The following is a 56,493-nucleotide window of genomic DNA, read 5'->3' as shown; positions in this document are numbered from 1 at the left end:
ATCGTAACTTCGCAACATTATAAAACTCAAATATAAGATATCATGTCTAAAGTAAAAGTTGCAATTAACGGTTTTGGCCGTATCGGCAGACTTACATTTAAGGCGCTGCTCCAGAAAGAGAACGTAGAGGTTGTTGCCATTAATGACCTTACTGATACAACAACGCTTGCACACCTGTTAAAGTACGACTCTGTACACGGTAGATTCAATGGCACCGTAGAGGCTACTGCTAACGGCATTGTAGTAAACGGTACAGAAATCAAAATCACGGCAGAGCGTGATCCGAAGAACCTGCCTTGGGGTAACCTGGGGGTAGACGTTGTGTTGGAGTCTACAGGTCGCTTCGTGGATGAGCAAGGCGCTGGTGGTCACCTGGAAGCAGGTGCCCGTAAAGTGGTGATCTCTGCTCCTGCGAAAGGCAATATCCCTACAGTAGTGTTGGGTGTGAACGAGGACATCCTGACAGGAGAGGAGAAGATCGTATCTAACGCATCTTGTACGACTAACTGCCTGGCTCCAATGGCCAAGGTGTTGGACGATGCTTTCGGTATCGAGAAAGGTTATATCACCACGGTACATGCTTACACTGCTGACCAAAACCTGCAGGACGGCCCGCACAAAGACCTGAGAAGAGCCCGTGCTGCTGCCCTTTCGATTGTGCCTACCTCTACGGGGGCTGCCAAAGCGGTAGGACTGGTGTTGCCACACCTGAAAGGCAAACTGGATGGCGTAGCGATGCGTGTTCCGATCCCTACAGGCTCCCTGACCGACCTGACTGTTGTGCTGAAGAAAGCAGCCACGAAAGAGGAAATCAACGCTGCCATGAAGAAAGCCGCTGAAGGCGATATGAAAGGCGTACTGGAGTACACGGAAGACCCGATCGTGTCTGCTGACATCGTTGGTAACCCACACTCTTGTATCTTTGATGCGGAGATGACTTCTGCGAACGAAACGTTGGTAAAAGTGGTAGGATGGTACGACAACGAGGCTGGCTACTCTAACCGTGCTGCTGACCTGATCGCTCGTCTTGGCGCTTAATTCATAGCTTTATAAACTGCCACAAAAGCCCACCCTCACCGGGGTGGGCTTTTTGTTTTCCCGTTTCCTAAACTCCATCCGAGGTGGGCAAGTATATAAGATGACGAATATCATGGCACAGGAAAAAGAAGCACTTTACATTTACGCAAGATAACCATAACAAAACCACCTAAAACCGCATCAAAATGAGAAGAATTCTAGTCCCGACAGATTTTTCGGAACAAGCCAGAAACGCCTTTGAAGTTGCCGTTGCCGTTGCACGAAGAACGGGTGCTGCCATTAAGCTGCTGCACGTAATAGAGGCGCCCAGTTATAACTATGCCCCAACTTTTAGCGCGACAGGAGACATAATCGCCCCGTACAATAACAACATGGAGCAGGTGTATGTATTGCAGCTAATGGAGACGACGCGGGGCCAAATGGAGCAACTGATCAATACGGTGGAGCATAAGGGGGTTGATGTGGTGCAGGAGGTTGATGTGGACAAGGTGATCAACAAGATCAAGCGGACTATCCGGGAAGACGACGTGGATTTAGTGGTGATGGGATCGAAGGGGGCCAGTGGCCTGGATGAGTTTTTGGTGGGGTCTAACACAGAGAAAGTGGTTCGTTCAGCAGAGTGCCCGGTGCTGACGGTGAAGCGGCGGGAACCGAATTTTGATGTACGGGAGATTGTGCTGGCCTCTGACTTCAGGAGGGAGGTAAGCCAGGCCATGGATCGCTTCAAAGCTTTCCAGTCCCTGTTTGATGCCCGGTTGCACCTGGTCTATATCAACACGCCGGGAGCCTTTGAGTCTTCTTCTAACGTGCGCCAGAAACTGGAAGAAACAACAGAAAAGTACGGCCTGCGCAACTACTCTATTAACGTGTACAACGACTCGGTGGAAGAGGAAGGGATCATGCACTTCGCAAACGATATTGGCGCAGACCTGATCATGATGGCGACCCATGGCAGAACAGGCTTTTCGCATTTGCTTAGCGGAAGCATCGCAGAGGACCTGGTGAACCACACGCAAATTCCCGTGCTGACGTTTCATATCAAATAGCCACCGGTTTTAGAATGTAGCCTGTTGCCTGGCCGTGACAGCTTTTTTTATTATGAATGGGAAAGGGTATTTTTGTAGCATTGGCCAAGTAGCCCGATCTATGACAAAACGCACGCCTATTCGCTTTATCATAAACCCTACCTCCGGACCTAAAAGCCGGGTAGATGTTCCAGCCTGTATTCAGAAGCATCTGGACCTTGCCTTTTTTGAGCACGAAATAGTGTTTACTGAATACGCGGGACACGCCACCCAGCTGGCGCAGGAGGCCGCAGCAGCGGCTTGTAAGATCGTCGTGGCTGTAGGGGGGGATGGAACGGTGAATGAGGTGGCTCAGGGGCTTCTTTACACTGATACAGCGCTTGGGATCTTACCGAAAGGATCAGGAAACGGCTTAGCGCGCCACCTGGAGGTACCAATGAAAATAGAGGGGGCCCTTCAGGTACTTAACCAGGGGCACATCCGGACCATCGACAGCGGCCACATCAACAAGCACCCTTTCTTCACAACGGCGGGAATCGGTTTTGATGCCTACATCAGCTCTGTTTTTGCCGGCAACAAAAAGCGCGGGCTGCAGACCTATCTCGAACTGGTATTGAAGGAGGTGCTGACCTACAAGCACCAGACGGTAAAAGCCAGCATAAACGGCAATGAGCTGGATACGGACTGTTACGTGATGGCCTTTGCCAACGCCGCTCAGTACGGGAACAACGCCTATGTTGCCCCCATGGCGGATATACAGGACGGCCTGCTGGATGTGTGCCTGGTGCGGCAAATGGACCTGATCAAGGCGCTCCACTTAAGCTATAGCATGCTGACCCGGCAATTGGCCAATGAAGACAGCGCCGAGTATTTCCAGACGAAGCACGTACAAGTCAAAACAGAGGAGCCCATGCTGTTCCATGCCGATGGGGAGTTTAAGGGGAAGTCGACCAGCTTTGAGGTGCATGTAGAACCACAGTCGCTAAAGGTGGTCACGCCTTTGTAAGGCAAAGAGACAGGCAGGGGCTAGCAGCTATCCCCTGCTAAAACCAATGAAATGAAAAGATGAAAGACAAGAATAAGAAAGGCCGCCAGGGAGTGGTTTACTCTACTAATTCAGACTTTAATTACGAGTACGAAGAGCAAAACGAGCAGGAGACCTTGCCACCCCAACAGCAGAACCTGAAGGTCATGCTCGATAAGAAGTCGCGTGGGGGCAAGCAGGTAACACTGGTAGCCGGTTTTGTCGGAACCGATGATGACCTGAAAGACCTGGGCAAAATGCTCAAAAGTAAGTGCGGCGTGGGCGGTTCGGCCAAAGACGGCGAGATTCTCATTCAGGGCGACTTCCGCGACAAAGTACAGCAGGTGCTACAGGCAGCGGGTTACAAGGCGAAGAAAGCCGGGGGCTAAGGCAATATGCGCGGAAGGCGCATGAAAATAACCCATCACATTAGCTCATTCTGCCCTGTTATCCAGCGCGTTGGGAGAGGTATGTTGGGTAATCTATTTAGACCACTCACAGCTTTGCTGGCCCTTTTTAGCTCGCGGCCTCTAGCATTCCCGTGTTAACAGGGAAGGAAGACTGCGTTACACACAGCGCAGCAAGACTCTCATCTGTTGCGCAAGCGTACGGCTGTGCTGCTCTTTTGGTATGCAGAAAGCACAAAAACGGATGCTTGCGTGCCAGGGGAGTGGTAACCAACAGCGACTTAGCTTAGGCAGCAGGGGGATGACTGGTCCTGCGTTTCCTTTGTTTCAGCCCTTTCTCCAACTACAAAAAGCTCTGTACTTTCAGCAGGTCCTCCGGAGAGTCTATTCCGATGGTCTCAAACTCGGTAAGGGCCGTGGTGATGCGGTAGCCATTTTCGAGCCAGCGTAACTGCTCCAGCGACTCGGCCAGTTCCAAGGCTGAGGGGGGGAGTTGGGTGATCTGTTCCAGGACATTGGTGCGGTAGCCGTAAATACCAATGTGTTTGTAATAGGTATGCTGCTTATGCCAGATATCGTTCGGGACATTGCGGCAGTAGGGGATGGGCTGCCTGCTGAAGTAGAGCGCCTCCTGTGCCTGGTTGATGACTACCTTGGGGGCATTTACATTAAAGAGCTCATCTTCTGTCGTTACCTTTTTTATTAAAGTCGCCAGCTGTGTCTCTGGCTTTTGAAAACAGGAGGCCACCCGGTCTATTTGCTCCGGCTTAATGAAAGGCTCATCTCCCTGTATGTTGATGAGATAATCATAAGGCTTTTGATGTAGTTGATAGGCCTCGTAGCAGCGGTCGGTGCCGCTCTGGTGCTGGGAGTTAGTCATCACGGCCTGTCCGCCGAACTCCTGCACGTGCTCCAGGATGCGCTGATCATCGGTGGCCACCAATACCTCTGTTAAGGTAGACTGTTGCGCCTGTTCATACACGCGCCGGATCATGCTTTTCCCGTTTATATCAATCAGTGGCTTCCCCGGAAAGCGGGTGCTGGCATAGCGGGCCGGTATTACTCCAAGTATCTTCATGCGTTGTGTAGCAGTTTATGGTTCCCTTAAAGGCTTCGGCAATTTACACAAGACCTGTAAGTATACCAGTAGATTGTTCCCCAAATCCCCAATGAGTGTGAGCCGTTCAGCCAACTCTTTTGACGCGTAGGGAGAACGTGCTTTGGTCTACCACCTGGATGGCTTCGCCTTTCTCAATAAAGCCATCCCGGGCCTGTGCATCATACAGTGTTTCGTCGATCATGACACGGCCGGAAGGAGCCATGCGGGTGTGCGCCACGCCTGTTTTACCAACCAGGTGGACGGCCGTGTTGGAAGAGCGGTAGCCCTCGTTGCTGTGGAAGGTGTTCCGGAGGACGGCGTGGTTCATGGCCTGGCTGGCCAGCAGCCTCTTCCAGGTAAGGGCAATGAGGACACCGGCACCGATCATACCCAGCAAGACGGAGAGCAGGCTTTTGGTCAGGTTCCCGGAAGGCACAAAAGTAAAGTCAAAGCTTTGGTTGTTAACCATCACCAACACAAGAGAGGCTGCAACGAGAAGAATACCTCCGATGCCCGTGATCCCAAAGCCCGGAATCACGAAGACTTCCAGCATGATCAGGATCACCCCAACGATAAACAGCAGGACTTCCCAGTTCTCGGCCAGGCCGTTTAAGTAGTACGGCACCAGATAGAGGATACCAGCCACGATAGCTGCGAGTAAGGGAAAACCGATGCCAGGCGATTGCAGTTCGAAGTACAAGCCCCCGATGATGACGAGCAGCAAAATACCGCTGATGAAGGGGTTCAGGAAAAAGGAGATGATCTGGTCGGTTGTACTAAGCTGAAAGGTGATCACTTCGGCATGAAGCAGATCCAGGTCTTCCAACACGCCTTCCACGTCTGTGGCCACGCCATCTGCAAAATCATACTTGAGCGCTTCGGCCGTTGTAAGGGTGAGTACCTGTCCGGCAGAGAGGGAACTGTCTACGCTGGCCTCTACCATGGCCTCTGCCAAACGGGGGTTACGGTTGTTAGCCTCTGCCGTGGAGCGCATAATCGAGCGCATGTAACTCTGGTACTTACCGGGTGCGGCCTGCCCCTGCCCATCCACTACTGTCGCCGCGCCAATGGTGGCGCCGGGGGCCATGTAAATACTGTCGCAGGCCAGCGAGATAAGCGCTCCTGCCGAGGCCGCGTTCGTGTTGATGAAGACGTATACTGGTTTGGGATACTCCAGTATCCGCTTCCGGATCTCATCGGCGTCGTTCAGAGCGCCGCCAAAGGTGTTCAGCACCAGCAGCACATGGTCGGCACCTACCTCTGTGGCCTCCTCCAGGGCAAGCTCCGTGTAGCGGTTGGTGCGCGGGTCTATTTCAGATAAGACCTCCATCACAAAGACCTTCGGCTTCTCATCCTGCGACAGCGCCATAAAGGGCAGCAGCAGGAGCGAAAGTAGAAACAGGCCGCGGAGATACCCCGGTATTGGATTGGTTTTCATAAATTGCAGGAACTAGGTGGGTAATCATTCTGGTAATAAGATAACGAAAAATAAGCGCATATTCTTCCTTTACTTCTAACATACGATTTTGGCGCCCAAGTGTGGGGCATCCGGCTTGATACGGCTACGGGCAGGCTGGCGCTGGAGGTGCGGGACGCGGATGTGCTGCTCACGCACTTTTATACCCTGGAGGTGTCCAGCCATAGCATGAAGCGGCTGTACCTGCCGCAAGCACAGGCCTGGTGGCAGGGTTTGGAGGAGGCTACGGACGGTCTGCTGTTCTTACACGGGTACGGAGACCGGAAGCTAGGCCAGCACAGAGGCATTCTGGCTATGTCAGCAGAAACCGGCTCTCTTGCATGGGAGCAACCTCTGCTTGCCTTTTATGGGCTGGCTGCCGAAGGCCTGCTCGCTTTTACTGCCGCAAAGCCCGAAGCTTCTTTTACCCTGCTTCATACGCAGACAGGAAAAGTTCTACAGGAGGGCATAAGCCAGCAAGAAGCAGCAGGGCGGGTACAGGCCTATAACACAAGCCGTTTTAGCCAGAGCACTTACCCCACGCTGTACCTGGCAGGGGAGGAGTACTTTACGCAGGTGGGGGCGTTTTTGCAGGCCCGGCTTGGAGTCGAGCCCAAGAAAGCCATTGAGTACGCTGAAACAGAAGGCTGCTTTATTGTCAGTTTTTATGGGGCCGAAGCGGACGGGAAACTAAGCAATCGGTTAGCTGTATTTGACCTGGCAGGGGAATTACAGATAAATGTGCAAATGGGTACCGGTTTAAGTGGCATTGGGTCAGATACTTTTTTTATCTTTAAGGACGAATTATATTTTATCCTGAACAAGGATACGCTCAAAGCATATCGACTTCTAGTATAATAGTTAGCCATGGTCCGATCTTTATTCCTCACCCTTGTAGCAGTGCCGGCACTTTCTTTATCGGCCAGTGCCTTTGATCTTCCGGTTGTCCGCGATTCTGTCGGGATAGCCCGTAAAAACGGAAAGCTGTTTGTGCAGCATAAAGTAGAGCCAAAGGAAACCCTTTATGCCCTGTCCAGAAAGTACAGTGTGCCAGTGGCTCAGATCGTGGAGGCGAACCCTAGTGTAGAGACCACAATCAAGATCGGGGAAATTGTACTCATTCCAAGGAAGTATACAGAAAGCACAGCGGTAGCCTCTGCCAGCAAAGCAGCGGCTGTGCCTGCTGCCAGCAACCGAACCTATATGGTGAATGACGGGGGGCACAAAATGCACACTGTGGAGCCCAAGCAGACCCTTTACTCTATATCGCGCCTCTATGGGGTTAAAGTAGAGGACATCAGGCGCTGGAACCAGCTTCCGGACAACAACATCAGTATTGGCTCCTCGCTGATTGTGGGGATGAGCAGCGAGAAGCCTACGAAGAAACCTATGTACGTGCCAGAGCCTGATGATGAGATGACAAAGGCAGTGGCTGTGGAGAATGCGCTGCCTGCAGAAACAGCTAGTACTTCTACCGAACCTGTGACCTCTGCCGAGGAGGAGACAAAGACGGTGGAGGATGCTGCCGGCGTGAAGAAAGTCATCGAAACAGGCCTGGCCGAGATGATAGACCCTAAAGCAGACACGAACAAGTACCTCGCGTTGCATCGTACCGCTCCGGTTGGCACCATCATGCAGATCAAGAACGACATGAACCAGCAGGTGGTGTATGTGCGTGTCGTTGGAAAGTTACCAGAAACAGGGGCCAACGATAAGGTAATTGTACGCCTCTCCAAAAAGGCCTACCAGAAGCTGGGTGCCGTTGACCAGAAGTTCCGAGTGGAGTTATCTTACATGCCTTAAACAGGCGAAGAAATTTTAAAACTAAAGGCCCTTGCTTATGCAGCAAGGGCCTTTAGTTTTAAGGCTAAACTGCCCCGGGATACAGGGTGAAAAAATAAGGGTACCGACAGGTACCCTTATTTTTTACCGGATCAGGTGGTCTTATTTTGGGTCGTAGGCCCACTTTAAGTAGATGGCACCCCAGGTAAAACCGCCGCCGAACGCAGCTAGAATCAGGGTATCACCTTTCTTCAGTTGGCTCTCATACTCCCACAAGCAGAGGGGAATGGTGCCGCTCGTCGTATTTCCGTACTTGTGGATGTTGAGCATCACTTTGTCGTTGTCCAAGCCCATACGGTTTGCCGTGGCCTCGATGATGCGCTTGTTTGCCTGGTGCGGCACGAGCCAGGCCACGTCTTCACCTGTCAGCTGGTTGCGCTCCATGATCTCTGCCGAAACGTCTGCCATGCCTTTTACAGCAAACTTAAACACCTGCTGGCCCTCCTGGTAGGCAAAGTGCTCGCGGGCCTGTACGGTTTCGATGGTGGCTGGCTTACGGCTACCACCCGCCTTCATGTGCAGGAAAGGAGCACCTGTGCCATCCGATTTCAGGATAGAGTCCAGAATGCCGAGGCCCTCGGTGTTCGGCTCCAGCATCACGGCCCCGCCGCCGTCGCCGAAGATGATGCAGGTGGCGCGGTCTGTATAGTCAATGATGGAAGACATTTTATCGGCCCCAACCACAACTACCTTTTTGTACTGACCAGATTCTATGAACTTGGAGCCAGTAGCCAAAGCGTAGAGAAAACCAGAACAGGCAGCCTGCAGGTCGTAGCCAAAAGCATTTACCGCACCCACTTCAGCAGTGATGAGGTTTGCCGTGGCCGGGAACACCATGTCAGGGGTCGTAGTGGCGCAAATGAGCAGATCAACCTCTTCTGGTTTTGTATTCGTTTTTTTGAGTAACTCTCGTACGGCAGGAACGGCAATGTGGGATGTGCCTTGTCCTTCACCTTTCAAGATGCGCCTTTCCTTAATACCGGTGCGGGAGGTTATCCATTCGTCATTGGTTTCCACCATTGTCTCAAGTTCCTTGTTCGTAAGCACATAGTCAGGAACGTAGCCACTCACACCCGTAATGGCAGCGGTAATTTTACTCATTTTAATTCTTTGTTAGGATGATCAAGATTAAGGAGGGCAATTTAATAAAAAAAGCTTGGCATAACCCTTCAGTTCTTTTAAAAGATTTGCTGAAGGCGTTTAGCCAAGCTTTTAGCGCTGTCGGAATTGTACCTTAAGCGCTGTAGTTCTTTTTGAATCGCTCTGAAATGTTGGAGGCGGCCATTTTCTGTGCCTGCAGCACCATGTTGCAGATCGCCCGCGGGCTGGACACGCCATGGCCAATCACGGCATTGCCGTTAATTCCCAGGATAGGGCTGCCACCCGCAGCTTCGTAGTTAAACTTGTCGAAGAAGGAATCCTGTATTCCTTTCTCGCTCAGAATATCGTACAGCGACTCTGCCATCTTCAGGATGATATTGCCCGTGTAACCGTCGCACACAATCACATCCGCTTTATCATTAAAAAGGTCACGACCTTCTATGTTGCCGATAAAGTTTACGATCTCGTTTGCCTTCAGGCGCTGGTGGGCGGCCTGCGTGTTCACCGTGCCTTTGCCTTCCTCTTCACCTAAGTTCATGAGGCCCACTTTAGGGTTTTGGATGTCCAGCACGTACTTGGCGTAAATGGAACCCAGCTCACCAAACTGTTCCAGCACTTCCGGCTTGCAGTCGGCATTGGCACCTACGTCCAGTATCACACCGAACCCGCCTCGTAGTTTAGGCACAAAGCTCGCAATAGACGGCCTTAATACACCTTCAATCGCTTTTACACTGAACATGGCGCCTACCAGCATCGCTCCGGTATTACCGGCGCTACAGAAAGCTACGGCTTTCTGAGCTTTCAGCAAGCCGTAGCCTATAGCAATGCTGGAATCGGGCTTCTGTGTTAGTGCTTTGGTGGGGTGCTCCCCCATTTCAATTACCTGGCTGGCATTCACTACGGAAATGTTCTTGCCGGTGTAGCCATATTCTTTGAGCAGCGAATGAATCACGTCTTCCTTCCCAATCAGGAGGATTTGTTCCTCATTCTGTAGCTCCTGGGCCGCCAGTATTGCACCCTTTACAGCAGCCTCAGGTGCAAAATCGCCGCCCATAGCGTCTAAAGCGATTTTCATTTACAGGGGTGTTAAAAATTATACAGAACTAAACTTAGGTAGGCTACTGCTTACTGGGCGTTAGTTGTATAATTTCTGATTGCCAGTTTGCCTTTGTGGTACAGGTCGCCTTCCACCACATAAGCATGGTGATACAGGTGTGGCGTATCTGTCGTTGGGCAAATTGCAATGGCTTTCTCAGAGAGCTTCTGGTGAGTTCTTCTCTTATCTCTTCTGGTCTTCGAAATCTTACGTTTAGGATGTGCCATTTTTTAGTTAAAAATTTACTTACGTTTATACTTTATACTTCTGAAATTCACTAGTTCAAGTTCCGGAGGGCGTTCCAACGCGGATCAACATCGTCCTCGTCATCATCGTCGTCATCCTCCTCACCATCTGTTTCGGCGCCTTTCCGGGAAGAGTAAATCAAGATGTCCTGATCGTTATCTTCCTCCTCATCGTCGGCCTCCTCCACGAAGCGGGGGTGCAGTTTCTTCATTGGCAGCGATAGTCCGATATAATCGTACAAATGCTGTGCAATGCTGATCACTTGCGTGTTTGGCGTTATCTGCCACAGGTCATCGTCCAGCTCAGCGTTTTCTTCACCGTACTTGATGCGGAATGTCTGGTCTATGTCCACCGGATGGTCAAATTCATCCAGGCTTCTGTCGCAGACAAGGCGCACATGGCCTTTTATGTCAAAGTGAAAGGTTAGCAGCGACTCTGTTTTATCCAGTTCCACTTTAGCCAGCAGTTTGCCCCCTTGGATCAGCTCTTTTCCGAACAGATCGAAAAAAGCGTCCCCCAGTTCAAACTCGTAATAATGACGCTTATTAGCGAGTCTGTCAATGCCGATTTCATAATCTCTTAGCTTTTTCACAACCCACTTTTTATTGCAAGACGCAAAATTAGAACATATTTCTGAGAAATAAAATATTATGCCGCAATTATACCGTGGGCATTTCCGCCTCCTGTCGCTTTTTAATTACGTCGCAGGCCAGGAACAGTGCTTCCCGGAAAGAGGTTTCATTGGCAATGTGCTTAGCGGCAATGTCGTAGGCGGTGCCGTGGTCAGGGGAGGTGCGCACGACCGGTAATCCGGCGGTGTAGTTCACCCCGCTCTCAAAGGCCAGTGTTTTAAACGGGATGAGCCCCTGGTCGTGGTACATGGCCAGCACGGCGTCTACCTGGCGGTACTGTTGCATGCCGAAGAAGCCGTCGGCCGGGTAGGGGCCGAACACCAGGTGACCCCGCTCTTTCATCTGCAGGATGGCCGGGCGGATGATCTCTACCTCCTCGTTCCCGAGCAGGCCTTTTTCCCCGGCATGGGGGTTTAAGCCCAGCACCGCGATGCGTGGTTTCTGGATGCCGAAGTCCTTGCGCAAGGAGTCTAGCAGGATCGTCATCTTGCGGATCAGCAGCTCTTCGGTTATTTTAGGGGCTACCTCTTTTACCGGCATGTGCCCGGTGACGGTGGCTACCCGTAAATTGCCGCTCACTAGCAGCATCAGGCTTTCCGGCGCACCGAAGTAAGAGGTCAGGAACTCGGTGTGACCCGGGAAGCGGAAGTCCTCGGCCTGTATGTTGTCTTTGTCTATGGGGGCTGTGATCAGTCCGTCCAGCAGATCAGCTTTCAGGTCCCTGCAGGCTGCCAGCAGCGAGTCGAGCGAGGCTTTGCCGGATTCGCTTGTAGGGCTTCCTGGTTTTAGTTCCAGGTCATTCTCCCAGCAGTTGATCAGGTTTACCTTATGCGCGACCAGTGCCTGTGCCCCGGTCACCTCTTTAAAATGAAAATGCTCGGCGTTCAGGGCTTTTCGTACCTGTTTCAGTAATTCCGCCGAAGCGTAGATGACTGGCGTGCAGTAGTTCAGGATACGCTGGTCCGAGAGGGTTTTGATGATGATCTCGGGACCGATCCCATTTGTGTCGCCAATACTGATTCCCAGTCTGACTTTGTGTCTGTTATCCATTGTTGTTATTGAGCCAAAGAGCTAAAGTAGTTGTACACCAGGCGTAGGCCTGAGCCGGTGGCAAGCTTGCCCCGGTAGGAGTCTTCGCTGTGCAGGTAGGCCGTACCGGCAATGTCGAAATGAACCCACGGGTAGTCGGTGAAGGCCTCCAGGAACTTGCCCGCGGTGATATGGCCGGCATCGGGCCCGCCCAGGTTCTTCAGGTCGGCAATGTCAGACTCCAGCTGCTTTCTGTACTCGTCCCACAGCGGAAACTCCACGATACGCTCATGCGCCTTGTCTCCGGCTACTTTCAAGCCATTCATCACCTCCTCGCCTGCGGTCCCCATCACCACTAAACCTTCTTTGCCCACAGCCCGCATGGCGGAGCCGGTCAGGGTTGCCATGTCAATGACCAGTTCCGGGTCGTATTTCCGGGCAAAGCTAAGGGCATCGGCCAGGATAAGGCGTCCCTCTGCATCCGTGTTGAGCACTTCTACGGTCAGGCCGCTGTGCATGGTGATCACATCACCAGGGGCAACTGCGTTGCCGCCCGGGCGGTTGTCAGTCGCAGGCACCAGGCCGATCACATGGATAGGCAGCTTGTTCTTGGCAATGGCGTAAAGGACCCCTGTAATGGTCGCCGCGCCTGCCATGTCCGACTTCATATAGTCCATAGAGTTTGGCGTTGGCTTGAGGCTCAGGCCCCCGGTGTCGTACACTACGCCTTTGCCCACCAGCACGTAAGGTTTGGCATTTTTGGCGTTCTCCGGTTTCCACTCCATGATGTTAAATGTAGCTGGCTCCTCGCTGCCCTGGTTCACAGCAATCAGGCCGCCCATTTTCAGGGACTGTATCTTGATCAGGTCCAGCACTTCGGTCGTAAAGCCGGCTTGTTGCCCCAGTTCCTGAAACTGTTCGCTCAATTGGGCGGCCGTTTGGTGGCTGTGCGGTTCATTCACCAGGTCGCGCACTTTGTATACCGCTTCCAGTACGGTAGCCACTTCCTGCACTTGCTCTTTGCTCACCTGCTCGTCGGCAATGGTGATAGCCTGTAGGTTGGCTGTTTTTATGTCTTTTGTTTTATGCTTCAGAAACTGGTAATTGCTCAGGTACAAGCCTTCTGCAAGCGGGAGACTGGCACCCGCGCTGGTTTTGTCCAGTATCGTGATGCTTTCTACTTTGTCGGCCCGGAGTTGCTTTAGCAGCCCGTAACCTGCCTGGCGAAGGCCCTCTTTCTGTAAGTGCTCGGTTTTTGCCTCTGGTGCCACCACTACGTACACGCGCTGAGAGTAGCGGTTCAGCGGGATGAGTTTTAACTCCTGTGCAAGCTGTTTTTGCACGTAGTCCTGCTCCTCCGGTTGCAACTCTTGTACCTCTGCTGCCTTGTCTGCGGCAATAATAAGCGCGAGATCGGCATTTTTAGCTAAGCTTGTGTCGTATTTAAGTTGTGTTGGCATCTGTCGTTTGTATCTTTGAAGCTGCAATATAGTAAGTATAAAACGTAATGTGAAAAGCCCCCGCCACCGGCAGGGCAGACAAGGCACATCATAAAGTATAACGGGTTTGAGCGGAAAAGTATGCTTTGCCGTCCTCAATCCATAAAAAGAACCGCGTGGGTAACGTAAAACCGAAAAAGCACCTGGGCCAGCACTTCCTGGTAGACCAGAATATTGCGACAAAGATCGTGGAGCAGCTGCGCCTGCACCGAGGCGTGCAGGACGTACTGGAGATAGGGCCGGGCATGGGCGTGCTCACGCAGTACCTGATCCAGCACCCGGCGTACAGAACCACGGTCGTGGACATTGACAGGGAGTCTATCGCTTACCTGCAGGAGCACTTCCCGCAGTTGGGCGACCGCATCATCTCTGCCGACTTCCTGAAAACGGACCTGAGCAAGCTGTTCCCCGGCCCTTTTGCCATCATCGGGAACTTCCCTTATAACATCTCCAGCCAGATCTTCTTTAAAGTGCTGGAGCAGCGCGATGTGGTGCCGGAGGTGGTGTGCATGATTCAGAAAGAGGTGGCCGAGCGCATCGCTGCCCCTCCGGGATCGAAGACCTATGGCATTCTGAGCGTGCTGTTGCAGGCCTTCTATACCATAGACTACAAGTTCACGGTAAGCGAGCACGTGTTCCATCCGAAGCCGAAGGTGAAGTCGGCTGTCATCAGCCTGTTGCGAAATGAGGTAGAGCAGCTGCCTTGTAACGAGAAGCGCTTTTTTGAGGTGGTGAAGCTAAGCTTTGGCACCCGCCGTAAAACGCTGCGTAACTCCTTAAAGAGTTATAACTTGCCGCCCGAAGTGCAGGCCCAACCGGTATTCGACAAACGGGCCGAGCAGTTATCGGTGCAGGATTTTATTGCCCTGACACAGTTGATAGAGGAGAATATATAGGTTTTTATGCAGGTAGAGATCACACGTGAGTACATTGAGCAGGTAGAGGAAGCCATCGCGCGCCAGGACAAGGGCTTTATCCTGAGTACGATGGCCGACATGCACCCGGCCGATGTCATCACCGTGCTCTACGAACTGGACACGAACGAGTCGAAGTACGTGATGGACCTGCTGCCCCCTGAGGTAGGGGCGGAAATCCTGAGTGACCTGGATTACGATATCCGTTCTGATTTCCTGAGCTATTTCACAAGTGCCGAAATTGCCCGCTACATTAACCTGATGGACTCCGACGACGCCGTGGATATCCTGAATGAGGAGTCGGTGCAGGTGCGGGAAGAAGTGATCGGCTTACTGGAGAATGAGGAAAAGGCTTCTTATATTCTGGACCTGCTGCGCTACGAGGAGGATTGCGCGGGAGGCCTGATGGCCAAAGAGCTCATCAAGGTAAATCAGAACTGGCGCGTGCGGCAGTGCATTGAGGAGATACGCCGGCAGGCTGAGGACGTAGAGCGCATCTACACGGTGTATGTGGTGGATAACCGCGACGTTCTCGTAGGCCGGGTAAGCGTAAAGGCGCTGCTGCTCTCCCGCGACGACAAACTGGTGAAGGACATCTCTAACCCGGATGTGATCTCCATCGAGTCTTTCCGGGACGAGAACGAGGTGGTAAGCGTGATGCGGAAGTATGACCTGGAGGCGATCCCGGTCGTGAACGTGCAGGGCCGCCTGCTGGGGCGCATCACCATCGACGATGTGGTGGACGTAATGCAGGAGCAGGCGGAGCTGAGCCGTCAGCTGATGACGGGTATCACCGAAAACGTGGAGGAGGACGACAGCGTGTTTCGCATCTCCCGGTCGCGCTTGCCCTGGCTGATCATTGGCATGGTAGGAGGCTTGCTCGCGGCCCAGTTCATGGGCCTTTTTGAGGCGGATATTGCCGTGTTGCCGGCTGTGGCCCTATTTGTGCCGCTCATCACGGCAACCGGGGGAAACGTGGGGATACAGTCCTCCTCTATCATTATACAGACACTGTCCTCCAATGCGGTGATATTTGAGAACTTTGCCCAGCGTATTCTGAAGCTGGTAATGGTAGCCCTGCTGAATGCGCTGATCATCTCGGCCTTGGTTTTTGCCTTCACCTATTTGTTTCGGCAAGAGTTAAGGCTTGCGATCGTGGTTTCTGCGGCGCTGTTCTCGGTCGTGATGGTGGCTTCGCTCATGGGTACGGTTACCCCGATGATCCTGGATAAGTTCGGGATAAACCCTGCCGTAGCTGCCGGTCCTTTCATCACCACAGCCAACGACCTGCTGGGCCTGGCTATTTATTTCGGCATAGCGCACCTGTTGTATAACTTGTAGACGGCTTCTGGATAAAAGCTCAGAGAAGGCAGCGCTTTTTTTAGTCCTACATTAACTGTTAATTTAAAAACCTAAGCACATGGCACTCCCCCGCGTCCTGATTATTGATGAGATGCATCCCAGTATTTTCCCAATGCTCGAGAACATAGGCCTGGAAGCAGACTACCGGCCCGACATCAAACCAGCAGAAGTACGCGAGGCACTGCAGGGGTTCGAGGGTCTGGTGGTCCGAAGCAAGATGCGCATCACAGCCGAGACGCTGGAGCTGGCGCAGTCTCTTAACTATGTGGCAAGGGCCGGGGCCGGGGTCGATAACATAGACGTCCAGGCGCTGCAGGAGCGGGGCATAGCGCTGGTAAGTGCCAACGAGGGAAACCGGCAGGCAGTAGGAGAGTTTGCACTGGGAGCCCTGCTCGCCCTAATGCGCAACATGAACCGTAGCGACAGGCAGGTGCGGGAGAAAGTCTGGCTGCGCGAGGAGAACAGGGGGGAGGAGATCAGCGGCAAGACAGTAGGCATCATTGGGTTCGGCAACATGGGGCAGAGCTTTGCGCGTGTGTTGGCGGGCTTTAACTGCCGCCTGCTTGCTTATGACCGGTATGCCCCTGACAAGGTAAAGGAACCCGTACTACACGTGCCTTTGGAAACGATACAAGCAGAGGCAGACATTGTCAGCCTGCACATTCCGTATCTCCCGGAGAACCTGCACCTGGCGAATGATGCCTTTTTTAGCGGCTTTCAAAAGCCGGTCTGGTTTGTGAATACCTCCAGGGGAGATGTGGTGGACCAGGCAGCCCTGGTCAAGCATTTAAGGGCAGGCACCCTAAAAGGGGCCGCCCTGGATGTGTTGGAGAATGAGAAGCTGCAGACTCTGACCGCCCAGCAGCAGGAAAACTTTAGTTACCTGGCCACATCCGATCAGGTGATCCTGACGCCCCACATAGCGGGTTGGACGCATGAGTCCTACCTAAAAATAAACGAGGTGCTGGTAGCGAAAATAGCGCAGTTACGGCAAGTGCCGTAAATTATCGTGCACGAAGTTGATTATAAGTGAGTAAACAATCAGTGGTGCTGCGTGATAAAAAGTCTTTGGCTTGCGGCTTTTGATGATTGTTTAAAAAATGTATATTTGCTCCAGTAAGCGCTATGGGAGTAGCCCATGGCAAGGATTAACTTTAGTACCAGGCTATGGTATACTTTGGTGGTTCTCACGTAAGGGAGAACGCCACCACGAGCGTAAGAATTAAATAAAACTACATACGAGACAAAAAGAACGGTTATGCGGGCCATAACCGTTCTTTTTGTTTTTGTGTTCTAAACGTAAAAACTAGTTATGAGCAAAATTTCTTATTACACTGCAGAAGGTTTGCAGAAGCTGAAAGACGAACTGGCAGAGTTGAAGACCAAAGGCCGCGCGGAGGTAGCCAGACAACTGGCAGAGGCCCGCGACAAAGGAGACCTGAGCGAGAACGCAGAGTACGATGCGGCCAAGGATGCCCAGGGGCACCTGGAGCTGAAGATCTCGAAGATGGAGGAGATCGTGGGAAATGCCCGCCTGATCGACGAGTCGAACCTGGACACAAGCAAGGCACTTATTCTGTCCAAAGTAAAGATCAAAAACCTGAAGAACAACATGGTAGTAGATTATACTTTGGTGGCAGAAGAGGAGGCGGACCTGGCTTCCGGCAAAATTTCGGTTAAATCACCAATTGGCAAAGGCTTGCTGGGTAAGTCTGTTGGGGATGTTGCTGAGATTACGGTGCCAGCGGGTAAAATACAGTTTGAAATTCTGGAAATCAGCCGATAAGAGATGGAAGCTTCGATATTTACTAAGATCGTTAACGGTGAGATCCCTGCTTATAAGGTGGCGGAAGATGAGCATTATCTCGCTTTTCTGGATGTTTTTCCTACCGCAAAAGGCCACACGCTGGTAATACCGAAGCAGCAAACCGATTACCTCTTTGACCTGGAGGACGATCTGTACCTGGGCCTGATGGCCTTTGCTAAGAAAGTAGCTCTTGCTGTAGAGAAGGTGGTGCCTTGCAAGCGCATTGGCGTGGCCGTGGTCGGTCTGGAAGTGCCCCATGCCCACGTGCATCTTATCCCCCTGAACAGCATGCAGGACATGAACTTTGCCAACAAGCAACAGTTCAGTAAAGAAGACTTTGAGGAGGTAGCCGGAAAAATCCGGGACGCCTATCAGCAGTAACTGCCTGTTTGGAAGATAGAGCCGGCATTTAGCTGCCCCAGCACAACATAAGCGGGCCATCAGTCATGACTGATGGCCCGCTTATGTTAATATCTAGGTTGTTTGCTTAACTACTGCACTTCTTCCCGCTGTTCTTCCAATCGCTCCAATTCGGCCTCCCGCTGCCGAGCCTCCTCTTTGGCCCTTCGCCTGAAAAAACCCCTGAAGAGGAAATTGCTTTGCAGGGCCTCCATGTTCTCGTCGAACTTTTGGGTACTGGTTTCCAGGTTCTGCAAGGTGCTCTGCAGGTTTCGCGCAAACTCCTCATCCGACAGGAGCACATTCACTGCATTGTTCTCATTGTTCAGCCTTCCACTTACTTCTTGTAAGTTCTCGGTGAGCGTCGCGGCAGACGTGGTGGCCTGTTCCAGTTGTGCCAGAGACCGCTTCACCTGGCTAAAGGCTGTTGTATCTGTTAACACTTCATTCGCCAGTCCGCCAGGGGTGTTCAGCTTGGAGGTAAAACGGCTAAGCTCCCGGGTTGCCCCTATGGTATTTTGTGAGGCCTGCTGGAGGTTGTTTAAAGTGGCCTGGAAGTCATTCGCCAGGCCCTCGTCGGTCAGCAGGGCGCCTACTGTGCCTTCGCCCTCCAACAAGTTGTTCGTAAGCTGCCGCAGGTCCGTTGTAATGGCCGCCAGGTTCCGGTTGTTCACCTGAAGTGTCTCCATCAACTCATCTGTATCAATAGGGTTTACCGCCCGGATCCTGTCTCCATCCTCTACCAAAGAGGCTTCCTGGGTCCCCCCCTCAATCACGATGTTCTTGTTGCCGATGAAACTTTCAGAGCTGATACGGGCAATGGCGTTTTCGTGAATGAACTGCTGTGCCCTTTCTTCTATGCCTATGGTTACCAGCACCTGGGACTCCCCAAACAGGTCTATTGCTTTCACTGTGCCGATTTTCACGCCTGAGAACCAGACATTGTTCCCTGGCTTCAGGCCACCCACATCGTCAAAAACAGCCTGTAGGGTAATGGTATTGATAAAACGCTTTTGTTGCCCTGCCAGCGTGAAGATGCCTGTGACAAGAATCACGATAGCCAGGAACACAAAAATGCCAACTATTACGGAACGTTTATTGTCTTCAGTACTCATTTAGTCTATAAAGTTGTAGTTGTAAAAAGCTTGAACACGCTTGTCGTTTGTGTCGAACACTTCATCAAAGGTGCCTTCCCGTTTAAACTCCCCGTCCAGCAGCATGGCTACACGGTCACCTACCGCCCGGGCGCAGGTCAGGTCGTGTGTAATGATGATGGAGGAGGTGTTAAACCGTTCTTGCACTTCGTTTATGAGGTTATTGATCTCGATACAGGTGATGGGGTCTAATCCTGCCGTAGGCTCATCGTAAAGCATGATTTCAGGTCTTAGGATCAGGGTGCGGGCAATACCGATCCGTTTGCGCTGGCCCCCGGAAAGCTCGGCCGGCATTTGGTTGATGCTTTGCCTTAGGCCCACGGCATCCAGCACGGTGTCAATGAGCTTGTCCCGCTCCTGTTCGGTCATGTGCTTGGAGTGCCGCACCAGCGGGAACTCCAGGTTTTCTTTCACTGTCATGCTGTCGTACAGGGCGCTGTTCTGAAAGGAGAAGCCGATCTTAAGCCGTAGTGCATCCAGCTCTTTGCGGGTGATGCAGCAAACATCCTGCCCCAGCACGTTCACTTCCCCGGTATCTGCGCTTAAAAGGCCTGAGATGATCTTGATCAGCACAGACTTTCCTGTTCCGGAACGGCCAAGTACCACCAGGTTCTCGCCCTTGTACAGGTCCAGGTCGACCCCTTTCAGGATGACGTTTTCATCAAAGGCTTTTCGGAGCCCCCGGATATAGATAACTTTCTTGCTTGTGTCGATATTCGGATTTCGTACTTTCTCTAACATGGCTTATATTCCCCGAATAGCATTGATTACCTGCATTACTATTAGCTCTTCGACAAAGAGTAGGAACATAGCGGTAACCACAGAGGTGTTAGCGGCCTTTCCTACACCTTCAGTGCCTTTAGACGAGTAATAGCCCTTGTAGCAGCCCACCATACCTATCGTAAAGCCAAACAGCACAGATTTAACGGATGAAGCAATGATATCCAGGAACGTGATGGCATCAAACACCTGGTAAAAAAAGGTTACAATAGTTGTCTGCTCAAACTGGTGCACGTTCAGGTAGCCCCCCAGCAAGGACACTAAGGTGGTATACATCGTAAGGGCCGGAATCATGAGGGTGGTGGCCAGCACGCGGCTAACGACGAGGAACTTATAAGGGTTGGTGGCCGATACCTCCATGGCGTCTATCTGCTCGGTAACACGCATAGAGCCCAATTCAGCCCCAATACTGGAACCAACCCGGCCAGAGGCAATAATGGCGGTTACCAGGGGGCCAATAGCCCGTATGATGGCAACTGATATCAGGGCGGGCAATAACGAAGTGGCCCCGAAATCCTGCAGAGACGGCCTGGACTGGTTTGTAAAAACAATGCCGATGATAAAACCCGTCACAGAGATCAGGGGAAGCGAGCGGACGCCTACCTCATAGCACTGCTTGATGATTTCCTTAAACTCATAAGGAGGGAAAAACACTTCTCTCCAAAAGCGGGCAATGAAGGCGTAAACCCGGGCGAGTTCCAGGAACATCCTGTCAAGTCGCCTGGTAATGAGATAAGGGCGCGTACGGGTAGTAGTTGTCTTGTTATTGCTTTGGTCCATTCTTTACGTGGTGATTACCGGCACCGTCTGGTAGAGGTGCCGGGGATAAGGGCTAATCTTGCAAAAGACTTACCTCCACATACGGTGTGAGCGAAGCCGTGGGTTTGGAAAGATGACACCCTCAAAGGAAATACAGTAAAAGTAGCATAAAAAAACGTATCCGACTGATAATATATAGGAGAAATCAATTTTGGTTGCTTTGAAGGGGAAAATCTATAAACCCTCTATAGTGATTACCGTATACTCGACTTGTTGTTCCGTTTCTTACACCCTTAAACAGATATTATGAAAAGAGCTTGCTTGTTGCCCTTCCTATTAATCCTCTTTCTGTCTGCCTGCAAAGAAGATGAGGAGGTTGAGCCATCAGTACCTTTCCCGAATGACAATTTACCTATAAAAGAGCAGTTACAAGGTAGGTGGATAAATCATTTAAGGATTGATAACTTCTATAACCTTGAGGGAGAGGTGATACGCACAGATTCTGCGGGGGTAGGAGTTATACATGAGTTCAAAGGAAACAAGATGGACATATCCTATGCGAACGGAGAGAGAGTGGCCAGCCTCATGTACAGCTTACCAGATACCAGTACAGCAGAAAAAGACTACATTGTTTTTTTGAAAGACGGCAAGGTGCAGGACTATTATCAAATTACTACACTTAACGATACCTCCATGGTGTGGGAGTTGACAGTGGATTGGGCTGGTTATGTGGATGAGAATGGGGATACTATCACCACCAGAAAAGGCGTCTATACTTACGAATTTAAAAGAGATTAGGCTAGTACCATTCGAGCTTAAAAACTGAAAAACGGAAAAGCCACTTCTGCTAGGAAGTGGCTTTTTAAATGGGGGCCTAAGCTGTTTGGTACCTATTTGCTGGCCAGCCTGTCCGGGTTGTCTGTCAGGAAGCTTTTCCAGGACTTGCCCCCTTGCTTGGCATTGTTGCCTTTCTGGTAGTGGTGGCAAAGGGCCACCCCGAGGGCATCGGTCGCGTCCAATAACTTTGGGGCGTCCTGAATTTTGAGGATCTGCATCAGCATGCTGGCCACCTGTTCCTTGGAAGCGTTTCCGTTTCCTGTAATAGACTGCTTTATTTTTTTAGGGGCATACTCTACGTAAGGGATGTCGCGGGAAAGGGCGGCAGCAATAGCGACTCCCTGTGCCCTCCCAAGCTTTAACATACTTTGCACGTTAGTGCCGTAAAAAGGCGACTCGATGGCTAGCTCGTCGGGCAGGTACTCATCGATGAGCTGTATCATGCGGTCAAATATTTTCTTTAACTTGATGGCGTGGTTGCTGTAGCTCTTTAAATGAATAACACCGTATTGTATCACCTGTACTTTAGAGCCGGTTACTTCAAGCAGTCCATAGCCCATGACCTGTGTGCCGGGGTCAATGCCAAGAATTAGTTTGTTGGGCGGAAGCGCGGAAGTAAAAACCATAGGGCTGCAAAATTAAGACAATATCTTGAACATTAATCTCCGTAGAAAATTCCTTTTGTCAGTTGGTAAAGGGCTGGTCGTGCTGCTCACGCTTTACCTCTTGTATCAAACAGTCTTCACTGCGCCGGATGCTTTTCTCGACTGGGGCAGTATTCTTCGGGCAGGCGTGCAGAGCCCGCTTAACTATCTTCTACTGGTGGTTGCGCTGCTGATTCCCCTTAACTGGGGGGTAGAGGCGCGCAAATGGCAACTACTGGGGCAGAAGGTAGAGCCCTTGTCGTTCGGCCGGGCCTATCGGGCCGTAATGGTAGGGCTTACCCTTGGTTTCATCACCCCGAACCGCCTGGGCGATTATGCCGGGCGCGTACTGGAACTAAAGAGCCACCAACGGCTTCAGTCCATTGGCGCCGTTTTTATCGGGCGCTTCTGCCAGTTGGTGGCGACCCTTTTGATGGGTACGCTGGGGCTGCTCTACTTTGTCTTTAAGTTTTTGTTTTCGCAGTACCCGGCAGTTAGCCTGAGTCTGATGGTGATGCTGGTCGCGCTGTGCGCAGTTGCAGTGGTCCTGTTATACAATGCAAAGGCATTGGTAGCAGTGGTCGAGGCAATAAAGCCCCTGAAATCCTTCGTGCGGTACATCGCCATCATCGGCAGCTATACCTCTTCTGAGATAACGAAACTGCTGTGGCTCTCTCTGGGCCGTTACCTCGTGTTTCTGCTGCAGTTTGTGTTGCTACTCGTCCTGTTCCGGGTCGAACTGACGTGGATGGAGTACCTAAGCGGCGTGTCCGGTACCTTTTTCCTGAAGTCTGTGGTTCCCTCCGTGAGCTTGCTGTCTGACCTGGGCGTGCGCGAACTGTCGGCTATGTACCTCTTTGGCTTGCTTGGGCAGGCAAGGTTACAGGTGCTCAGCGCGAGCTTAAGTCTCTGGGTCCTCAATATAGCCATGCCCAGCCTGGTGGGGGTGGGGTTTGTCCTGCGCTTGCGCCTTGCCAAAAGGAAGGAAGTTACGGCATGATCTGGCTGCTCACCTTTTCCCTCTTTTCCTATGCCCTGGTTATACTGCAGCGGTGGATAGCCTGGCGCAGGATGCCGATGCTAAAGGCGCCTGCCTCCTTTGTTCCTTCGACGAACCTTACGGTGATTGTGCCGGTGCGAAATGAGGAAAAGAATATAAGAGCTCTTTTAGGGGACCTGGAGCATCAGTACTATCCAAGGGAGCTTGTGGAAATCCTCGTAATAGATGATCACTCAGAAGATCGCACTGTTCAACTAATAGATGAACTTAGCATAGGTTCCACAATGAGTATTAGGCGGGTAAAGTTGGAAGACTGGCCAGGTCTTCGCTTTAAAAAAGCAGCCGTACAAAAAGGGGTGGAACTTGCGCAGGGCGAGCTCCTGGTGCTGACTGACGGGGACTGCCGTGTGGGAAGAGAGTGGCTCCGACAGTATGCCTTTCTGTATGAGACGCAGCGACCGGCCTTTATCAGCGGGCCTGTTTGCTTTCACCATACGGATACGCTGTTTGAAAAGATGCAGCTTGTTGAATTCAGTAGCCTGATCGGAATAGGGGGCGCCTCCATACAGTTGGGGCAGCCCAACATGTGCAATGGCGCCAACCTGGCTTATACCAGAGAAGTCTTCGAGAAAGTGCAGGGCTTTCAAGGGAATGAAAATATTGCCAGTGGCGACGACGAGTTTCTGTTGCACAAGGTGCATCAGCGTTTCCCCGGCAAAGTAGCCTTTCTAAAAAGCCGTGAAGCGATAGTTTATACAGAGGCGCGTAAAACGCTGATCTCCTTTTTATCCCAGCGGATAAGGTGGGCCAGCAAGTGGAAGGCCTACCAGCGTTTGGAGGTACAGCTGCTTGCCCTGTGTGTTTTTCTGGCAAATCTTCTCTTGTTTATCTCCCTTCCACTAATGATCTGGGGCGGCTTGCCGGTAAGGGCAGTTCTTGCGGGCTACGCTGTAAAATTTGTAGTGGATTTCTTATTTTTAAAACGGGTACTCACCTTCCTTAAGAAGCAAAACCACCTTTGGTACATGCTGCCACTACAGCTTGTCTACGTTCCTTACGTGATATTTACAGGCGTAGCAGGCTTGGCAGGCCGCTACAGCTGGAAAGGAAGGGTAGTCCATAAATCCTGAAACTTTTGAGACGATGACCGACAACGAATTTGACATTCTGGACGAACTGTATTTTGTGATGTCCTACGGAGACCTGAAGGGCACCCTTTCCCTTAGTGATCCGGAAATATGCGAGGCCCTGCAGTCGCTGATCAGGCAAGGCTACGTGAAGATTCTGTATCCGGACAAGGACACGGAGTTAAGTTACGACGAGGCAGACTTCGGTAAAAATTGTCAGAACTACTATTACCTGGCCACAAAAGCCGGATTGGTCATACACAACTCGCTCTAGCAGCTGTTTAGTTTACTGTACCTGCACAAAATGAAAAAGGCCTGATAAACTTTAGTCCGTCAGCCTTGCTGCCCAGCTATGTCGCATAGATGCCTGGTAATCTGTTTTTGTGTTTAAGTTGTACTGTACCGAAGATGTAGTAAGGGTATGGCCTGTAGTTGTTTATAGTCTTGCATGGGTGCTGTTAAAAGTGTTGGCAGGTGTACAGCAGATGTCAAGCAGCTCCAGGTGGCCGAAGTTTAGGATTAGGGGGCTAATTTTCAGAGGGGCTTGTGAGACAGGCCTGGTAGGTGCTGGTGGTCTTTTGGGAGTGAAAGGTTTTAGCGATATTGGTGCTGTAGGTTGTCTTTTTTTATTAGTTTTACCTGGTGTTTGCACCTGTTTGCAGGCCCAAAACCTTTAGCTTATGTTAAAGCACCTGCGGGGTGCCTAAGACCTTAAATGACAGATTTTCAATGCCTGATATAGTAGTACCTAACACACAGCAAGAGCTAAACCTGAAGAAACTGGAGCTGTCGGCATTGCTCGAAATTACGCAGGCGATTAACGATAACCTACCGGAGGGGGCCTTGTACAAGATATACCGCTTCACCCTGTTGGCACAACTGCAAATAAGTCGCCTGGTGCTGTACGTGCATGATGAGCAGTGGGAGTGCAAGGTGTGCTTCGGAACAGAGCAGGACTTCACCAAGCGACAGCTTCCACCGGAGGTGATGGATCTGAAGGAGATAACGAAGATGTCGAAGGTGCCGGTGCAGAAAGAATGGCGCGCTTTCGATATCGTGATCCCTATTCTGCACAATGGCAAGGTGATCGCCTTTGTCATGATTGGCAAGATTCAGCCGTACTACAACAACATGGACGCCCTGAACTTTGTACAGACGGTGAGTAATATCATGCTGGTGGCAATCGAGAACTACAAGATGGTGCGGCAGCGGCTGGCGCAGGAGTCTATTCGGCGTGAGATTGAAATTGCCCGTGAGGTGCAGTCCATGCTGTTCCCGAAGTCGCTTCCCAATGACGGGGAAGTAGCAATCCATGCCAGCTATATTCCACACTCCTCCATTGGCGGCGACTACTACGATTTTATTGAAATTGACCAGGACCAGTTTCTTTTCTGTGTAGCCGATGTGTCGGGAAAAGGCGTGCCGGCTTCCCTGCTCATGTCTAACTTCCAGGCTGGGCTACGGACGATTTTGCGCCAGACTTCAGATCTGAACACGGTGGTGTCTGAGCTGAATAACCTGATCTACCGCAACGCCATCGCCGAGAAGTTTATTACAACCTTTCTGGCTATCTATAACCGCCAGACAAGGGAACTGAGCTACGTTAATGCAGGGCATAATGCGCCCATCCTGTTATACGAAGACAATACGCATCATCTGTTGAACGAAGGCTGTACGATGCTCGGCGTGTTTGACGTGCTCCCGTTCATGAACGTCGGTCGGGTGCAAATTCCAAAGCGCTCGGTCCTGCTCTGTTATACCGATGGTTTAACAGAGGTGTTTGATGAGGAGGAGGCAGAGTTCGGCATCGAAGGCACAATCAGTTTCCTGCAGCGCAACCGTTTCCTGAGCTCTAAAATGCTGCACCTACAGTTGCTTCGGGAGATCAACTTATACAACGAAGAGGTACGCTTCAACGACGACATCACCCTGCTCTCCTGCCGGTTTAAATAATCCGGTTGTGATGGTCGACCAGTACTGGGTCTGGTAAGTCCGGGATAAGGTTGCAACGTCTCGGCGTGTAGATGAGTAACAGGTTAAACCTCTAAACGCAATAAGTAATCTTGATTCGCTTTTACAAGACCCCCTGGCTACTGAAGAAGCTCTTACCTGGTTATACATGGGAACGGGAAGGAGGAGGGAAGACCCTCTACCTGACCTTTGATGACGGGCCAATACCGGAGGTAACGCCTTGGGTGTTGGAGCAGCTGGAAAAGTATGGGGCCAAGGCGACTTTTTTCTGCGTAGGTGATAATGTCCGAAAGCATCCTGAAGTAGCCCAGCAGGTGCTGGACAGGGGACACCAACTGGCCAACCATACCTACCATCACCTCAAAGGCTGGGAAACGCCCCTACAGGCCTATGTAGAGAACGCGCAGCTGTGCCAACAGGAGCTGGAGCAGTTGCCCGTTCAGGGTAGGAAAAAGCTGTTCCGACCGCCGTATGGGCGCATCACCAAAGCGCAGGCCGCCTCTCTCCGCGACAGCTATGAGTTGATCATGTGGGATGTGCTCACAAATGACTACGACAACTCGCTCGCCCCAGAGAAGTGCCTGCGAAAATCCATACAGGCTACCCAGGACGGCAGCATTATTTTGTTTCACGACAGCTTGAAGGCCCAGCGTAACATGCGGTTTGCTTTGCCGCGTTACCTGGAGCATTTTAACAGCCGGGGCTACGCCTTCAAGACCTTATGATCGTATCGGTAGTCTATTTCATTCTTTTCTTCCTGCTTTTTCTGGTATTGCTGCTCCTGTTGGTGTTTAACCGCCCCAAGTACAGGTTGCGTTTGTCGCAGCAGCCCCGGGTCAGTATCTTGATTGCCGCCCGAAACGAGGAGCACATCATTTTACGCTGCCTGCAAGCCATTGAAGCACTGGACTATCCCAAGGACAAGATCGAGGTACTGGTCGGAAACGACGCTTCTACGGACAACACGCAGGCCGTGGTAGAGGCGTTTATACAGGGCAAGCCCAGCTATCGCTGCGTTTCTATCACACATAATGTGGGTAAAGCCAAAGGGAAGGCCAACGTGCTGGCCCAACTTGCCCATTATGCGACAAGCAACTATTTCTTCTATACAGATGCCGACATAGCTGTGCCTCCTCATTGGATAGAGGGCATGCTGTCGGAGATGAGACCAGAGGTAGGGGTGGTGACGGGCATTACCACCATCACGGGCAATAGCCTGTTTGCCAGGCTGCAGGCCATGGATTGGCTCTATGCCCTAGGGCTGATGCAGGTCGTGTCGGACCTGAAGCTGCCGGTAACCGCCATGGGCAACAATATGGTGCTGCGCCGCGAGGCCTACGAGGAAGTGGGGGGATTTGAGAAAATAGAATTCTCGGTTACGGAGGACATCGCTATCTTTAATCAGGTGCTGAAACGGGGCTGGGGCTTCCGGAATATGTACAGCCAGGAAGTGCTGGCGCTCTCCACGCCGGCAACCTCTTTTAAACAGTACCTGCACCAGCGTAAGCGCTGGATGCGCGGCTCAATGCACCTGCCGCTTTATATGGTGATCATCTTTATCCTGCACTCGGCTTATTATCCCGTACTCTTGCCTTTCTTTGCTTATACATCCCTTGGGGTTGCAACAGCTGTCTTTACCTTTAAACTCCTACTACAGAGCCTGTACGTGTACGTGTGCCTGCGTCGCTTGGGGCGTACAGCCCCCTGGTGGCTCTACATCCTGTTTGAGGTGTACCTGGTGGTCACCTCCGTTATGCTCATCATTTTTTTCTTTCTGCCATTCAAGACTAGCTGGAAAGGAAGACAGTATTGATGAAAGGGACGCATAGACTAGCAAAAGAGCTTAAAGCAGGGGCTTTGTTTCGCTAAGCCGAAATGTTCCTGCCTTTGGAGCCGGGCAAATTCGGAAAGTATGGCGGCTTCATTCGTGGGAAAATGGCGCGAATAATAGCATTTTCAAGGTAGGTACATTAATTTTAAATTCGCTACCGTTGCTTTGTGGCATGCTGCATGGATGGAGAGGATGTTGTAGCTCTGGTAGCCGGAAGTTGAAGCAAGAACTATGAATTTAATTGACTCGCACGCACACATATATTCCGAAGAATATAAAGGGGATTGGGCAGGGGCCGTTACAAGGGCACAGGAAGCAGGCGTATCCAGAATCTACATGCCTAACATTGATCATACCACGATTGATGCCATGCTGGAGGTGGAGGGAAAGTATCCCCAACTGTGCATTCCGATGATGGGGCTACACCCTTCCTATGTGAAAAAGGACTTTGAGCGCGAGCTATACCTGGTAGAGGAGTGGCTGGGGAAGCGTAACTTTGCTGCAGTTGGCGAATGTGGCATCGACCTGTATTGGGATAAGACTTTCCTGCCGCAACAGCAGGAGGCCCTGAAGGTACAGGTGGCGCTTGCCAAGAAGCACAGGCTACCGATTGTGCTGCACACGCGGGAGGCCTTCGAGGAGACCTATGAAATCATCGCGGCGGCACAGGACGGCTCGCTGAAAGGGATTTTCCATTGCTTTTCCGGCACGGTGGAGGAGGCTGAAAAAGTTAAAGAACTAGGCTTTTTGATGGGCATAGGGGGCGTGGCCACCTTTAAGAATGGGGGAATGGATAAGCTGCTCCCGCACTTGCAATTAGAGGACCTGGTGCTGGAGACAGACTGCCCTTACCTGGCCCCGGCGCCACACCGGGGAAAGCGGAACGAACCGCTGTACCTGCCGCTGATCGCAAAGCGCGTGGCAGAGCTGATGGAAAAGCCGGTAGAGGAGGTAGCAGAAAAAACGACGGCCAACAGCCTGCAATTATTTAACCCGTAAGCATGCGGATAGAAAAAGTAAACATAGATACTGCCCCGCCACAGGACCCGGAGGCTTCCATCCTGATCATCTATACAGGAGGTACCATCGGTATGGTGTTCGATGAGGAGTTTAAGCATTTGGTGCCCTTTAACTTTAGCCAGATCCTGCAAAAGGTGCCGGAGTTAAAGCAGTTTAACTATTTATTGACGGTGGTGAGCCTGGAGCCGGCCATTGATTCCTCTAACGTAACCATTGCTGACTGGCGCATCATGGTTCGCTTGATAGAGGAGAACTATGACAAGTACGATGGCTTTGTAATTCTGCACGGCACGGACACGATGGCTTACAGTGCCTCCGCCCTGAGCTTCCTGCTGGAGAATTTACAGAAGCCGGTTATCTTTACAGGTGCCCAGGTGCCTATCGGAAGGGTGCGGACAGATGCGCGGGAGAACCTGATCTCAGCGCTGCAGATAGCGGCTACCAAAGTGGAAGGAAAAAGCGCCGTCCCCGAAGTTTGTATCTATTTCCATAACCTGTTGCTACGCGGGAACAGAGCTAAGAAGGTAGAGAGCAGCCAGTTTAACGCCTTCAAGTCAGAGAATTACCCTATCCTCGCCAAAGCAGGCGTGAACATAGACTATTACTGGGGCGCCATCGGTTTACACGCCTCCCTTCCTTTTAAGGCCCACTACCAGCTCGACGACCGGGTGGCGATACTCAAGCTGTTTCCGGGCATTACCCCGCAGGTTGTCAAGAGCATCTTGGAAACGCCAGACCTACGGGGGGTGGTGCTGGAAACCTATGGTGCGGGCAATGCCCCGACAGCGCCTTGGTTGCTGGATTTGTTGCGCAGTGCGATACAGCGTGGCACCCTTATCCTCAACGTGTCGCAGTGCGATGAGGGGCGCGTGGTGCAGGGGCATTATGAAACCAGCCGGTATTTGCTCGAGATCGGGGTGATCGGGGGAGCGGACATTACGACAGAGGCTGCCATCACCAAGCTGATGTACGTACTGGGGCATAAACTGCCCACGGAACAGGCCATCGAGGCACTGATGCAGGACTTGCGGGGCGAAATAACTATTTAAATTTGATGCGAAAGGCAGCAATACTTGCAAGTGTGCTGTTTTTACGATTATATTTGCACTCCCTTAGAGAGTTGTCCGAGTGGTCGAAGGAGCACGCCTGGAAAGTGTGTATACCCCAAAAGGGTATCGAGGGTTCGAATCCCTCACTCTCTGCTGGTTACATTACCAAATTCACCTAAAAGCCTGCAAACGAGCTATTTGCAGGCTTTTTTGCTTTTAGCCCGCACCTGAATCTTTCATTTTCTCTCTTTTCTGAGGTGACAAACGTTTCTGAGGTGAATCCTGCCGCGCCAAAGGGGTACAGGGCCAGCAGTATTCTGCTTCCCTCACCAGTTTGTCAATGCTGGCTAGTAGTACTACCAGCAGGTTTCCTGAGGCATGAGGTGACTTCGGCAAGTGAAGAACAAAGGTAGTGGCGGAATAGCCTGGGGATAGGCAAAGCACTTTTAACAGTGACTTTCAGTGCTTATTTTTCATAACAGTTGTTATGGGTTTTAGCCTTCCAAAGCTCCTGTAGAGCAGCTACAGGAGCTTTGGAAGGCCGGCTGTGCCAGTAAATAATGGTGCAGCATGAAGTACAAGAGTATGCGTTGGCTACAACCACAGGAGAAGCATGGAAAGGAGGAGCACTTACTTTAAAATCCTTAGCACAAGCCTAGCTTCCGGCTACAAACCCTTGTCCATGTAAGGCTGCCAGTTAACGATGAGCACCTTCTCCTCCTCGAGCAGCAGGTAGCCATAGTCGTAGCAGAAGTGATAGGTGTTGCCGCTCTTGGTGCGGTAGGTGTGGGTGAAGTGCCGGAAGTCGAAGCCCGCCGTCTTCAGCAGTTGCCGGTAGGTGGTGGTCTTGCCCTGCGGGCTGAGTTGGCGGAGGATGCTTCGGTTGCGGCGTAGCAAAGTGTTGAGGCGCTGGATGAGCTGCTCCCCCTCGTTGTGCTGCCTTTTCTGGTTGTGGGCCTGTGCACGGCACTGGTTGGAGCAGAAGCGCTTGTCGGACCTGCCGTTCAAGGTGTTGCCGCACTGCGGGCACTGTTTTTCCTCCTTCATAAAATAGCCGTGTTATGAAACGTACCGATACGTTTATAAACGCACTTATATGTTTCAGGAAACGGGTGAGTCCTGTACAGGGTTTAGATTTGGCTGTCAATAACAAAGGCCTCTATGCAGCATACTTCCCCGGCGCCCCCCATCGTGTACCTGAACCTCCTCGAGCACGAGGACAGGCAGTTCATCCGCCTGTGGCATAAGCCCAACCCCTTTATCGTTAAAAGACTGAAGGAGGCGCCCTGGATGAAGTACAGCAAAAAGTACAAGTGCTTTGTGATGCACCACAGCCCGCAGTGCATCGAGATGACCTATACCCACTTTCAGGGCTTGGCGCAGTTAAGCACACGCTACCTGTACCGCCCCAAGCGGCTGAAGCCGGACAGGCTGGTGCCCGTGCTGACAGGGGAGCAGCGCGGTGAGCCGCTCGAGAAACTACCCGACCTGCCGGTGGTAAGGCTACAGCCCATGCTGGCGGGCGGGGGCGCAACCGTAATCAGCGTCACCTTCCGCTACAGTAAAAAGGTGTACGAGACGCTCAAGTACTGTAAGCTTGCCACTTGGCAGCAGGAGCAGAAGTGCTTTGCCATCCCGGAGGGCGGGCAGCACATACAACAGTTGGCCGAGGAGCTGGAGGGGGGCAGCTGGCTGTGGCTGAGCCAGGAGCTGGTGGTGCGAGACGTGGTGCTGCTGCGCAGGCTCTGGGAGCAGACCTACAAGAAGGGGCTGGGCTACCTTACCTGCCCGATCGGCTATCTGGAGAAGCTCTTCCTGCTCAACTACTCCATGAACACCATCCGCACCTACCACTCCCTGTTGCTGCGCTTCCTTAACAGCTATAAGGACAAGGGGATGGAGCAGGTGAATGCCTTCACTGAGGAAGATATTAACCAATACCACCGGCAGTTGGTGCAGGCCGGCAGGTACTCCTGCTCTTTTGTGAACCAGAGCATCAACGCCGTGAAGTTTTACTACCAGCGGTTGCTGGGCCGCCACGAGGTGCAGCTAAACAAGGTGGAGCGCCCCGAGAAGCCCGACCGCCTGCCCACCGTGCTCAGCAAGCAGGAAGTAAAGCGCATACTGGAGGCCACCGACAACCTGAAGCACCGTTGCATGCTGCAGCTGCTCTACGCCGGCGGGCTACGCATTGGCGAGGTGATCAACCTGAGGCTAACGGACGTGCAGTCTGACCGTAACCTGCTTTTGATCCGCGGCGGAAAGGGCAAGAAAGACCGCACCACCGTACTGTCGCAGAAGCTTTTGGAGAACCTGCGGCAATATTACAAGGAGTACAGGCCAAAGGCATGGCTGTTTGAGGGACAGTTCGGCGGGCAGTATACGGCAGACAGCCTCAGAAACGTGTTTCAGGCCTGCCGGAAAAAAGCAGGTGTAAAAACCAACGCCACCCCGCACACGCTCAGGCACTCTTTCGCGACCCATTTACTGGAGCAGGGCACGGATCTGCGCTACATCCAGACACTGCTCGGGCACAGATCGAGCAAAACTACAGAGGTGTACACTCACGTGACCAGCTACGCGCTGGATAAAATCGTGAGTCCGCTTGATAATTTGTAGAAATGCCCTATATTGAGGCTGCGCTATGTATTTAAGACTGTGAAGCATCTGCGAAAAAAGCACAGTAAAAAAGCAGCAGTACAACACCACATATAGTGCAGCTAGTAGGAGTAGGTACTCCTACTAGCCAGTAGTTGTAGAGTATTATAACAAACCAGTTAAAGAATATTATCTCCAGAATAACTTTTTAGGTTCCTGTTTATGCCAAAGGAAAGAAGATCAGAACATGAGATTTTTTTAGAACTAGCTGAACTATGTATTTCTCCAGGATATGTACATGCTATAGCATATTTCTGCTTTAGAGATAATACAATTAAGTATGGAGAGGCAATGTCTGTTGATGATGTATTACAGCAATTTTCAAAAGATAGATTATTGAGAATAGAAATATCAACGCTATTAGGCCTTGCTTGCAAAAAAAGAATTAATGCCGAACTGCCCTCACCCGAAGTTGTACAAAATTATATAGACAGAACAGAAACTCTATTAGAAGAACTTCATCATTCAATAATGCCGTCAATTGATGAAGCTTTTGACTTTGAAAATTTACAAGATAAGAATTTAGATATTTTCAAAAGTGGTGCATTTCTAAGAGAACCAATATTTTACGGCGGAGAAGGAGCTTACCTTTTTCAGTACAGAGACTTTTCAGAAGTAAAATATCAAAAGGATGATGATTGGTTTATTGAAAACAAAGGGTTTACTATAAAACAGGCTATTGCTGTAGCAACCACAACACAGGAACTTCAAGATAGCAAAATCAATAACACGATGTTTGAGCTTGTCGATAAAGCTCCAAATGAGTGGAGTTTTCTTCCAGCTTTTAAATTTACTGTAAAAGAATTAAGCAGTGCCTCCCAAATTGAAGAGGAAATAGTATTGAAGGTGATAGAATCATTTGTAGCACCAACTGATATGAGCGTCTTCAACTCTTTAGATGACTATAATCCAACAAATGCCTACCCTATAATTGAACTCTCTAATAATGAATATTTATTGTTTCAAAACTACAGCCTCATGCAGGCTCTATATGAGACACCTTTTTTCTGGCTACATGATGACGAAAGATATCGCCCGACTGCAATGGAGCATAGAGGCAAATTTGCAGAGACATTTTCTGCAGATAGGTTAAAGCTTGTATTCGGAGAACACCGAGTATTTACCAATATTAACATTTACACTTCGAGAAAGAAGTGGGCAGGTGAAATTGATGTATTAGTTGTATTTGCTAATAGAGCAATAGTTTTACAGGCAAAATCAAAGAAGCTCACAATAGCGGCCCGTAAGGGAAACGACAGTCACTTACAGAATGATTTTAAAAAAGCAGTTCAAAGTGCTTATGACCAAGCATACCTCTGCGCTACACTTCTAACTAATAAGAATCATAAACTTATTGATGAAAATGGTAATGAGTTGAACATACATCGGGAGTTTAAAGAAATTTATCCTTTTTGTGTAGTCTCTGAACATTATCCCGCTCTTGCTACCCAAGCTAGACAGTTCTTAAAGTATAAGACAACAAACTGTATTAAGCCTCCATTTGTCATGGATGTTTTTATGCTTGATGTAATGACTGAAATGTTACAGTCTCCCTTGCACTTCCTTAGCTATATAAATAGACGGACATCTTATGGTGAGAAGATATATTCGACACATGAGCTAACTATTCTTTCACATCATTTGAAACGAAATCTGTGGATGGATAATGAGTACTCTGGGATGTATTTTGAGGATGATTTATGTGCTGATCTTGATCTAGCAATGCTAACTAGGCGTGAGGGTGTTCCTGGAATAGATACACCAGAAGGCATTTTGACTAAGTATAGAGGAACTGTTTATGATCAGATAGTAAAAGAGATAGAGACACTTGAGCATGATCAGACTGTAGATTTAGGCTTCTTTTTACTTACTCTCAGTGGCAAAACTGTTGACACTATTAATGCTATAGTTCCTAAGTTAATCAAGCGCAGCAAGGAGGATGGGAAAAATCATGATTTAACCCTTTCATTCGAGGAAATGGGAACTGGGTTAGCGATTCATTGTAATGACGATCATCCATCAATATCGATGCCTCGATTGCGGAACCACTGTGAGCAAAGAAAATACACTCAAAAAGCTACCTCCTGGTTTGGAATATGTATTGGAGCTTTTTTCCCGAAAGTCAAGTTCGGAGTTAATCTGGAACATGAATGGGCTCAATCACAAAGAATGGATGAACTAGTTAAAAATCTTCCGAAGGTTGGGAGCAGAGGTGACATAATTGATTTTGGAACCAGAACTACAAAACAAAGAAAAACTGGAAGAAATGAAAAGTGTCCGTGTGGCAGCGGTAAAAAGTATAAAAATTGTTGCCTAGGCAATTATGAATTAGCTAGATAAATCTTTTACGTTTTGGAATAGCACAAAAAATAACCCTCTACAACACTGCACAGGCTCCATACTCGGCTACGCCTCGCCCGCAGCCTGTACTAAACGTTATGTAGTATTTGCATCATGAAAGAAGTAGACTTTAAAGAGAACATAAACTGTATCAAAGAGACCGCCCATGGTAGGTATAGGATAGTTCTTGACTTTGCTACTACAGGAATCCTCAAGTACTTGATTCGGGACAGCCATAAGTATGTTTGGGTCCATAACCATACAACAGAAAGTGGATTCCAATGGCAGAAGTATAGTCTACCAGTTAAAGAAGAAGTGCAGAATCTAAATGTTCTTGCCAAAGGACTGAAGTTTGACTTCATTCTGCCGACAGAAGAATTTAAGCCCTTGATGCCTGATTGGAAAGGGGGAATTGAATTAATACAGTTAAACCAGCTGCCGCCAGATTACTTAGACTTGGATAAAATCAAAGGAAACAGAAGGTATGAATTGCTGAAAATTAAGTGTGACTATCTTTTTGAAGTTGTCATTCCATCGGCTACTGATTACGGAACATTGGTAAGTCCAGACAGGGATTATCTTCAGTCGTTACTTAATAATCCAGAAGTCGACTGGGACAACCTGCCATAGAAGAAAGAAAAACACTACATAACCCAGCACATAAGTCAAGCTTCGGCTATACCTCGCTCGCCTTATGTACAAGCCGTTATATGGCATTTCAAATCAATAATGAAAACAATACTAAAATTCAAAACAGATAAACCGAAGGCTGAGGTAGTTCAAGCGACAAAGGATTATTTCCTTAGCCAAGGCTTTAAGCTTGAAAGCAGTACACCAGACTCTTTGACATTTAGAAGGGGCAGTACGCTTCAGAATATGTTCACATACAATCCGCTGAAGTGGAAGAGCCTTACGGATATTGAAATAAAAGGCCCTGAAGTTAATGTACTATGCAATGTTACTCCTACTTCTCAGGCTGTTACAACTAAAGAAGAAAAACTCTGGGAAAACTTCATCTTAAACTATCAACAGGCTCTCATAAGCAACTTTAACTATCATAGCATAAATAATAAGCTACTACGTGAGACGCAGAGCGACAGCAGGAAGTATGTGAAGTATGCTTTGATTGGGGGAGTGATAGCTGGAGTCCCTGCGGGGTTCATCGCTCACTATACAGGTATAGACGCTATAGTAGGTATTGCTGCGGCAGGAGGAGGGTTTTACTACATGCGACATCAAATAGAGAAAGATAAGAAGAAAAAGGCCATATAACACAATGCATAAGTAACCCTTGCTGACGCTTCAGGCTTCTTATGCACGCGGCCGTTATGCAAAATAGGAATTACTGAATGAAGAAAGGAGCATTAGCAGCAGTTGGTGCAGCAATTTGGCTCTCCACAACCTACTTCGTTGTAGGATATCTGATTAATCAAAATTGCTATATCCAAAGCAGAACCATAGTTTGGATACATAATCCTTATGCACTGACTGATTATTCCCCAATATTCGGTCAAGCAAGTTTTGTTCAGCGAAAGCTTAACGACAGTAAAAGAGAAGTTGGCTTTCTATCTGATTCAGCCATACAGGAAGTTATACAAGATGAAGGCTTATACCACTGTGTTCTTCTGAAAGCAGATAGCTCCTATTATGAGGTACTTTGTATGGGCAGTTCTGAGAGGGGGCTTGGGAGCTATGTTGCCACGCCAGATACCATTTATTCTTTGGAATACAGACCTATTATTATCAAAACTGTATCAGAGTAAGTTGCTAAGCTGTAAGCTTGTGGGAAAAGTATGAAACCTGAAGAACTACTCTGCATAACCCAGCACAGAAGTTATGCTTCGGCTACGCCTTGCTCACCTTCTGTACAACCCGTTAGGGTCAATAGAAATTATGAAAGATGTTGAATTAGTTAACAGACTCACGCATTACCTAAAAAGCTTAGGGTACTATACCTTGGGCGTTGGGATTGCGTGCGTAATTGGCTATTTCATTATGATTTACAATGCAGGTTTTGGTGTTCTCTTTGCGCTTTTATTATGGGTGTTTCTTTTTTACAGACTTCACCTTAGTATCGGTGCCGCGCTGATTGAAAGCGATTTAAGAAAAAGGGTTGTGGTAATGCTTCCAATAATTGCTTTTGCTACAGCTCTTTTGACTCTGAAGATTTACGTTAATGAATCTAATCCATTCGGTGGGCACCCTCTGATACCTGAAAGAGAAAGAATTTTCAACTACTTCCTTTACAGTCTATGGACGACAGTAATGCTTTGGGAATTCTATTACCTTCTTCTGTCATGGCTGAAAAGAAAGAACAACAGAACCCTAACCACGCCTAAACTTTAGCTATGCCACAGTTTAGGCCAGTCCGTTGAGTAATATTGATAACTATGAAGTTAAAACAATCTATTATTATCCTGTTTCTATTGGCTGGGTGCCAGTTCTCAGTTGATAACACTTCCGATACATCAGTTAAAGAGCAGCAGCCAGACTATGCAGCACTACAAAGGGAGTTGGAAGAAGTGTACGATCTAGACCAAAGTATCCGCAACATTGACTGGGATACTATAAGCAGCCCTGAAGCGAGTATAGCTTATTCTAAGAAAGTGATGGCTGTTGACTCAGTTAATCAGACAAGAGTTATACCTATCATCGAGCAATTCGGATGGCTACCTAAAAGCAGAATTGGAGAAAAGGCTGCCAGCGCCATATTTTATGTGGTACAGCACTCTAACACAGAAACAATTGAAAAATACCTTCCCCAGATGGAAGAGTTGGCTAAGAAAGGCGAAGCAAGTGCTACTGATGCGGCCAAGATGCGTGACAGGCTACTGATGTTTCAGGGAAAGAAGCAGATTTACGGTACTCAGGCAGCGAGTTGGGTAAGACCAGAAGGGGAGCAAGTTATCTGGCCCATTGAAGACGTGGAGAATGTGAACAAGCGCAGAAAAGAAATAGGCTTTACGACAACAGTTGAGGAAAACGCTAAACGCCTTAACGCTGAATTTGACCCAAATGAAGAGTTGCCGAATAAAAACAACAATACTCAACAATAGCTTCACGGTAGCTGTGCCACCGCAAAGCCCAGTCCGTTGAGTCAAAGTAGTAAGTATAGAATTGTCCACAGTCATGTATCAATTGGCGTTATGAAAACTCGAATAATGTACCTTGAAAATAAGGAAACAGGAGAAGCCAGAATAGGTAGAGTAACGTTTTCAAGAACTATGCAGACCGTGTACTATAAGGACAAAACTTTACAGCGGGCAGGAAGCGAGAAAATAGCAGGTAATTTCTTTGACACAGAAACAGGCGAAGAATACTGGGTGTCTGGTTGCAAAAAGAAAGGTGGTGACTACCATTGGGCAAACAAAGTATCGGTAGCCATCGATGATGATGTAAGAGAAGAGTACTGGACTACAATCAGGGGAATAAAACTCGAAGAATACCTTAACTCAACAACACCTATAAAGTACTAAAGCACTTTATAGTCCAGAACGTTAGGCTTAAAGAAATGAAATATCAAATTCTGTTTGTGTTGTTGCTCATAATGAGTTGTTCCCAGCCGTCAACTAAAACGGAGCCAGCCTCTATAGAAAAGATTTCTCTTGTTGGGTACTCTTACAGAGAAAAGCCAACAAGAGATGGGTACGATTTCTATCTTGCCAGCCTACATGAATTAGTAGCATCAGATAATATTCTCACAGTTGTTAAAAGAGACAGCTTCAACTCTCCATTACACGCCTTCACTACAACTGATGAGAATTTAGCAAAAATATTCCCTAAACTGGCTGAGAGCTATCCTGCTGACACATCATTATTCAACCTAAATCCAGAAGAGACAGGAATATACCATGGGTTCGATTACATGCTGCTTCTTATTACAACTGACGGAAGAGTAAGAGTGGTAAGTTTTACCCCAAGAAGGGCTGAAGGAGCATTGAAAATTGTTTCTGATTCGTTGCTTCGGTACCAGGTAGATGAAGGAATGAGGGCAAAGGGAATGGACACAGTTTCCCTTATAGCCACTTTTGATAGTTTAGCAAGAAAGCACGTGCTGCCGTTACACCCCCTGCCACCCAACTCTTTGCCGCCACCAGTATATAAAGGTCAGAAGCAGTAGAAAGAAGTCTCTACGCCTAACAAAACCTTCACGTCAGGCGGGTTTAAATCTTATTATCACTATATTACTTTGCTGTTCGGTCTAAGAGAATCAACATCTTTACTCGTTAATCCGCCAGCCGCAAAGCAGAGCCGTTAGCAGTAAATTAAAGTATAGAAGTAAAATGAAAAAGCTGATTCCATTTATAATAATCACTATAATACTTGGAACCGCTATATACATTTTATCAGACCCTTACTTTTTCACGTCCGCAAAAACGCTCTATCAATTAGGTATAGAAAAATCTGATGAAGGCAATGATGCCATAGATGTACAGGGAAAGAGACAAGCGGCAGAATACTTTGAAAGAGCGATAGAAAAAGGTTATAGAGACAGAAATGTATATGTAAAGCTGTATTGGGCTAATATCCATATCCATAGTAGTGACTCTACAATTGAAGAAATGCTGACTGATGCGTTAGAAGCATACCCAAATGACTCAGAATTTTTATTCAGGAGAGCTGATAGCAGGTTAAGCCAGCATAAATACGAACTCGCCATAGAAGATTATAGCGAGGTAATCAAAAATGGGCCTGATTTTCAATATCTACACAGTGCCTATTATAATAGAGGTGCCGCCAAATTTATACTTGGGAAAAGAGAAGAAGCAGAGAAAGATAGAGAAATGGCTCAGCAGTTGGCTCCGCATCAGTTAAGGACATATGAAGACTATTCTAATCTGTACAAATAAAATCTCTGCTAACCCAGCACATAAGCCAAGCTACGGCTGCGCCTCGCTCGCTTTATGTACAAACCGTTAGGCGGTATATAATTTCAAATATAAATATATAAGTGAAAACAAGAACTAAGTTTACCACGACTTCTTTTTTAACAATTTTACTTGGAATAGGCTTAAACTATTTAATCTTTAAAAACCCATTAAATAACGCTGACCCTAACTCCCAATGGTTAAATTATATTCTATTAGTAATAGTTAATGTTTCACTTGTTTTATTGCCTCTTTATAATTTAATAAGTTTAAAGGAAATACAATTGTTAAAAAATCAAATGATTGTATCTAGGGTATACTTAAGAACAAAGAAATTATATAATCTAGCAGATTTAAAAAAATGGCATTTTACAACTCCATTGAATCGGCACGATACTCACCATTTATATCTTACTTTCATGTCTGGAAAAATCCTTCATGTAAAGGAAAATGAAACTGAAAATTTTAAAGAAATAAAGCTATTATTGGAAACAAATTTTAGGTCATATTCACTGGCTTAAAACTAGAAAATACACCGCCTAACCACATGTAAACGTCAGCACCGGCCGACGGCCTCGCCGTCGTTTATACAAGTACGTTATGGGGTATTTAATTTAAAATTGTCTGCGAATCTGTATCATGAACTTGGGTCATTTGCTTTGTTTATTTTTCATTCCAGTTGGAATCTTAGTTATGAAAAATAATAAGTTTTGGAAGTGCGACACAGGTAGTATGATATATCCAGCTACGTTAAAAGTCTTTCTAAGTGGGCTAATTTTCTTTTTAGTTGGCTTCTATGGAATCATAGATGGGATTGTAAGGCTAATAAATAAGTAGGTGGATAAAAGAATAAAGCAACATCTCTTTTGAGCTGCTCTTTCAAAATTAGTTCTAACATCAAGTTAGTGCTTGTGCTCAAAAGAACAATAAGCCATAACCCTGTGCATAATCTAAGCTGCGGCTACGCCTTGCTCATATTATAGCACCACCCGTTAGCACCAATAAATAGAATTGAATTTTGCAGATGAATTTAAAAAGGAGATTTACCGCTATAGCTATTATTCTCCTACTTATCGGACAGTTGAGTTGTACCACAGAAAGCAACAGTAGTTCGCCTATTGAAGATTCAGTTAGTTCCATAAAGCTGACAGATAGTTCAGTTGAAAAAGGAGAAACCGCTACCAGCGGCAGGCTCCCTGACAAAGCAGACACAGCATATTTTACCGTAGCTAAGGCAGCAAAGAGCATAGACCAGAACACAATCCGCATAGAAAAAACTGGAACCTACAGGCTCGGCACTTACACACTTGATATCCATGACTCTCCCACCAAAGAAGAATTCTACGACCTTGAAATTAAGCAGAACGGCAAAAGCTTATTCAAAACAGAAGCCTATGACATCTCCAAAGTCGTGATTGACAAAAGCAAGGTAGGCTTCACAATCTTTGACATGGTAACAGAGGATAATGCGAACGTGGGGTATGTCTATATTCTGGACACGGTTAAGGCAGAAGTACAGAAATACCCTAAACCGCTTCAAAACACGACTAACCCTATAATCATTGGAGAAAGAATCTTTCTCACGAACGGTTTGGCCATATTGGAGACGGACAAAGAGTTGAAGACAATCAGGGAAAGGCACATCTTATATTCCTCTGCAATGGCTGAGGATAAATACGAGTACATGGATACTTACAACATTGACGAACTGAGCAGAATAAGCAACAGCTTGCTCATCAACTTCACTCCGCACAGAAGCAAGGAAGAGAGGAAGGTGTTCAGCGGTGAGATAGCCAAAACTGCGGATGTCATACTTATTAAAGAATAAAAAATTAAAGTTGCTAACCCAGTATATACTTCATGCTTCGGCTAAAGCCTCGCAAGTCGCATATACCAGCACCGTTGGGTGCAATCGAAATTATAGATGAAGATAAAAGAAATCAAAACAGACTTATTTGCTGATTACTTTCAGTTCTATCTTCAAGATGAGCTGGCGGAAAGAAATCTTTCAGATTCTTGGACTCAAGAGGCTGTTGACAAACTTTTAGCTCTGGCGCCAGGAACGATTGGGGTAGGAACAGCAAGAAATATGGATGTTCCTGTTACTATACAAATTTTTGATTCAGAACCAGAGTTACCCTTTGACTTAACTCCTTTTGAGCAGATTAATGAATGTGACTTAGAAGCAACTTCAGGAAAAATAGTGGTAGCAGGTTGTACGGATTATTTTCCAGAAGCACAGAGAATCGAAGTTAATAAAGGAACTTATAGAGTCAGAATTTACTACGGTAATCTTGATAAGCTTAGTGAGGATGGACTTGATGGGAATGACTTTTATGAAATTCATATGTGGCCATCTAATCAAAAGGTAGATGTGAAAGTAATAAAAATGAAAAACGCCAGCACCCAACACAGTTCATAATTAGGGATCAGCTTTGCCTCCCCACATTATGCACGAACACATTATGTGGCAAAGAAAATTAATAGAAAGAAGATTTGAGTGCTGAACTGTTCATCTAGTACGAATTTTTAAAGGGCGAAAAATTAGGCTGCTTTACGCAAAGTGATAGAGGATTTATTGCATTTCATCAGAAAAGACTCACAACAGAAAGAAAAATATGAGAGAAGTAAAAGTTGGGAAATTACTCTTTAAAGCTAAAGCGATCCAATTGATAGTACTCGCCTTTTTTATCGACGGTGTTATTTTAGGTGGGTTTATAGCTTCTTCCATTTTAGGAGATAAAAACATCAACATCTTCCTCCTAATGATTCTATTGATTATCACTTGGGTTCCTCTTTTTTCGACTATATCTAAAAACGTCGAAGAGTTACCTTGATCTTGAATATGAAGTTAAAATATATTTAGTTCTGTCTAACTTCGATGTAAAACTCGCAGATAGCCTAGTATCGGAATCTCACTAAAAAACTGCACCACATAACACGGCACAGGCTCCATACTCGGCTATACCTCGTTCGCAGCCTGTACGAGACCGTTAGCTGGTACTTTAATTAAGAATGCTGCAACAATTCAAAATAAAGCAAACTAGCGCAATCAAAAAGCGCACAGAAGGCAATAGATTCTTAAATCCACTGCTAACAATAGCTAATTTAGCTCTCTATCCAATCATTGTGATAGGTGGACTCATCATCATGTTGTTTGCAGGCCTATTGTCAATCTTCCAAAGACTAACAATGACAAAGGAAGAGAAAGAACAAATGAAAGTTCTGTTTGCTGGTGGGTCTGCAGCCGAGCAATGAACAGTCTGGAAAGAAGTTAATGAGCTTAAACTATATCAAAAGTATAACGGAGAAGTGCGCTTTGGACCTGCTTACTTCTCACTAAAAAGTGAACCGTTTATTTATGGTCTAAGTGACAAGGTATATGGCGACTGGTTCTTTCAGTATGGGGAAGGCTTGTTTCTGCAACAATGGAATTTCATTGATACTCCTAATACAAACCTGGTATTCATCAATTCTGAAACTTTAGAATTAAGCATAGTAGAAAAGAGTGTTCCTTCTGTCCTTTGGGAAATGGTCGAGATTGATAATAAATCAGTTCAATTGAATTGTGATACAGGCCGAGAAACAGTGAAGTATAGAATTGACATTAAAAAAAGCGACAGCTAACAAAACCTACAGTGCATAAACGCACCATAGCAAAGCCGTTAGCAGTTAATTAACCATCAATAAAAAATTAAGTTATGAAAAAGCATTTTCTACTTTCCTTCCTTATTTTATTATTCATTACTGCCTGCGAAGAGGAGGCAGCAACTCCAGGCACACCCAGCGAATTTATTAAAGGAGAATGGACTTGTTTAAACATCACGACAAACTTTTATGATGAGGATGGGAACATGGTTCATCAGGAAATAGGGGCTGAGGGATGGATTTTCAGATTTGATGGGAAGACCATGAAGATGTTGGCTCCTTCTGCCGATGGGCAACTTGTAGAAATGCGTTCGGGTGATTATCAGATATTTGAGGAAAAGGAGAAAGACTACATCAAATTCAAAATTAACGGCAATACAACGGAACCACATGAGATTACTGCTATCTCAGCTTCTAAAATGACGTGGGTGCAAAATACAGTTCCTGTATATAATGATGGGACTGGCAACGTAGTGGTAGATAAAGCTATCCAGACTAACGAGTTTACAAAAAAATAGCTAAAAAACATGTCCTGCTAACAAAGTGCATAGTTTAGGCTGCGGCTATGCCTCACCCACATTATGCACGAGTACCGTTGAGCGTAATTGATGAAGAAGAACGAAAATTGATAAGATATCAAAAGATGACAGAACGAAAGATAAGTTTGATAAGACGACTACTGACTCTAACTCTTTCGATACTTTTAATTGCTGCGCTATTGTTATGGGGAATGTTTCATGGTTCTGGACATCGAATACCAGTGAAGACCGATATTTCTTTCTTGTCGTTAACAATTATTTTAATGATTTTAATTTTTATAACGAGAAAAGTATTTAAAACTAAAATTTGACACTAATTAGTGAAATAATAAATCAACTTCGCCCATCCACACCTAAAGCACACAAAAGCATGCCTTAGCCCAGTACGTTGGGCTGCATGTGTAGTTAAAGAAAATGGAATTTAGCAACACTCACTCCTTGGTAATCAAGTCTGTATTTCACTCAGAAAAGGGTGAAGAAGGAGCGAGTTTACTGGATATCATTGGCTATGTTGACTATGTGAATCATGCCATTCTTACCTATCAAGAATTTACGGAAAGTGTAGAATCAGCTAAAGCGTGTGGATTAGTAGAAATAAATGAAGGGAAGCTGAAAACCACAGATACATTTAAGAATTGGAAGTATGGTTTGCCCAAGAAGCTAAGCATTGAAGGAAAACTTAAAATTGGAGAGTTACATGAATATGAATTGTAAAAAGGTGGAGAAAGATAATGGGGTTCCTGCCTTTTCAGTAGGTGAGTTTAATGCAGTAGTAGAAGAGTATTTAAAAAAATTACGAAAGCTCAACAAGGTGTAGCAGTAAGCCTTGCTGACGCTTCAGCTTTGCTGCACGAGTAACGTTAGTACCAATTATGACTTATATAAAAGTACTTGTATTAGTAGTTGGTGTGACGCTATCGAATCACAGTGTTTTTGCATGTGCATGTGTCCCTTTCATTGGCAAGAACTGGAAAGCTGAGAGAGTTTATAAAAACATTAAAGAAAGTTCTTTAGTGTTTGTTGGTGATGTTATCAGCCTTAGTGATAGTACTTATACTGTAAAAGTTCTTGATGTTATCAAAGGTGAAGCAGGCGCTGCCACTTTAGTTGGTTATAACTATCCGACCAGCTCTTGTTCAAAGTCTGTAACTGAGGGTATGTGGATTATTTATACCAGTTTGAATGAGAATGGTTATATACCCGAAATCGATGGCTGTAGCATATCCAGAAATCTCTCCAACCCAGAATTCAGCTATGTGCCGCCTCTCCCAAGTGAGCATCTCGATTCTCTACAAATAGAAGAGCTGGTAGAGACCCAAGAGCAAGAACAACTTCCTCTGCACCTGAAAAGTTGGATGAACGAGTACGCTATACTTACTGCCTATAGGAATCAGACTAAAGCATCAGAAACAGAAGAAGAAAGCGGTAATAATCAATTAACTTATGTAGCGTTAGGTGTGGCGCTAATTGCTCTACTCGTAGCGCTACTGAAAAAATAACTAAGTGCCAACCATGTGTATACTCTATGCTCGGCTACGCCTTGCACATCGTCTACACCAGTTCGTTGGCACAAATCAATATAAGATGAAAAAGAGATTATTAATATCATTGATTATGGGCACACTGCTTTTTTCCTGTAAGGAAAAGGAAGAAATAGAGCCTTCCTGCTGCGAGGAAAGTGAACAGGCAGTTATCATGATGCATAGTTTTCTTCAAGGATTATGGAGTACAGAAAGCGAAGTTGAGAAATATTACAACAAAGATGGCCATTTAGTCTATTCTGATACATCTACATCATATGTGGAGTATGAGTATTTATATTACGGAGACAGTTTGAAACTTTTCAACTCTCATACAAAAGAAGCTTATCGAGGCATCAATTTCAAAGTCTTTTTTGAAGACTGCAAGTACTACACCCGTATTGGAACGCATGCTCATGCCCCTGACATGGCTCCAGATGATAAATTAGAGATAAGGCCCATCAGTAGCACTTCATTCGTAAGGATTGAAGGTTTCCCCATTTCGGTTGAATACCGCCCATTATTTAAGGGAGCAACAAGGGGCGAAGTAGTCAGAGTTCTTGAAAGAAAATAAATAACTTCTGCCAACACAGTTCAGCCTTAACCCTTGCTTCGCTACGGGCTTCGGCTGCACGAGCACGTTGGTGGCCATTATGATGAGACAGAAATTACACATGAAACGATGGATAATAATACCAGCTCTCTTGGCGACACTTTATTCATGCGGACAAGGGCAAAAGAAAAAACAAGAATACCCTATGCAAGTAGGTGACATCTATTTCAACTCCAAGATTGATGACCCTGATTTTAAAGTATGCGATGACAATAATGTGCTTCAATATTATAATTTCGGAAATGGAATCCAGTACGAAGGAGAAAAGCTTGCGATTAATAAGTATTTCATAGGAGAGCTAAAATCAAAAGGATTAAAGAAAGATACAGGATACATTACCATAAGATTTATCGTAAACTGTGAAGGGAGACTCGGAAGGTTTAGAGTACAGGAAATGGGCAATGACTTTAACGAAAAGGAATTTAGTAGTGATTTAAAAAACCAGCTATTGAATTTAACAAAGGGAATGTCTGGTTGGATGGTTGGAGAACATCAAGGAAAGAGTTATGATTATTATCAGTACTTGACATTTAAAGTTGAGGGTGGAAGTTTAGTCGAAATAATGCCATGAGATACCTATTAATAATTCTGATGTTAAGTTTTCCAACATTGACCTTTTCTCAGCCAAACTGTAACTTTTATAAAATTGATAGTACCGAAAACGACCCTTGTTACCAGGCTTGCTTATTAGCTACAGAAGCAGAGGGTGGTCAAGGATCAAGAAAGTCACAGGGCTTATTTGATAAGGCCATTGAGCTATGCCCCTCTCTGGATTATGCCTATTATGAAAAATCTGTTCCATATTTAAAGCGTGGAGACTTAATTACTTGGAAGAAATTGATCGATAAAGCTGTTGCGTTAAACCCAACCGGACGCTTGGGTTACAGAGGTTGGTGCAGATACCAATTTGTTAAAGATTACAAGGGAGCTATTCAGGATATTGAAAAGTTAGATTCACTGGTGAAGTATGATATAGGTTACTCACAAAATGGAGACTATCACCTGAACATTGTAAAAGCCTTATGCTATAAAGCTATTGGGCAGAAAGAGAAAGCAATCTCTATTATTGAGAACCAGCTACAACAAGACAACTACTCCCCGCTGCCATATGACTTTCTGCATTTAGGAGTTCTTAAAATGGAGATGGGTTACACTGACGAAGCATTAAAAGATTTACAAAAATCAATTCAACTTAACAGCTATTTAGCGGATTCTTATTACTATCTGGGACTCATTTACAAAAAAGCAGGTCAGTATAAAAGCTTTAAGGAGAATATGGAAAAGGCTAAAGCTCTTTATTTAAAGGGGTATAAAAGATTAGATTCATACACCGAACCACTGGATAAAGTGTATCTGGCAGACATACAAGCAGAGTTAAATGGATAATGAATAAAAACGGCCGCCAACCAAGTGCATAATTTAGGTTTCGGCTACGCCTTCCCATTTAGGAAGGCCTTTTAGGTTTGTTCAATGTTGGGACATGGTGAAGGGAAGTCTTGCTGAAGACAGTTACTCATTTATTCTTCTGCTGTTTCCAGGATTCTTTTCATTGGTATTGGAAGCTTTAATTATTAGATAATAAAATAACTGCCAACAAAATCTATACGGCAGCTTTGCAGCCGCATAGTCCAGGGCGTTGGGAGGTATAAGAATTAATAGATGAAGAAAATATACACCTTTGCTTTTGTACTGCTTCTGATAAGCTGTAGTGTAAAAGAGATAGAAAATGAATCTATTGACCAACATCAAAACAACACTTCTTCTCCAACAATAGAATCACAGAACTCAGGAACCCAAGTTCAATTTACTAAGGAAGATATAAAAGGTGTATGGACCTCAGGAGAAACTGAAAATGCAAGCTTTAACATCGAAGAAGATTCAATACTCTTTGTAGACGCGTTCGAGTATATAAAATATGAGTTTAGAAACGATACACTGATATACATTGAGGATAACGTTCCCTTTTTTAAGACCAGAGTAATCAAAGCAGACAAGGACTCTTTGGTAATTTCCAATCAGGATGGAATCCGCAGATTGTGGAGATTTAAGGATTAGAAGTTGATAGAAGAATTACATCTCCCAACAAGAGCTATAAAGTAGCTATGCCACTTTGTAGCAGAGCCGTTAGGCATAATAAAATGAAAAAATCAATCGCCATAAGTTTATTGTCCTTTATACTCTTTGGTTGCGAACAAGAATATATTGTAAAGGATAATAAGGTCTTTTTGAAAGGTTGGAATGAAGGGAGTGGTAGTTATGAAAGGCTTATTGAAGAAGCCGATGCTAAAACATTCCAGACGATTGATACAGATGAAAACTTAACTTTAGGTAAAGACAACAATCATGTCTATATAGAGTCAACCTTAATAGAGAACTTTGACCCAAAGACATTAAAGTACATTGGTAACTACTATTTTGTGGATAGTGATTCTGCCTATTTTTTTGGGTTTTATAGTAACATCGATGATTGTGAGATTATTGGGGCTGACCCTAAAAGTTTGAAGACTTTTGATAAATTTCCTTGGGCTTACGATAAAAATCATATTATCTATGGACATACCATTGTAGCAATAGATGACTTGTCAGATTTTGAAATCATTTCAGAAAACTGGGGAAGAACTAAAGATAAGATTATCTACAAGGGAAGAACTTTACATGGGGTGGATATAAAAACCTTCGAAATAGTAGATGAATATATGGCGAAGGATAAATACCACACATATGAATATGGAGAAATTAAAACATAAGAAGTTCCTGTGCCTAACCATACCTAAACTTTAGCTATGCCACTTTATAGCAGAGCCGTTATGAAATAAATGAAGAACAGACTTTGTCAACTCAGCTACTTTGTGGTACTTCTTTGGCTAATTATTTCATGTCAAAGCAAGGAAGTGACCACCAACAGTACAACATCAATGGGAGCACTCTCTGAAAATGAACGAAAGGAAGTGCAGACTGATGAGTTCGGTTCAAAAAAGTTTGAATGGCAATCTGAGCTTTGCGATCACGTAGGGTTCTATGAACCTGATGGGTTTTCAGAAAAACAATTAAAGGATACTTATTTCCTGCTGTTTGTATATAACAGCGTGACAGCTTTAAACACTGATGTTACTTTAGATAATCCAGAGTATTACACTGCCCAATACATACAGGATTCTCTGAAGAAGCTTGAACAGGAGTACCTTGAAGCAACCCAGAAACTAAAGACTTTAGATGTAGTACCTACCCAGTTCTGGCGAAAGCACAAAGAACTCTCGCTTCTTCAGCTCAAAGAAGTGTATAAACTGGAAAAGCTTACATTAGAAGCACACTTAAATCCTGCTCTTCTGAAGAACACTCCCTTATCTGATGAATGTGTTAACTATGTAGATGCATTAATTACAGAAGACACCACAGTTCTGTTAGCTGAATGGAAGAAACTCGTTGAAGTTAAAAAGTCTAAAAGCGGAACCCCTGAAAAGCTGGAACAGGAGTACCAAATACAGTCAAACTCTACTGATAGACTTCTTTTTGCCAAGATTGACCTAATGACCTATGGCTGGTGGAACTGTGCCAACAGGCAAAGGAAGTACTTGGATGGATTTAATAAAGAAGGGCAAATGACAATGGAGTTTCAAAATCTATTCAATAAAATAGAGTCTAATTGTGAAGAATAGATAAGAACTAAATTATTTAACCACACCTTTACCGTAGCTACGCCACGGCAAAGCCCAGTCCGTGAGCCACAAGCAAAGAGAAATATCTTCTTATTTTGAATTTACAGGGCATATTATGGCAGAATTCTGGGAGTCAAGTTTTAGAGACAAAAAGACTATGTGGGGATTTGAGCCTGCAGATTCCGCAATCGCAACCCTAAACTTATTTAGAGAAAATAGGCTTAACAAGATTTTATTACCTGGGTTTGGTTACGGCAGAAATGCAAAAATCTTCACCGATGCTGGACTTAAGGTAACTGGGATAGAGATTTCAGAAACCGCCATTGACCTGGCCAAAAAGCACTATGGTGACGATGTAAGGGTGTATCACGGTTCTGTTAGTGCTATGCCGTTTGACCAAGAATTATACGATGGAATTTTTTGCTACGCTTTAATCCAACTGTTAAATCAAAGCCAGCTCCTCCTCCCGCATACCGTCTACACCGGCCGAACCTTTGTTGGCCACAACGTGCCTGTATGCCTTAAGCATGTTGCCCCGGTGGAGTATACTGGAGGATAACAGAATGGTCTTCAATATAAAGGGGAACAACGATAGGCTAATCTTTTGAATCAACTACAAGTATGGTGTTGTCTGGATACGGTTCATCGGAACGCATGCTGAATATGACAAGGTTGATGCTACTAAAACTTAATAAAAGAAGAAATGAATATTAAGCTGATAAAAACAGAAGAAGATTACCAATTGGCCCTGCAAAGGCTGGAAGATATATTCGACGTGGAACCGGATACGCAGGAGGGCGATGAACTGGAGGTGCTTTCATTTCTTATTGACTCCTACGATAAGGACCATTTCCCAATTGAAGCACCGGACCCGATTGAGGCGGGAAAATTCAGAATGGAGCAACTCGGATCAAAGCAGAAGGACTTAGCCAGAGTGCTAGGCTTCAAGAGCAGGGTAAGCGAGGTGTTGAACAGAAAAAGGAAGCTCACATTAGAAATGATAAGGAGTTTGCATAAGACCTTAAATATCCCAACAAACGTGCTTATTCAGGAATACTAAAAGAAAAACAATCCTTCTAACACTATATGTACAAATCCCTTGCTACGCAGCGGGCTATGCATATACTAATCGTTGGCACATTTTCAATTTTTAAATTGGTGTGTCTTTCAGGCTTTTTGAGGCTGGGCGGCATCATATCAAAAACCAGTGCTGGCAGCTTGTCCGCTTCCTCATCACCCCTGCCAACGTGACTGACAACAAAAAGCAGGGGCTGAAGGGCAAGTGCTACGGGGACAAGGACTCCCTCTCTGCTCCGATTATTTGAACAGCAAGACCGCCTAAGTCTATATACAGGTGACGCCTGTGATTTGGACAAGATTATGAGTCCGCTTGATTGCTTGTGGTTTATTACTATATTAGATAAAGAATATGCAACGAAGGTTAAAAGAGTTCGGCAAAGGAGTGAAAGACAAAGAAGGTGTCAAATTTATGCCGAACACAGTGCAGATAAGCAGAGTAACTCCGTTGCCTGGCAAGAGATTGGAAGAGCCTTATTGATTTACTTTCAATGATTCCAATGCTTTCTTAGCAGCTGACTGGTTAACACCGGCCCGCTTTAAAGCCTCATCAAATGCCTGTTCGGCAGCAGTTTTAATATGTGGTTCTATACCCGTTTGCTCCCAGCCTTTTTCTGTATCTGGGTCGAAAGTGCGACCAACAGGTATAAAAGCTTGATAACCACCTCCCAGGGAAGTCGTTCGTCCAAAATGTCCTGCTCCGGCAGTTGTTTCTCCGATAAGGGTTGCTCGTTTAGTCCGTTTCAAAGCCAATGAAAGGTGCTCACCTGCGGAGGCCGTTTTATTAGATATTAAGAGAAAGATTTGGGCTTTACTGAGAGCAGTATCTTTGTTTGATGGAACTGCCTGATGAACTCGGCGAACAATTCCTTCGGGACCTGCAATTCTCTTTAGCGTCTTGCCTTCTGTCAAAGGGTTTCCACCCCTTTTCTCCACATCTAGGCGTGTATCCATTAAAACCAACGCCGTTGGCTTATCAAAAAAATATGAAAACATAATGTCCATTTCCTGAAGTGATCCTCCAACATGTGGACGTGCATCAATTATCAAAGTCTTAGCTGTTGAGAGATCATCAAGGACCGCCTGAAGCCTAATCAATAACTGGTTATACTCTTCAGTGTTCCCTGTAAAACCATGAAGACTTATATAGGCAATACCGGGAGCAATCCAACCAGCCTTGCCGACACCATTGGTTTCGGATGTCACCATTGTATTATTCGACACATTAATGCTTTGATGTTGAAGTTTAAGGTGTCCTTCGGGATGGACTGCTTGAAGATCGGCAGTAACTGCACTCGTAAAATCAACGTGAGTTTTAAATTTCGAATAGGTATTACTGGCTACATTCTCACGTAACATTTTTGCATAAGCCTTGCCAACTTCTGGGTAAATAAAATCTTCTTCCAATAATTTTGCTAGCCTTTCAATAGCCTTATGGGCTTTAGCTAAGTCAAAGGCGTTAGACTGTTGTTCTGTTCCGCAGCAAACTGTTAAGGTTAAAGCAACTGTAAGTGTGGCAAATATCAAAAGAAAATGTTTGGTCATGATTTTAGTTAATGTATTTACCAGCTCAAATTTAAAATCATTAGTACTGTGTTTACTAAACTACATTATCATATAAAAAACTAAGGAATACAATGGGTAAATGGCTGGGCTCAATTTGATGTTTATTTCGTTTGGTTCGAATGAGCGGTGGACTAAAGTTGAATGTAGATTTTAAGCAGTTTGAACCACCTGAAATGCCTATGTGACGTCTGTGCCAATGCGTACAACATCAGCTTTGGAAAAGCAGGGCTGACGAATTTGGCTTCTACAAATTATCTTTATTGAACAACAGCAAATAAGTGAGGCAACAGAACATCAACTCCCTGCCTTCATAAAGCTGTGAACCGTTAGCAACAGTGCCCTTGTGTGTAACCCGACAAATGTTCCCAGACAACAAGGAAGCGTTTGACAATCCTACCAATAAGCTTCTCCACGTCAAACACCCACAGAGATAAAAGTAAGTGCCGCAGTATCAACTGTATGTGCTGTTTAGTCAGTTTTGCAATATGTGCTTCTTTGATCCGGAACATTTATCGGTTTCATCACATATTTTGGGCATTTAATCACATTTAGTTGTTGTTATTCTAAATCACCCATATTCTTACTTATATGAACCCTTTACTTAAGTATAAAGGCGCATAAAGCATGGTATTAGCGAGGTAAGCTTATAGAATTAAGATAAACATTTTCAATAGAATTGAGAGGGATCTCTCCTCAGTACTTGGCCTATTGTCATTAAAAGTCATAATGTTAAGTCATGATAAAGAACAATCTAAAAATCGCTTTACGGATACTCTGGAAAAACAAACTTTTTTCATTGGTCAATATTCTGAGCTTGTCATTGAGTATGGCGGTTGGTGTTATTCTTTTTACAGGCCTAAAAGCCAATCACGATACAGACCATTTTCATCCAAGATTAAACCAAATAGTACGGATACTCACGCAGGAAACAAATGAGGTGGAACAAACCCAATGGGCAACAGCTCCATTACCCTTGGCGACTCAAATGGACAGTATCTCCTTTGTTAAAAAAACGGTAAAAGTACGTCTGGCAGGAAAACATAACCTGCAAACCGACGGAGGTGATGTACCTATTGATATAAAATTCTCAGAGCCTTCTTTCTTTGATGTTTTTGGCTTTAGGTTGCTGTCAGGTAATGCACAAAGCCTAAGCACTAATCCCACTTCCCTTTTTTTAACCGAGAAAACAGCAGAAAAGATATTTGGCAACGCCAATGCTTTAGGGCAAACGGTTCAATTTGAAAATTTAGGTTCTTATACCGTTGGGGGAATTATTCAAGACCCGCCTTTAGAAACACATCTACCCATTGAGGCCATGCTTTCTATTAATGCTGCTAAAATGCTGGAAAAAAAAGGAGCACTCCCTAATAGTTCACAAAATTGGGGAGACTTCAAGAGTTCAGCAATTTACGCCCGTTTAAAATCAGAAGACCATTTAAAGCAGCTCAATACCACGCTCCAAAACTATAATCGGAAATTGGATAAGAGCAATCTTAAATTTTTGGCACAACCCATAGAGGACATTACCCCTCGCAACTATGACATTAAAAATGACCGCGATGCAGGCACCGATTGGACGGGCATCAAAACACAGCTATTTTTGATTCTAGCCTTAACCCTTCTATCTGCTTTTAACTATATCAGCTTGACATTGGCGCGTGCCTTTTCTCGGGCGAAAGAAGTCGGTGTTCGCAAAACGATAGGCGCAACAAGAGGCCAAATTATTGGTCAATTTTTAACTGAATCGACCCTTGTTTCCCTGATTGCTTTGTTGTTTACAATGCCATGTGTTGAAATTTTAACGCACTATATACCCGATATGGATGTGGCGTTTTCTTATGATACAATCTTGATTTTAGGCTTGTTAACCTACGCAGTTATCACAGGCTTAGTCGCTGGGGCACTTCCGTCATGGCTATTGTCAGCGTTTCAGCCCATACAGGTGTTGCGTAAAATGAAGAATATTAAGCTGTTCCGGAGTATTGCTATTTACAAAGCTTTGATTGTCGTACAATTTTCAGTGACCATCATGCTGATGATATTGGTTGTCATATTAGCCGATTATGAAATAAAAAATCATGCAATCATTAGCTCAACCATATCACCTAATGTCCTGACACTTGATTTACGAGGTGAAAAATATGGAAACCTACAAAACGAAATAAGCCAGTTAAGCCAGGTAGAAACGACTTTGGCGACTAACTGGTACTATAAACCGATGAAAAAGGGCAAATCTTCTGTAACATTCAATGATAAAACATTGGAAATGTATTACGTAAGTATTGACCCAAAAACAATTGAAACAGAAGGCATCAGCTTAAAATCGGGACAAAATTTCCCTGAAAACATGCCCCAAAGTACTGAGCAATATGTGTTGGTGAATGAAGCTGCCGCAAAATTGATGGCGACTGAATCAGAGAATGTAGTGGGGCAAACGCTATTACTGGATTCTGCCTATGTACAAGTCATTGGCATCATGCCCAATGAAATCATTGGCGAAACAGCTCCTTTACTATATCGGTATTTGCCAAATGAAATAGCCACCTTGACCATAAAGATAAATCCAAATACAGAACTGGAAGCAACTAAAGCTATTCAATCCATATGGGAAAACCATTTTCCTGAAAAAACAGCAAATCTTCAGAATTTAAAAGATGGTTATTCAAGCATTGGAGATAGAATAGGTTTTTTTGGAGGCTTAGCCCTTATCGTCATGATAATAGCTGGTCTGGGCATTTTAGGTATAGCCAGTTACTCCGTAGAAACACGCGTTAAGGAACTGGGTATAAGAAAAGTATTGGGAGCAAGCAATAAAGAATTGGTGTGGATAGTTACCAAAAATTTCGGCATTCTTATCCTCGTTGCCGGACTTATTGGTGTTCCGGCTGGCTTGTTTGGCGGTGATTTAATCAGACAAGATTTAGGCAGCAGTCTTGTTGATTTGAGTTTTATAAATGTAAGCATAGGCTTTGGTTTGGTTGCCATATTCGGGCTACTGACTGTCCTATCCCAAACCATCAGGGCGGCGCACGTTGAACCTGTAACCGTTTTAAAAGCAGAGTAAAACAAGGGAAGAATCTGGTTCGAGAGCGCGGAAAACGAGGGAACTACCTTCTTTTTTGAGATTCCCAAAGAGTAAAGGGCAGATACTGTTCTTATAAAGAGGGGACCAGCTTCCAGACCCAGGCAACTACGGGTGGAGAGTGTTACGGCTTCGGTTAACTTGTTTTCAAGACTTTCTCTGCACAAACTTTAAAGAGAAAGATAAGATAAGTACGACAAGGCCGAAAAGAAGTCGTTTCCATCTTTTTGGCCTTGTCACTTTTTACGCTCTGTAATAAGCGAAAACAATTGAAGTACAGCTGCTTTTGCAAAGCAGTTGTACCAGCGACAATGATAAAAAAACAAGCTGTGGAAATAGAACGCAACACACTTAAGGTAGCCCTGGAAAAGGCGTAGGGGACCGCTGGTATAGAAGGGTAGTCCCGTTCCGCCTGTACGAGTTGTAGCGGGCGATAAGGAGGGGCGAGTAAACCAGGCGTTTCCCCCGGCTGTCCTTGGCTTCCACAGTTTCAGCCCTGTGAGCTTAGTCTGAGTCCTTCTTTCAGCACCGTCTGGTTTTGTGCCGTTGGCTTTCTCTTAACTCTCCTGTCCTGCCTGCCGTACCTTTGCCAAGCATGCTGTCAATCGCGGTCATGCAGGTCTCTTTTGCAAGATTACCCGCTTTTTATCTTTCCATGTCATTTTATGACCTGTCTCCTGCAAGTATACCTCAAAGGTGCGGTGGCGGTAAAAGGCGCAATGGTCAGGAGGCAGTACGTACCACCAGTTCAAAAACCCCTCATCACGCTCCGGCGTTT

Annotated in this window: 63 protein-coding genes, 1 tRNA gene and 1 pseudogene; 51 read left to right on the top strand and 14 right to left on the bottom strand. The window is 46.5% G+C overall.

What is annotated here, in order from left to right:
• The first annotated feature begins 42 nt into the window (after window positions 1-42).
• The 4 genes from gap (at window position 43) to CHB92_RS22340 (ending at window position 3,476) form a co-directional block, all read left to right on the top strand.
• On the top strand, window positions 43-1,038 hold the full coding sequence (gene gap / locus CHB92_RS22355; protein WP_089321471.1) for a type I glyceraldehyde-3-phosphate dehydrogenase: 996 nt from the start codon (window positions 43-45) through the stop codon (window positions 1,036-1,038).
• Between the two features lie 185 nt (window positions 1,039-1,223).
• A complete protein-coding gene (locus tag CHB92_RS22350) occupies window positions 1,224-2,084 on the top strand; it encodes a universal stress protein (RefSeq protein ID WP_089321470.1) in 861 nt (286 codons plus the stop codon).
• A gap of 100 nt (window positions 2,085-2,184) precedes the next feature.
• Entirely contained in the window at window positions 2,185-3,069 is an 885-nt protein-coding gene (locus tag CHB92_RS22345; protein WP_089321469.1) for a diacylglycerol/lipid kinase family protein, read from the top strand.
• Between the two features lie 59 nt (window positions 3,070-3,128).
• Complete coding sequence (locus CHB92_RS22340) at window positions 3,129-3,476, top strand: translation initiation factor (RefSeq protein ID WP_089321468.1); 348 nt, start codon at window positions 3,129-3,131, stop codon at window positions 3,474-3,476.
• Between the two features lie 361 nt (window positions 3,477-3,837).
• On the opposite strand, the gene kdsB is transcribed toward CHB92_RS22340, so the two are convergent.
• Both kdsB and CHB92_RS22330 read right to left on the bottom strand, forming a co-directional pair.
• Window positions 3,838-4,572 carry a 3-deoxy-manno-octulosonate cytidylyltransferase gene (kdsB, locus tag CHB92_RS22335; protein ID WP_089321467.1) on the bottom strand — a complete coding sequence of 245 codons (735 nt, stop codon included), beginning with the start codon at window positions 4,570-4,572 and terminating at the stop codon, window positions 3,838-3,840.
• A 106-nt stretch (window positions 4,573-4,678) separates the two neighbouring features.
• Window positions 4,679-6,031 (bottom strand): NfeD family protein, encoded by a 1,353-nt coding sequence (locus CHB92_RS22330; protein WP_089321466.1) that lies wholly within the window; start codon window positions 6,029-6,031, stop codon window positions 4,679-4,681.
• 99 nt (window positions 6,032-6,130) lie between these two features.
• Between CHB92_RS22330 and CHB92_RS22325 the strand changes: the two genes are divergently transcribed.
• On the top strand, window positions 6,131-6,907 hold the full coding sequence (locus CHB92_RS22325; protein ID WP_089321465.1) for a DUF4905 domain-containing protein: 777 nt from the start codon (window positions 6,131-6,133) through the stop codon (window positions 6,905-6,907).
• Between the two features lie 9 nt (window positions 6,908-6,916).
• Window positions 6,917-7,852, top strand: coding sequence for a LysM peptidoglycan-binding domain-containing protein (locus CHB92_RS22320; RefSeq protein WP_089321464.1), 936 nt, complete (start codon window positions 6,917-6,919; stop codon window positions 7,850-7,852).
• Between the two features lie 141 nt (window positions 7,853-7,993).
• Here the strand turns inward: CHB92_RS22320 and CHB92_RS22315 are convergent, their stop codons facing one another.
• The 6 genes from CHB92_RS22315 to CHB92_RS22290 form a co-directional block, all read right to left on the bottom strand.
• Entirely contained in the window at window positions 7,994-8,992 is a 999-nt protein-coding gene (locus CHB92_RS22315; RefSeq protein ID WP_089321463.1) for a beta-ketoacyl-ACP synthase III, read from the bottom strand.
• A gap of 133 nt (window positions 8,993-9,125) precedes the next feature.
• Window positions 9,126-10,067 carry a phosphate acyltransferase PlsX gene (gene plsX / locus CHB92_RS22310; protein ID WP_089321462.1) on the bottom strand — a complete coding sequence of 314 codons (942 nt, stop codon included), beginning with the start codon at window positions 10,065-10,067 and terminating at the stop codon, window positions 9,126-9,128.
• Window positions 10,068-10,117: 50 nt separating this feature from the next.
• On the bottom strand, window positions 10,118-10,315 hold the full coding sequence (gene rpmF, locus CHB92_RS22305) for a 50S ribosomal protein L32 (RefSeq protein ID WP_089321461.1): 198 nt from the start codon (window positions 10,313-10,315) through the stop codon (window positions 10,118-10,120).
• Window positions 10,316-10,365: 50 nt separating this feature from the next.
• A complete protein-coding gene (locus tag CHB92_RS22300) occupies window positions 10,366-10,926 on the bottom strand; it encodes a YceD family protein (RefSeq protein ID WP_089321460.1) in 561 nt (186 codons plus the stop codon).
• A gap of 67 nt (window positions 10,927-10,993) precedes the next feature.
• Complete coding sequence (pdxA, locus tag CHB92_RS22295) at window positions 10,994-12,016, bottom strand: 4-hydroxythreonine-4-phosphate dehydrogenase PdxA (protein ID WP_089321459.1); 1,023 nt, start codon at window positions 12,014-12,016, stop codon at window positions 10,994-10,996.
• 5 nt (window positions 12,017-12,021) lie between these two features.
• On the bottom strand, window positions 12,022-13,455 hold the full coding sequence (locus CHB92_RS22290) for a leucyl aminopeptidase family protein (protein WP_089321458.1): 1,434 nt from the start codon (window positions 13,453-13,455) through the stop codon (window positions 12,022-12,024).
• A 155-nt stretch (window positions 13,456-13,610) separates the two neighbouring features.
• Here CHB92_RS22290 and rsmA point away from each other — a divergent pair, with 155 nt between their 5' ends.
• The 5 genes from rsmA (at window position 13,611) to CHB92_RS22265 (ending at window position 17,958) form a co-directional block, all read left to right on the top strand.
• Window positions 13,611-14,390: a 16S rRNA (adenine(1518)-N(6)/adenine(1519)-N(6))-dimethyltransferase RsmA gene (gene rsmA / locus CHB92_RS22285; protein WP_089321457.1), complete on the top strand. Its 780-nt coding sequence runs from the start codon at window positions 13,611-13,613 to the stop codon at window positions 14,388-14,390.
• Between the two features lie 6 nt (window positions 14,391-14,396).
• Window positions 14,397-15,749 carry a magnesium transporter gene (gene mgtE, locus CHB92_RS22280; RefSeq protein WP_089321456.1) on the top strand — a complete coding sequence of 451 codons (1,353 nt, stop codon included), beginning with the start codon at window positions 14,397-14,399 and terminating at the stop codon, window positions 15,747-15,749.
• Window positions 15,750-15,828: 79 nt separating this feature from the next.
• On the top strand, window positions 15,829-16,773 hold the full coding sequence (locus CHB92_RS22275) for an NAD(P)-dependent oxidoreductase (RefSeq protein ID WP_089321455.1): 945 nt from the start codon (window positions 15,829-15,831) through the stop codon (window positions 16,771-16,773).
• A gap of 309 nt (window positions 16,774-17,082) precedes the next feature.
• Window positions 17,083-17,556, top strand: a complete 474-nt coding sequence (gene greA / locus CHB92_RS22270; protein ID WP_089321454.1) for a transcription elongation factor GreA — start codon at window positions 17,083-17,085, stop codon at window positions 17,554-17,556.
• 3 nt (window positions 17,557-17,559) lie between these two features.
• Window positions 17,560-17,958: an HIT family protein gene (locus tag CHB92_RS22265; protein ID WP_089321453.1), complete on the top strand. Its 399-nt coding sequence runs from the start codon at window positions 17,560-17,562 to the stop codon at window positions 17,956-17,958.
• Window positions 17,959-18,068: 110 nt separating this feature from the next.
• Here the strand turns inward: CHB92_RS22265 and CHB92_RS22260 are convergent, their stop codons facing one another.
• The 3 genes from CHB92_RS22260 to CHB92_RS22250 are packed head-to-tail and all read right to left on the bottom strand — an operon-like array spanning window position 18,069 to window position 20,690.
• Complete coding sequence (locus tag CHB92_RS22260; RefSeq protein ID WP_089321452.1) at window positions 18,069-19,091, bottom strand: MlaD family protein; 1,023 nt, start codon at window positions 19,089-19,091, stop codon at window positions 18,069-18,071.
• On the bottom strand, window positions 19,092-19,871 hold the full coding sequence (locus CHB92_RS22255; RefSeq protein ID WP_089321451.1) for an ABC transporter ATP-binding protein: 780 nt from the start codon (window positions 19,869-19,871) through the stop codon (window positions 19,092-19,094).
• Between the two features lie 3 nt (window positions 19,872-19,874).
• Entirely contained in the window at window positions 19,875-20,690 is an 816-nt protein-coding gene (locus CHB92_RS22250; RefSeq protein WP_089321450.1) for an MlaE family ABC transporter permease, read from the bottom strand.
• A gap of 285 nt (window positions 20,691-20,975) precedes the next feature.
• Between CHB92_RS22250 and CHB92_RS22245 the strand changes: the two genes are divergently transcribed.
• Window positions 20,976-21,467, top strand: coding sequence for a hypothetical protein (locus CHB92_RS22245; RefSeq protein ID WP_089321449.1), 492 nt, complete (start codon window positions 20,976-20,978; stop codon window positions 21,465-21,467).
• A gap of 92 nt (window positions 21,468-21,559) precedes the next feature.
• Here CHB92_RS22245 and ruvC read toward each other — a convergent pair whose 3' ends face one another.
• Window positions 21,560-22,132, bottom strand: a complete 573-nt coding sequence (gene ruvC / locus CHB92_RS22240; RefSeq protein WP_089321448.1) for a crossover junction endodeoxyribonuclease RuvC — start codon at window positions 22,130-22,132, stop codon at window positions 21,560-21,562.
• Window positions 22,133-22,187: 55 nt separating this feature from the next.
• On the opposite strand from ruvC, the gene CHB92_RS22235 reads away from it, so the two are divergent.
• The 9 genes from CHB92_RS22235 (at window position 22,188) to CHB92_RS22195 (ending at window position 30,301) form a co-directional block, all read left to right on the top strand.
• The gene (locus CHB92_RS22235) at window positions 22,188-23,150 is read left to right on the top strand and encodes a lysylphosphatidylglycerol synthase domain-containing protein (protein ID WP_245842816.1); all 963 of its coding nucleotides are present in this window, start codon (window positions 22,188-22,190) and stop codon (window positions 23,148-23,150) included.
• Window positions 23,147-24,280 carry a glycosyltransferase gene (locus tag CHB92_RS22230; RefSeq protein ID WP_089321446.1) on the top strand — a complete coding sequence of 378 codons (1,134 nt, stop codon included), beginning with the start codon at window positions 23,147-23,149 and terminating at the stop codon, window positions 24,278-24,280. Before CHB92_RS22235 ends, CHB92_RS22230 begins: the two co-directional genes overlap by 4 nt.
• 13 nt (window positions 24,281-24,293) lie before the next feature.
• Entirely contained in the window at window positions 24,294-24,551 is a 258-nt protein-coding gene (locus CHB92_RS22225) for a hypothetical protein (RefSeq protein WP_089321445.1), read from the top strand.
• Window positions 24,552-25,006: 455 nt separating this feature from the next.
• Window positions 25,007-26,230 (top strand): PP2C family protein-serine/threonine phosphatase, encoded by a 1,224-nt coding sequence (locus tag CHB92_RS22220; RefSeq protein ID WP_089321444.1) that lies wholly within the window; start codon window positions 25,007-25,009, stop codon window positions 26,228-26,230.
• A gap of 110 nt (window positions 26,231-26,340) precedes the next feature.
• Window positions 26,341-26,973: a polysaccharide deacetylase family protein gene (locus CHB92_RS22215; protein WP_089321443.1), complete on the top strand. Its 633-nt coding sequence runs from the start codon at window positions 26,341-26,343 to the stop codon at window positions 26,971-26,973.
• Window positions 26,970-28,061 (top strand): glycosyltransferase, encoded by a 1,092-nt coding sequence (locus CHB92_RS22210; protein WP_089321442.1) that lies wholly within the window; start codon window positions 26,970-26,972, stop codon window positions 28,059-28,061. Before CHB92_RS22215 ends, CHB92_RS22210 begins: the two co-directional genes overlap by 4 nt.
• 249 nt (window positions 28,062-28,310) lie before the next feature.
• On the top strand, window positions 28,311-29,078 hold the full coding sequence (locus CHB92_RS22205; RefSeq protein ID WP_089321441.1) for a TatD family hydrolase: 768 nt from the start codon (window positions 28,311-28,313) through the stop codon (window positions 29,076-29,078).
• Window positions 29,079-29,080: 2 nt separating this feature from the next.
• Entirely contained in the window at window positions 29,081-30,148 is a 1,068-nt protein-coding gene (locus tag CHB92_RS22200; protein WP_089321440.1) for an asparaginase, read from the top strand.
• A 65-nt stretch (window positions 30,149-30,213) separates the two neighbouring features.
• Window positions 30,214-30,301, top strand: a tRNA-Ser gene (locus CHB92_RS22195).
• Between the two features lie 513 nt (window positions 30,302-30,814).
• Here CHB92_RS22195 and CHB92_RS22190 read toward each other — a convergent pair.
• Entirely contained in the window at window positions 30,815-31,195 is a 381-nt protein-coding gene (locus CHB92_RS22190) for a hypothetical protein (RefSeq protein WP_089321439.1), read from the bottom strand.
• Window positions 31,196-31,309: 114 nt separating this feature from the next.
• Here CHB92_RS22190 and CHB92_RS22185 point away from each other — a divergent pair, with 114 nt between their 5' ends.
• The 29 genes and pseudogenes from CHB92_RS22185 to CHB92_RS26575 form a co-directional block, all read left to right on the top strand.
• A complete protein-coding gene (locus tag CHB92_RS22185) occupies window positions 31,310-32,767 on the top strand; it encodes a tyrosine-type recombinase/integrase (protein ID WP_245842814.1) in 1,458 nt (485 codons plus the stop codon).
• Window positions 32,768-32,968: 201 nt separating this feature from the next.
• Window positions 32,969-35,146 carry an NERD domain-containing protein gene (locus CHB92_RS22180; protein WP_089321438.1) on the top strand — a complete coding sequence of 726 codons (2,178 nt, stop codon included), beginning with the start codon at window positions 32,969-32,971 and terminating at the stop codon, window positions 35,144-35,146.
• 114 nt (window positions 35,147-35,260) lie between these two features.
• Window positions 35,261-35,776, top strand: coding sequence for a hypothetical protein (locus CHB92_RS22175; RefSeq protein WP_089321437.1), 516 nt, complete (start codon window positions 35,261-35,263; stop codon window positions 35,774-35,776).
• Window positions 35,777-35,875: 99 nt separating this feature from the next.
• The gene (locus CHB92_RS22170; protein ID WP_089321436.1) at window positions 35,876-36,418 is read left to right on the top strand and encodes a hypothetical protein; all 543 of its coding nucleotides are present in this window, start codon (window positions 35,876-35,878) and stop codon (window positions 36,416-36,418) included.
• 77 nt (window positions 36,419-36,495) lie between these two features.
• Window positions 36,496-36,909, top strand: a complete 414-nt coding sequence (locus CHB92_RS22165) for a hypothetical protein (protein ID WP_089321435.1) — start codon at window positions 36,496-36,498, stop codon at window positions 36,907-36,909.
• Between the two features lie 130 nt (window positions 36,910-37,039).
• Complete coding sequence (locus tag CHB92_RS22160) at window positions 37,040-37,492, top strand: hypothetical protein (RefSeq protein WP_144266368.1); 453 nt, start codon at window positions 37,040-37,042, stop codon at window positions 37,490-37,492.
• 44 nt (window positions 37,493-37,536) lie between these two features.
• Window positions 37,537-38,202 carry a DUF6624 domain-containing protein gene (locus CHB92_RS22155; protein ID WP_089321433.1) on the top strand — a complete coding sequence of 222 codons (666 nt, stop codon included), beginning with the start codon at window positions 37,537-37,539 and terminating at the stop codon, window positions 38,200-38,202.
• 90 nt (window positions 38,203-38,292) lie between these two features.
• On the top strand, window positions 38,293-38,622 hold the full coding sequence (locus CHB92_RS22150) for a hypothetical protein (protein ID WP_218824295.1): 330 nt from the start codon (window positions 38,293-38,295) through the stop codon (window positions 38,620-38,622).
• A gap of 35 nt (window positions 38,623-38,657) precedes the next feature.
• Window positions 38,658-39,266, top strand: coding sequence for a hypothetical protein (locus tag CHB92_RS22145; protein ID WP_089321431.1), 609 nt, complete (start codon window positions 38,658-38,660; stop codon window positions 39,264-39,266).
• Window positions 39,267-39,429: 163 nt separating this feature from the next.
• A complete protein-coding gene (locus CHB92_RS22140; RefSeq protein WP_089321430.1) occupies window positions 39,430-39,996 on the top strand; it encodes a tetratricopeptide repeat protein in 567 nt (188 codons plus the stop codon).
• A 101-nt stretch (window positions 39,997-40,097) separates the two neighbouring features.
• Window positions 40,098-40,535 (top strand): hypothetical protein, encoded by a 438-nt coding sequence (locus CHB92_RS25570; protein ID WP_144266367.1) that lies wholly within the window; start codon window positions 40,098-40,100, stop codon window positions 40,533-40,535.
• A 503-nt stretch (window positions 40,536-41,038) separates the two neighbouring features.
• Window positions 41,039-41,842: a hypothetical protein gene (locus CHB92_RS22130; protein ID WP_144266366.1), complete on the top strand. Its 804-nt coding sequence runs from the start codon at window positions 41,039-41,041 to the stop codon at window positions 41,840-41,842.
• Between the two features lie 96 nt (window positions 41,843-41,938).
• Window positions 41,939-42,436 (top strand): hypothetical protein, encoded by a 498-nt coding sequence (locus CHB92_RS22125; protein WP_179223133.1) that lies wholly within the window; start codon window positions 41,939-41,941, stop codon window positions 42,434-42,436.
• A 196-nt stretch (window positions 42,437-42,632) separates the two neighbouring features.
• A complete protein-coding gene (locus CHB92_RS22120; protein ID WP_089321427.1) occupies window positions 42,633-42,851 on the top strand; it encodes a hypothetical protein in 219 nt (72 codons plus the stop codon).
• Window positions 42,852-43,029: 178 nt separating this feature from the next.
• A complete protein-coding gene (locus CHB92_RS22115; protein ID WP_089321426.1) occupies window positions 43,030-43,272 on the top strand; it encodes a hypothetical protein in 243 nt (80 codons plus the stop codon).
• 54 nt (window positions 43,273-43,326) lie between these two features.
• A complete protein-coding gene (locus CHB92_RS22110) occupies window positions 43,327-43,641 on the top strand; it encodes a hypothetical protein (protein ID WP_089321425.1) in 315 nt (104 codons plus the stop codon).
• Window positions 43,642-43,715: 74 nt separating this feature from the next.
• Entirely contained in the window at window positions 43,716-44,180 is a 465-nt protein-coding gene (locus tag CHB92_RS22105; RefSeq protein ID WP_089321424.1) for a hypothetical protein, read from the top strand.
• Window positions 44,181-44,615: 435 nt separating this feature from the next.
• On the top strand, window positions 44,616-44,915 hold the full coding sequence (locus tag CHB92_RS22100) for a hypothetical protein (protein WP_089321423.1): 300 nt from the start codon (window positions 44,616-44,618) through the stop codon (window positions 44,913-44,915).
• A gap of 158 nt (window positions 44,916-45,073) precedes the next feature.
• Window positions 45,074-45,700, top strand: a complete 627-nt coding sequence (locus tag CHB92_RS22095) for a hypothetical protein (RefSeq protein WP_089321422.1) — start codon at window positions 45,074-45,076, stop codon at window positions 45,698-45,700.
• Between the two features lie 85 nt (window positions 45,701-45,785).
• On the top strand, window positions 45,786-46,295 hold the full coding sequence (locus CHB92_RS22090) for a hypothetical protein (RefSeq protein ID WP_144266365.1): 510 nt from the start codon (window positions 45,786-45,788) through the stop codon (window positions 46,293-46,295).
• A gap of 100 nt (window positions 46,296-46,395) precedes the next feature.
• On the top strand, window positions 46,396-46,905 hold the full coding sequence (locus tag CHB92_RS22085; protein ID WP_089321420.1) for a hypothetical protein: 510 nt from the start codon (window positions 46,396-46,398) through the stop codon (window positions 46,903-46,905).
• Window positions 46,902-47,720, top strand: coding sequence for a tetratricopeptide repeat protein (locus tag CHB92_RS22080; RefSeq protein WP_089321419.1), 819 nt, complete (start codon window positions 46,902-46,904; stop codon window positions 47,718-47,720). The genes CHB92_RS22085 and CHB92_RS22080 overlap by 4 nt, the downstream gene beginning before the upstream one ends.
• Before the next feature lie 273 nt (window positions 47,721-47,993).
• Window positions 47,994-48,389, top strand: a complete 396-nt coding sequence (locus CHB92_RS22075) for a hypothetical protein (RefSeq protein WP_089321418.1) — start codon at window positions 47,994-47,996, stop codon at window positions 48,387-48,389.
• Window positions 48,390-48,472: 83 nt separating this feature from the next.
• A complete protein-coding gene (locus tag CHB92_RS22070) occupies window positions 48,473-49,081 on the top strand; it encodes a DKNYY domain-containing protein (protein WP_179223132.1) in 609 nt (202 codons plus the stop codon).
• 168 nt (window positions 49,082-49,249) lie between these two features.
• On the top strand, window positions 49,250-49,990 hold the full coding sequence (locus CHB92_RS22065) for a hypothetical protein (RefSeq protein WP_089321416.1): 741 nt from the start codon (window positions 49,250-49,252) through the stop codon (window positions 49,988-49,990).
• Between the two features lie 61 nt (window positions 49,991-50,051).
• A complete protein-coding gene (locus CHB92_RS22060; protein WP_308701871.1) occupies window positions 50,052-50,549 on the top strand; it encodes a class I SAM-dependent methyltransferase in 498 nt (165 codons plus the stop codon).
• A 49-nt stretch (window positions 50,550-50,598) separates the two neighbouring features.
• The gene (locus tag CHB92_RS26580) at window positions 50,599-50,682 is read left to right on the top strand and encodes a type II toxin-antitoxin system HigB family toxin (protein ID WP_444850685.1); all 84 of its coding nucleotides are present in this window, start codon (window positions 50,599-50,601) and stop codon (window positions 50,680-50,682) included.
• Window positions 50,683-50,693: 11 nt separating this feature from the next.
• Window positions 50,694-51,050, top strand: coding sequence for a helix-turn-helix domain-containing protein (locus CHB92_RS22050; protein WP_089321415.1), 357 nt, complete (start codon window positions 50,694-50,696; stop codon window positions 51,048-51,050).
• 130 nt (window positions 51,051-51,180) lie between these two features.
• Window positions 51,181-51,303: pseudogene (locus CHB92_RS26575) on the top strand (IS982 family transposase); the annotation flags it as partial.
• A 238-nt stretch (window positions 51,304-51,541) separates the two neighbouring features.
• Here CHB92_RS26575 and CHB92_RS22045 read toward each other — a convergent pair.
• The gene (locus CHB92_RS22045) at window positions 51,542-52,612 is read right to left on the bottom strand and encodes a S41 family peptidase (protein ID WP_089321414.1); all 1,071 of its coding nucleotides are present in this window, start codon (window positions 52,610-52,612) and stop codon (window positions 51,542-51,544) included.
• A 757-nt stretch (window positions 52,613-53,369) separates the two neighbouring features.
• Between CHB92_RS22045 and CHB92_RS22035 the strand changes: the two genes are divergently transcribed.
• A complete protein-coding gene (locus CHB92_RS22035) occupies window positions 53,370-55,697 on the top strand; it encodes an ABC transporter permease (protein WP_089321412.1) in 2,328 nt (775 codons plus the stop codon).
• Window positions 55,698-56,493 lie beyond the last annotated feature (796 nt).

Origin of the sequence: Pontibacter ummariensis (assembly GCF_900188175.1) — a bacterium.
Lineage (GTDB): Bacteria > Bacteroidota > Bacteroidia > Cytophagales > Hymenobacteraceae > Pontibacter > Pontibacter ummariensis.
The sequence above is the reverse complement of the archived record's forward strand: the minus strand, read 5'-3'. Positions and strand labels throughout refer to the sequence as shown.

Coding starts and splice junctions, on each gene's coding strand:
- CHB92_RS22125 (WP_179223133.1), top strand. CDS start 41,939: ATGAAGATAAAAGAAATCAAAACAGACTTATTTGCTGATTACTTTCAG.
- CHB92_RS22095 (WP_089321422.1), top strand. CDS start 45,074: ATGACTTATATAAAAGTACTTGTATTAGTAGTTGGTGTGACGCTATCG.
- greA (WP_089321454.1), top strand. CDS start 17,083: ATGAGCAAAATTTCTTATTACACTGCAGAAGGTTTGCAGAAGCTGAAA.
- CHB92_RS22075 (WP_089321418.1), top strand. CDS start 47,994: ATGAAGAAAATATACACCTTTGCTTTTGTACTGCTTCTGATAAGCTGT.
- CHB92_RS22210 (WP_089321442.1), top strand. CDS start 26,970: ATGATCGTATCGGTAGTCTATTTCATTCTTTTCTTCCTGCTTTTTCTG.
- CHB92_RS22090 (WP_144266365.1), top strand. CDS start 45,786: ATGAAAAAGAGATTATTAATATCATTGATTATGGGCACACTGCTTTTT.
- CHB92_RS22320 (WP_089321464.1), top strand. CDS start 6,917: ATGGTCCGATCTTTATTCCTCACCCTTGTAGCAGTGCCGGCACTTTCT.
- CHB92_RS22265 (WP_089321453.1), top strand. CDS start 17,560: ATGGAAGCTTCGATATTTACTAAGATCGTTAACGGTGAGATCCCTGCT.
- plsX (WP_089321462.1), bottom strand. CDS start 10,067: ATGAAAATCGCTTTAGACGCTATGGGCGGCGATTTTGCACCTGAGGCT.
- CHB92_RS22145 (WP_089321431.1), top strand. CDS start 38,658: ATGAAATATCAAATTCTGTTTGTGTTGTTGCTCATAATGAGTTGTTCC.
- CHB92_RS22170 (WP_089321436.1), top strand. CDS start 35,876: ATGAAAACAATACTAAAATTCAAAACAGATAAACCGAAGGCTGAGGTA.
- rpmF (WP_089321461.1), bottom strand. CDS start 10,315: ATGGCACATCCTAAACGTAAGATTTCGAAGACCAGAAGAGATAAGAGA.
- CHB92_RS22190 (WP_089321439.1), bottom strand. CDS start 31,195: ATGAAGGAGGAAAAACAGTGCCCGCAGTGCGGCAACACCTTGAACGGC.
- CHB92_RS22200 (WP_089321440.1), top strand. CDS start 29,081: ATGCGGATAGAAAAAGTAAACATAGATACTGCCCCGCCACAGGACCCG.
- CHB92_RS22225 (WP_089321445.1), top strand. CDS start 24,294: ATGACCGACAACGAATTTGACATTCTGGACGAACTGTATTTTGTGATG.
- CHB92_RS22080 (WP_089321419.1), top strand. CDS start 46,902: ATGAGATACCTATTAATAATTCTGATGTTAAGTTTTCCAACATTGACC.
- CHB92_RS22120 (WP_089321427.1), top strand. CDS start 42,633: ATGAGAGAAGTAAAAGTTGGGAAATTACTCTTTAAAGCTAAAGCGATC.
- pdxA (WP_089321459.1), bottom strand. CDS start 12,016: ATGGATAACAGACACAAAGTCAGACTGGGAATCAGTATTGGCGACACA.
- CHB92_RS22350 (WP_089321470.1), top strand. CDS start 1,224: ATGAGAAGAATTCTAGTCCCGACAGATTTTTCGGAACAAGCCAGAAAC.
- CHB92_RS22085 (WP_089321420.1), top strand. CDS start 46,396: ATGAAACGATGGATAATAATACCAGCTCTCTTGGCGACACTTTATTCA.
- CHB92_RS22255 (WP_089321451.1), bottom strand. CDS start 19,871: ATGTTAGAGAAAGTACGAAATCCGAATATCGACACAAGCAAGAAAGTT.
- CHB92_RS22260 (WP_089321452.1), bottom strand. CDS start 19,091: ATGAGTACTGAAGACAATAAACGTTCCGTAATAGTTGGCATTTTTGTG.
- CHB92_RS22205 (WP_089321441.1), top strand. CDS start 28,311: ATGAATTTAATTGACTCGCACGCACACATATATTCCGAAGAATATAAA.
- ruvC (WP_089321448.1), bottom strand. CDS start 22,132: ATGGTTTTTACTTCCGCGCTTCCGCCCAACAAACTAATTCTTGGCATT.
- CHB92_RS22290 (WP_089321458.1), bottom strand. CDS start 13,455: ATGCCAACACAACTTAAATACGACACAAGCTTAGCTAAAAATGCCGAT.
- CHB92_RS22275 (WP_089321455.1), top strand. CDS start 15,829: ATGGCACTCCCCCGCGTCCTGATTATTGATGAGATGCATCCCAGTATT.
- CHB92_RS22130 (WP_144266366.1), top strand. CDS start 41,039: ATGAATTTAAAAAGGAGATTTACCGCTATAGCTATTATTCTCCTACTT.
- kdsB (WP_089321467.1), bottom strand. CDS start 4,572: ATGAAGATACTTGGAGTAATACCGGCCCGCTATGCCAGCACCCGCTTT.
- CHB92_RS22220 (WP_089321444.1), top strand. CDS start 25,007: ATGCCTGATATAGTAGTACCTAACACACAGCAAGAGCTAAACCTGAAG.
- CHB92_RS22345 (WP_089321469.1), top strand. CDS start 2,185: ATGACAAAACGCACGCCTATTCGCTTTATCATAAACCCTACCTCCGGA.
- CHB92_RS22070 (WP_179223132.1), top strand. CDS start 48,473: ATGAAAAAATCAATCGCCATAAGTTTATTGTCCTTTATACTCTTTGGT.
- CHB92_RS22045 (WP_089321414.1), bottom strand. CDS start 52,612: ATGACCAAACATTTTCTTTTGATATTTGCCACACTTACAGTTGCTTTA.
- CHB92_RS22065 (WP_089321416.1), top strand. CDS start 49,250: ATGGGAGCACTCTCTGAAAATGAACGAAAGGAAGTGCAGACTGATGAG.
- CHB92_RS22115 (WP_089321426.1), top strand. CDS start 43,030: ATGCTGCAACAATTCAAAATAAAGCAAACTAGCGCAATCAAAAAGCGC.
- CHB92_RS22160 (WP_144266368.1), top strand. CDS start 37,040: ATGAAAGATGTTGAATTAGTTAACAGACTCACGCATTACCTAAAAAGC.
- CHB92_RS22100 (WP_089321423.1), top strand. CDS start 44,616: ATGGAATTTAGCAACACTCACTCCTTGGTAATCAAGTCTGTATTTCAC.
- CHB92_RS22105 (WP_089321424.1), top strand. CDS start 43,716: ATGAAAAAGCATTTTCTACTTTCCTTCCTTATTTTATTATTCATTACT.
- CHB92_RS22175 (WP_089321437.1), top strand. CDS start 35,261: ATGAAAGAAGTAGACTTTAAAGAGAACATAAACTGTATCAAAGAGACC.
- CHB92_RS22165 (WP_089321435.1), top strand. CDS start 36,496: ATGAAGAAAGGAGCATTAGCAGCAGTTGGTGCAGCAATTTGGCTCTCC.
- CHB92_RS22050 (WP_089321415.1), top strand. CDS start 50,694: ATGAATATTAAGCTGATAAAAACAGAAGAAGATTACCAATTGGCCCTG.
- mgtE (WP_089321456.1), top strand. CDS start 14,397: ATGCAGGTAGAGATCACACGTGAGTACATTGAGCAGGTAGAGGAAGCC.
- CHB92_RS22035 (WP_089321412.1), top strand. CDS start 53,370: ATGATAAAGAACAATCTAAAAATCGCTTTACGGATACTCTGGAAAAAC.
- CHB92_RS22155 (WP_089321433.1), top strand. CDS start 37,537: ATGAAGTTAAAACAATCTATTATTATCCTGTTTCTATTGGCTGGGTGC.
- CHB92_RS22330 (WP_089321466.1), bottom strand. CDS start 6,031: ATGAAAACCAATCCAATACCGGGGTATCTCCGCGGCCTGTTTCTACTT.
- CHB92_RS22185 (WP_245842814.1), top strand. CDS start 31,310: ATGCAGCATACTTCCCCGGCGCCCCCCATCGTGTACCTGAACCTCCTC.
- CHB92_RS22150 (WP_218824295.1), top strand. CDS start 38,293: ATGAAAACTCGAATAATGTACCTTGAAAATAAGGAAACAGGAGAAGCC.
- CHB92_RS22245 (WP_089321449.1), top strand. CDS start 20,976: ATGAAAAGAGCTTGCTTGTTGCCCTTCCTATTAATCCTCTTTCTGTCT.
- gap (WP_089321471.1), top strand. CDS start 43: ATGTCTAAAGTAAAAGTTGCAATTAACGGTTTTGGCCGTATCGGCAGA.
- CHB92_RS22140 (WP_089321430.1), top strand. CDS start 39,430: ATGAAAAAGCTGATTCCATTTATAATAATCACTATAATACTTGGAACC.
- CHB92_RS22315 (WP_089321463.1), bottom strand. CDS start 8,992: ATGAGTAAAATTACCGCTGCCATTACGGGTGTGAGTGGCTACGTTCCT.
- CHB92_RS22250 (WP_089321450.1), bottom strand. CDS start 20,690: ATGGACCAAAGCAATAACAAGACAACTACTACCCGTACGCGCCCTTAT.
- CHB92_RS22230 (WP_089321446.1), top strand. CDS start 23,147: ATGATCTGGCTGCTCACCTTTTCCCTCTTTTCCTATGCCCTGGTTATA.
- CHB92_RS22340 (WP_089321468.1), top strand. CDS start 3,129: ATGAAAGACAAGAATAAGAAAGGCCGCCAGGGAGTGGTTTACTCTACT.
- CHB92_RS22180 (WP_089321438.1), top strand. CDS start 32,969: ATGCCAAAGGAAAGAAGATCAGAACATGAGATTTTTTTAGAACTAGCT.